The organism is Bradyrhizobium sp. USDA 3315 (assembly GCF_054056795.1).
This window is the reverse complement of sequence record NZ_JBSRYP010000001.1, coordinates 4,424,414-4,480,944: the sequence shown is the minus strand read 5'-3', so window position 1 is coordinate 4,480,944 and position 56,531 is coordinate 4,424,414. Positions and strand designations below refer to the sequence as shown.

Sequence of the window (56,531 nt, the reverse complement as noted above, 5' to 3'; positions counted from 1 at the left end):
ATTGTCGTCGGTGACGATGACCTGATCGGCATTCTCTGCCGCGATCGCGCCCATGATCGGACGCTTGCCGGCGTCGCGGTCGCCGCCCGCGCCGAAGATCACGACCAGCTTGCGCCTGGCATAGGGCCGCAGCGCCTGCAGCGCCTTGGCAAGTGCGTCGGGCTTGTGGGCGTAGTCGACGAAGATCGGCGCGCCATTGTGCTCGCCGACGAATTCCAGCCGGCCCTTGGCGCCTTCGAGATGTTCGAGGCAGCCGAACACGTCATCGGCGGCGCTGCCGGTGCCGATCGCAAGCCCGGCCGCGACCAGCGCGTTCTCGATCTGGAATTCGCCAACCAGCGGCAGCCGGATCGCGTGCTTGCGCCCGCGGTGCTCGATCAGGAGCCGCTGGGCAAAGCCTTCGATGGCGGCATCGAGGAGCTTGATGCCATCGCCTGCATCGGCGTTGCGCCCGACCGCGATGATGCGCAGGCCGCGCGAGCGCGCCGCATCGATCACCTCGCCCGAACAGTCATGATCGGCCGAGATCACCGCGGCGCCGTCTGGTGCGACCAGATCGCGGAACAACCGGAGCTTTGCATTGAGGTAATGCGCGACATCGGGATGATAATCCATGTGGTCGCGCGACAGATTGGTGAAGCCGCCGGCGGCGATGCGCACGCCGTCGAGACGATACTGGTCGAGGCCGTGCGAGGACGCCTCGAACGCCAGATGGGTGACGCCGTCGCTCGCGATCTCGTCGAGCTGGCGATGCAGCGCGATCGGATCCGGCGTGGTCAGCGAGCCGTAGACGGTGCGTTTGTCCGAGACGAGGCCGATGGTGCCGATGCTGGCGGAGGAATGACCGAGCCGCTGCCAGATCTGGCGTGTAAATGCTGCGACCGAGGTCTTGCCGCTGGTGCCGGTCACCGCCGCGATCGTCGCCGGCTGGCGCGAAAAGAATTTGGCCGCGGCGAGCGCCAGCGCACGGCGCGGATTCGGCGTGATGACGAAGGGGGCGCGCGCGTGACCTTGCGGCAGATGGTCGCTGGCGACCGCGACCGCGCCGGCGGCAATCGCCGCATCGACGAAGCGCGCGCCGTCGGTCCTGCTGCCGGCCAGCGCGAAGAACAGGTCGCCCGGCTTCACCGCGCGGCTGTCGACCGCGAGCCCTCCGACAATGAGCGAGGAGGCACTCGGATCGATCGTGGCATCATCGCTGAAGAGGTCGCGAAGTCTCATGATCTTCCAGTCTGGCCGGCGCCGTTCTGGCGCCGCGTGAGTATACGCCTTACTGGGTTGTTCTGGATGCCGCAAGAATAAGGCGGTCGGACGGCGGCAGGTCGAATCGCGGTTCAACGCCCAAAAGCGGCGCAATTCGGGCGATCACATTGCCGCCGGTCGGCACCGCATTCCAGCCCGAGGTGATGAAACCGTAGGTCTCCTTCAGGGGCTGCGGCTCGTCGAGCATGATCAGGAGCTGGTATTTCGGATTGTCGGCGGGCAGGATCGCGGTGAAGGCGTTGAGCACGCGCTTCTTGGCGTAGCGGCCGTTGATCACCTTCTCCGCGGTGCCGGTCTTGCCGCCGATATAGTAGCCCTTGACGTCGGCCTTCTTCGCGGTGCCGATCTCGGCATTGAGCCGCATCAGATAGCGCATCTTGTCCGAGGTCTCGGGCTTGATGACGCGCTTGGCGAGCGCCATCGCCTCCTGCTCGGTGCGCTTCAGGAAGGTCGGCGGGATCAGGTAGCCGCCGTTGACCAGCGCGTCGATACCCATCACCGCCTGCAGCGGCGCCACCGCGATGCCGTGACCGAACGAGATGGTGACGGTGTTCAGTTCGCCCCACTTCTTCGGCACGATCGGCGAGGCGCTCTCCGGCAATTCGGTGCGCAGCCGCTCGAGCTGGCCCATCTTGCGCAGGAACGCCTTGTGCGCGTCGACGCCCATCGCCAGCGCAATGCGCCCGGCGCCGATGTTGGAGGAATAGTAGAACACCTCCTTCATGTTGATCATGCGGCCCATGTTGTGATCGTCATGGATCGCGAACTTGCCGTAGTGCAGCGGGCCACGCGCATCCCACATCGAGTTGAGGTCGAACCGGCCGCTATCCAGCGCCATCGCCAGCGTGAACGCCTTGAAGGTCGAGCCCATCTCGTAGACGCCGGTGGTCAGGCGGTTGATGCGATCGGGATCGTGCGCCTCCTTCGGATTGTTCGGATCGAAATCCGGCAGCGACACCATCGCCACGATCTCGCCGGTGCGGACGTTAGAGACGAGGCCGGAGGCGGCCTTGGCCTTGAACTTCTCTTTCGCCTTGAGCAGCTCGTCGCGCAGCGCGTGCTCGACGCGCAGGTCGACCGACAGTTCCACCGGCTTCTGCAGCCGGTCGGTGGCGAAGCCCGCGCGATGCAGATCGGCCAGCCCGTTGCTGTCCAGCCACTTCTCCATGCCGGCGATGCCCTGGTTGTCGATGTTGACCAGGCCGATCAGGTGGGCGACCTCGTTGCCGGTCGGATAGACGCGCTTGTTCTCCCGCAGGAAGCCGACGCCGGGAAGGCCGAGGCGATGGATGTCGCTCTGCTGCTTCGGCGTGATCTCGCGCTTCAGCCAGACGAAGCCCTTGCGCGACGACAGGCGATCGCGCACCTCGCTGGTGTCGAGATCGGGCAAGGCTCCGGTCAAGAGCTCGATCGCCTCGTCCTTGTCGATCAGGCGGCGCGGCTCGGCGAACAGGCTCGGCGCCTTGACGTCGGTGGCGAGGATTTCGCCGTTGCGGTCGGTGATGTCGGGCCGCGCGGTCGCGATGGCGTCTTGCGAGGCGGTGCGGCGCGCGCCGTGGCTGTCGGCGCCGACGGCGAATAGCACGAGACGTCCGGCCAGCACGCAATAGACCGCGGCGAAAGCGAGGATGGCAAGACCAACGCGCGCGCGCGCCTTGGCGGCGCGGTCGACATTGCTGCCATACAGCAGCGTGCGGATCAGCCGCTGGTTCCAGGGCTCGGCGGGTTTCACGGCCGGTGTGTTGGCGGGTGCCGGATCGGTCATGGCTGGTCCCGTCATTGCTGGTCTCCCCCGCCCTGCCCGGAGTCTTCGGGCGCAGGCTGGTCGGCGGCCGGCTGGTCGGTCGCCGCCTTGTCGATCGATCCGGTGGTGCTGTCGGGCGCCGCGGCGGCCTCGATGGTGTCGATCATCGCGCCGATCGGATCGCGCGAACCGGGCCGCGTGAAGCTCGGCGGCCGCTCCGGCAGGTTCTTCAGGGAATCGTACTGGTTGGCGTTGACCGGCTTCAGCGGCAGATGGCGCTCGGCGAGGCCCTGCAGCCGGAGCGGCGCATCGAGCTTGGCCCATTCGGCGCGCAACGCGGCGATCGCATTGCGCTGCTCGCGGATCTCGGCGTTGAGCTGCAGCACGCGTTCGACGCGCGCGGTCGATTCCATCTTGATGCGGTAGACATAGGACGCCGCGAAGATCAGCATGCCGATGACGAGGAGATGGAGAAGGCGCATCGTCACCCTCCCCGCTTCAGGTCGGACAGCCGCGGCCATGACGGCAGGTCGTCGTCGGCGTGCATCGGCGCCGCGGTGCGCTCGGCGGCACGCAGCTTGGCCGATCGCGCGCGCGGATTGGCGGCAAGCTCGGCCTCATCGGGCGTCACCGGCCGCTTGGTCAGGATCTGAAAGCTCGGCGCCGCTTGCGCCATTTCGGGCAAATGCCGCGAGCCGGCGGAGACCTTGCCGCGCAGGCTGAGGAAATTCTTGACGATGCGGTCTTCCAGCGAATGGAACGAAACCACGACGAGCCGGCCGCCCGGCTTCAGCACGCGCTCGGCCGCTGCGAGCGCCCGATAGAGCTCATCGAGCTCCTCATTGACGAAGATGCGCAGCGCCTGAAAGGTCCGCGTCGCCGGATGGATCTCGTTCGGCTTGGCGCGCACGACCTTCGCGACGATATCGGCAAGCGCGTCGGTCGTCGTGATCGGCGCGTCCTTGCGCGCGGCGACGATGGCGCGGGCGACGCCGCGCGAATGCCGCTCCTCGCCGAAGATATAGATGATGTCGGCGAGTTGTTTCTCGGAAGCGGTCGCGACCACGTCGGCCGCGGTCGGGCCGCTCTGGGCCATCCGCATGTCGAGCGGACCGCCGAGCCGGAATGAGAAGCCGCGTTCGGCCTGGTCGAGCTGCATCGAGGAGACGCCGACATCCATCACGACGCCGTCGACCTTATCCACCCCGTGCGACGCGCAGACCTCGGCGAGGTTGGAGAAGCGGTCCTCGACCAGCGTCAGCCGACCGCCCGCGCCGTCGACCAGATCGAAGCCGCCGGTTATCGCGGTGCGGTCGCGGTCGATGCCGATCACGCGGGTATCGGCGACATCGAGGATCGCCCGGCTGTAGCCGCCGGCACCAAAGGTGGCGTCGACATAGACGCCGCCGGCGCGCGGCGCGAGATACGCGACCGCCTCGCGGCCCAGCACCGAAATGTGACGCGGCGCACGCTCGCTCATGCGCCACTCCCGGGCGGAGCCGCGTAACTGGCATGCAAGCTGGGTGCGCGCCGACTCATTGCGCCTCGAATCCTCGCGCCCAGAGCCTTCTTCGTTCCGATTGGATCGGAACGGGGCTCTGGATTCCTGTCTTGACGCGTTTTCTTCACGCGAACCGGTATCCACTTCGCTCGAAAACGCGTGAAAAAGCCGCTGCGTGACGCCAGCGCCAACTCCCGTTCTCGGCCGCAAATCCTGATATCCGACCGGAATTGGGAGGGTTTCCATGGGATTTCGCGCAAACAGCGGGGCTCAGCGTCCTTTGGCCGTCCCCCGAAACCGGTTCGGCACTTCACCTCTCAGTAACGGCACTTAACGTTAAGAAAACGTTGATGATCGGTTAGCGGAATCGCGCGGCTTTGATCCGCATTCGAGTGATACCCTCGCGACCCACTCCGGGCACAATGGCGCAGCGCATCATGCGGATCGTGGAACCGGCAGGGGTCGATTGCGCGGCCCGCACGGTAAAGGAATAGTAAACGCCTATTTGTTTATCCATGTGTCAAAATGCTTTCTCCTGGTTCGGGTTTGAGTGATTCGTATGGCTTCAAGTTCGTCTTCGTCCGGCAACGCTGATTCGAAGCGTCAGCGCGCCCTCCCTGTTCCAAAGGGGGTGGCGGACGCGAAGACGTTCACGCCGGATTCCTCGATCGCCTCCGACGTGATCCCGTCGGCGAACTTCGGCGATCGCGCCAATGGCCGGCAACCCGACATGATCGTGCTGCACTACACCGGCATGCCCGACGTCGAGGGTGCGATCACCCAGCTCTGCACGGCCGGCACCGAGGTCTCGGCGCACTACATCGTGCTCGAGGACGGCCGCATCGTGCAGTGCGTGCCGGAGAGCAAGCGCGCCTGGCACGCCGGCGTGTCCGCGTGGGCCGGCGATGACGACATCAACTCCTGCTCGATCGGCGTCGAGATCGTCAATCGCGGTCACGATTGGGGCTATCCGGATTTTCCGCTGCGCCAGATCGCGGCTGTCATAGCGCTGTGCCGCGGCATCATGCTTCGCCGCAAGGTGGTTCCGCATCGCGTGCTCGGCCATTCCGACGTGGCGCCGGCGCGCAAGAAGGATCCCGGCGAGAAATTCCCGTGGCACTCGCTGGCCAATTCCGGCGTCGGGCACTGGGTGCAGCCGGCGCCGATCGTGCGCGGCGACGCGCTGCAGCTCGGTGCGATCAGCGACAGCGTCTCCAACATGCAGGCCGCGTTCCGGCGCTACGGCTACAACATCCCGAACAACGGCAAGTTCGACGGCCCGACCATGGAGGTCGTCACCGCCTTCCAGCGCCACTTCCGCCCGGAGCGCATCGACGGGATCGCCGACCGTTCCACCATGGCCACACTGCACGCGCTGCTCGAGAGCCTGCCGCCGGATGCGGCGACGGTGGTCGCGTCGAGCTAGGCTCGCCTCCGTCCGTCGTCGCGAGGAGCGGTGCATTTACCGGCCAAGTGTGCGTGCACGTTGGAACTTTTCGGCATGAGCGGTCTTTGTAGGTGGGGCGGTCCGAGTGGAGATTCGTCCATGTTCAAAGCACTGATCGCAGGAGCCGCCGCCGTCGGCCTCATTGTCGCTCCGGCAGCCGCTGGCGCTATGTCGACCCAAAGCAAGACCATGTCGTCGACCCATCACAAGACCCAGAAGGTCCATCACGCGCAGAAGAAGATGGCACCCGGCACCACGACCGGCATGTCGAAGGGGACGACGACCGGGCAATCGAGCACCGGCGCCAAGGCAAAGACAGGGTACTGAGCACGCTCAACGCCTCACGGCGCGCTGACCATCGTGGATAAATGGCGCGCCGTCACTGGCCACGCAAGAGATGGGGTGCGTCACCCCATCTCGGCGATGCGCCGCGCATAGAGCCGGCGCAGCGGTTCGAGTTGCGTGGCTGCCGTTGCGGCGAGATAGGCCTGCCGCGCTTCATCCTTGCGGCCGAGGCGGCGCAGCAGGTCGGCGCGCACCGCGGGCAGCTGGTCATATCCCTTCAAAGTGCCGCGCGCGTCCAGCGCGTCGATCAGGTCGAGCGCGCGCGCCGGACCATCGACCATCGACACCGCGGCGGCGTGATTGAGCTCGATCACCGGCGACGGGCTGATGCGCAGCAGCACCTCGTAAAGACCGGCGATCTGCGGCCAGTCGGTGTCCTTGTAACTCGGCGCCCGCGCGTGCAGCGCGGCGATCGCCGCCTGCACGGCGTAGGACTGCGGCCGGCCCGGCATCCGCAGCGCCTCCTCGACCAGTTCGAGGCCTTCGGCGATCTGCTGGAAATCCCACAGCGAACGGTCCTGCTCCTCGAGCAGCACGATATCGCCGCCGGCGGTCTGGCGGCCGGCGCGGCGCGCATCATGCAGCAGCATCAGCGCCAACAGCCCCTTGATCTCGCCGCGCGCCGGTATCAGCGCATCGATCAGCCGCGCCAGCCGGATCGCCTCGCGGGCAAGATCGGGCCGCATCAGATCCTCGCCGGCGGTCGCCGCATAACCTTCGGTGAAGACGAGGTAGATCACCGCGAGCACGCCGGTGAGGCGCGGCTCCAGCGCCTCACGCTCCGGCACCTCATAGGGAATGCCGGCGAGTTTTATCTTTTGCTTGGCGCGCAAGAGGCGCTGCGCCATGGCGTCCTCGCTCACCAGGAAGGCGCGCGCGACCTCGACCGTCGTCAGCCCGCACACCGTGCGCAAGGTCAGCGCGACCTGGACCTCCGCCGCAAACGACGGATGGCAGCAGGTGAAGATCAGCCGCAGCATGTCGTCGTCGAGCGTTGCATCGGCCGGCTCGGGCGAGGACTCTGCATCGAGCAGGATCTGATGCGTCAGTTCCTGCTGCTTGCCGCGAAACGTCGCCGCGCGGCGAACGCGGTCGATCGCCTTGTTGCGGCCGACATTGACCAGCCAGGCACGCGGATTGGAGGGGAATTCGCCGATCGGCCAGCGCTGCAGCGCCACGGCAAAAGCATCCTGAAGCGCATCTTCGGCCAGGTCGAAATCGCCGACGAGACGGATCAGCGTTGCGAGCGCCCGGCCCGCCTCGTCGCGAAACACTTTTTCGATCTGGCTGGGGGTCATGGTCTCACCGTCATTCCGGGGCGATGCGAAGCATCGAACCCGGAATCTCGAGGTTCCGGGTTCGCGCTTCGCGCGCCCCGGAACGACGAAACCATCACTTGTCGTAGATCATCACCGGCCTGACTTCGATCGAGCCGGTCTTGGCGCCGGGAATCCGCGCCGCGAGGCCGAGCGCCGTGTCGAGATCCTTGGCATCGACCAGATAATAGCCGCCGAGTTGTTCGCGGGTTTCCGCAAACGGCCCGTCGGTTGTCAGCGTCTTGCCGTCGCGCACCCGAACGGTGGTCGCGGTCGACACCGGCTGCAGCCCGTCACCCGCCTTGAAGTGTCCGCTCTGGATGATGGACTGGGTGTAGACGCCATATTCCGCCGACAGGGCCTTGCGGTCGTCGGCATTCATGCGGCCATATTCCGCGTCGCTCCGGTAGATCAGCAACAGATATTGCATCTTGAGAACTCCTCTTGATCGGCTGGATCGCCGACACCCAGTCGAACGGGCGACACGCAGGACGACATCGTCAGGATAAATTATTTTGGCCGCCCGCCGTGAATGTCTCACCGGCCCGGCGGGCCGCAGAGCCAGCTTATATCGGATAATCCGATAGTAATCGCCAATATTATTCGTTTGTTAAATTCATGGCAGCGCGTAGCCTTCGCATGCCCGGAGGACTTCGCCATGACACCACTGCCGCAGACAGCCACACGCCTTTCCCGGCTCCTGCTGTCGATGCTGTACCGAATCCTGCGCAGCCGGATCGTGGCGAAACCGCGCCACCACGCCAGTCAGGTCGCCTCGAACATCGCCGCGGGCGGCAATCCGCTCGGCGTGTGAGCAGGCAATGCAACGGGGCATCACGCGCCTGAAGGCGTTGCGTCAGCTGATCGCCGACGAAGGGCTGACCATCGCGATCCTTGCGGCGGTCGCCGCAGCGACGGTGATCGCATTTGGTTTCGGTGCGGAAGCCGACATCGTGGCCTCGATGCTGGTCATCGGCCTTGTGACCGCGCTGGCGGAGACCCGCCTGCGATCGGGAAAGTAGCTCCAGCGGCCGTGATCGGCTCCGGAGGGGATGACCGAGAACCTGGCATTTGCTTGTAGCCTTATCCGCGTCACTGCGAGCGAAGCGAAGCTATCCATCTGTCGCATGTGCGGAGCGATGGATTGCTTCGTCGCTTCAGCGCAAAATTGCTTCGCAATTTTGTCGCGAGCTCCTCGCAATGACGGCATGGCTTCCCAGCCTTTACGACGATGTCGCGGCCTGCTGCGCGGCGCGGCGCCGCAACTCCTTGAGCTCCTCGAAACGCTTGGTCACGTCGCGCATCACCGCGACGGTGCCGGCGACCTTGTGCGCCGCATCGTGCAGCATCTCGATGGTGAATTCGACGGAGATGCGCGTCCCGTGCCTGGTCAGCGCCGGCACCGACAGCAGATCGCCCTGACCGTAGCGGCTCGTCCCGGTCGCCATCGTGTGCCGGAAGCCGGCCCAGTGACGCGCGCGCAGATTCTCCGGAATGATCAAATCGAGCGATTGTCCGATCGCCTCCTCGGCGCTGAAGCCGAACATCCTGACCGCGCCGGGATTCCACAAGGTGATACGGCCTTCGACATCGGTCGCGACGATCGCGTCGGAGGCTCCCTTGAGCAACGCGTCTCCCACTTCTGCCGCAATATCCATCGTTTGAACTCCTGCTGATCCCGATCCTGCTGTGAACGCGGACGTTCGCGCTGACAAGCGAAGAAAGCCGATGGAATCGATCGGAGATGCCGATAGAAATCGCGGTCAGCGCCGCCGCCGCGCGGCAGGCCTGGCCCGCGGCAGGTCCGCGCTCGCATTAACCTGCGACGCGGCAAGCCGATGCATGGTCTCGACTGCGCGCGCCAGATGATCGTCCTGGCTGTCAGCCGGATAGGCGACATAGGCGGGCATCGCAAAGCCAGGTGCGCCGGCGACGGCGTGCAGCCGCCGCGCCTTCAGGAGCGGCTCCACGATACGACGCGCGAAGAAGCCAGAGCCGCCATTCTCCAAAAGATGCTGCAATCCGAGCCAGCCGATATTCACCGTCAGCGCGGGGCCGGCGAAATTCGGAAACAGCGTGGCGTGACGCGCGTAGAATTCGGGGCCCCAATCGACATAGACATAGCCCGGTCCCGGCTCCGGTGCGCTTTTCGGATCGGTCGACACCAGGATGAGCTGCTCCTCGAACAGCTGCTCGACCTTGAGGCCGGGGCGGCTCTGCGGCGTGTACATCACGCCGATGTCGATGCGTCCCTCGACCAGCCCCTGCATCAGCTCGGGCTCGAGCGCGCTCTCGGCGCGGATCGAGATGTCGGGATGCGCCCGCGTCATCAGCGGCAGCCAGCGCAGCAGATACTCTTCCCAAAGTCCGATGCGGCCGCCGACCACCAGCGTCGCGGAAAATCCCTTGGGGATTCCGACATCATGGCGCGCCTGCTCGACGGTGCGGACCAGCACCGAGGCGTGGCGCTGAAACTGGCGGCCGGCCGGCGTCAACGTGGTGCCGGCCTTGTTGCGCACGAACAGCACGCAGCCGAGCTGCTGCTCGAGCGTGTGGATGCGGGTGCTAACGGTCGACTGGCTGACATGCAGCCGCTCCGCCGCGGTGATGAAGTTGCCGGCGCTCACCACCGTCAGGAACGTCCGGGCCAGTTCGGTATCCATGGCGCCTCGACCTTTGGATCGATCAAATCGATATCAAAGGCCTCTCCTCTGCGAATGTCAAAATCGAGAGCCAGCCGCGCGCCAGGCCAAGGTTAACCATCGCAATCGCTTGACGCGGGCGGCCAAAGCCCGCATGCGTAACCCGTCAGTCGGCCGGACGGCCGCTCCCGCAAGCGCCGAAAGGCCGCGGGGGAGGAAAGTCCGGGCTCCATCGACATGCGGTGCCGGATAACATCCGGCGGGGGCGACCCCAGGGAAAGTGCCACAGAGAACGAACCGCTCCCTCTTCGGAGGAAGTAAGGGTGAAAAGGTGCGGTAAGAGCGCACCGCGTTTCCGGCAACGGAGACGGCATGGCAAACCACACCGGGAGCAAAACCGAATAGGGACGGCAACGCGGTTAGTTCGCGCACGCGCGATAACACCGCAGGGCGATGTCAGGCCCGCTGTCCGGGTAGGTTGCCCGAGGCAAGGTGCGAACCTTGTCCCAGAGGAATGGCCGTCGCGCATCATTCGCAAGAATGGTGCCCTACAGAACCCGGCTTACAGGCCGGCTGATATCTTGGAGTATGAGGGGCTCGGCGCGACACGCCGGGCCCCTCGCCATTTTCAGATCAGCATCGTTCCAGCTACGCGCGCCGGCGGGAAGTAGAGCCAACCCATCGTCTTGCGTCAGAACGACCCGAATGCGGTGCCGATCGCAATCACCGCTGCGAGAGCAATGACAGAACTCACAATGCCGACCATGACAATGTCGAGATAGCTATCGCGATGCTTGAGCCCACAGATCGCAAGCAGGCTAACGACAGCGCCGTTGTGAGGTAGAATGTCCAGCGTTCCCGAACCGATCACCGCGACGCGATGCAACAGGCCGGGGTCAATACCCGCCTCCGCGGCAAGATCCATATAGGTCCGTCCCAGCGCATCGAGCGCGATCGTCAAGCCGCCGGAAGCCGACCCCGTCAGCGCGGCAAGGATGTTCGTCGCGACCGCGAGCGACACCAATGGACCGCCTTCAATTCGCAACACCCAGTCCCGCACCACGCCGAAAGCGGGAAGCGAGGCGATAACGGCGCCGAATCCGACAAGGCTTGCGACGCTCAGCGCCGGCAGGACCGACGCGTTGGCACCGGCATCCATGGTTCGTCGCAATGCGGGCAGCCGCGTCCAGTTGCAGAGGATGACCGTCACGATCGCTCCCGCCAACGCCACGACCACCGACCAGACGCCGGCCACGGCAGCCAGCGATGTATTTCCCCACCGCTGTTCGGCCAGGAACGAGAAATCAAGCCGAGGCAGCACAACCAGCGACATCACCAGATTGACGGCGACGACGACGATCAGGGGAAGCAAGGCGTTGAAAATCGGGACGGCGGCATCGCTGTGATATCCGTGGCGGAGCTCCGCCGGGTCGAATTCCCGCGCCGTCGTAGCCCGCTCGCGCAACAGCTCATCGTCGGCTGCATCCGCCGGCACCGGCGGCTCGTCGCCATATCCCTCTTTTGCGCGATGCGCTGCCTTCTCCGCGCGAAGAAGCCACCACAGCCCGACGCCCAGCATGATGATCGAGGCGACAACGCCGAGGCCCGGTGCGGCAAAGGGGGTCGTGCCGAAGAAAGGCATCGGTATCGCATTCTGTATCGACGGCGTGCCCGGCAGCGCCGACATGGTGAAGGTCGAAGTCCCGAGAATGACCGCCGCCGGTACCAGACGACGTGGAATCCCCGCCGTGCGAAACAGCGACTGCGCCATCGGAACGATGACAAAGAAGGCGACGAACAGGCTGACGCCGCCGTAGGTAACCAGTGCGCCTGCGAGCACGACCGCGAGGATGATCCGGCGTTCGCCCAGGCACCGGGAGATGAAGCCCGCGACCGCAGCGACCGCGCCGCTGTCATCCATGAGCTTTCCGAACACGGCGCCAAGCAGAAAAATAGGGAAGAACTGCGCGAGAAACTCCGACGCACTACCCATGAAGGTCTGCGTCCAGTTGGCAAGCAGCGGCTCGCCACCGAAAGCTGCGGCCACCAGCGCACAGAGCGGTGCGAGCAGCAGCACGCTCCAACCGCGGAAAGCAAGACAGACCAGCAGTCCAAGCCCGACGAGAATGCCGAGAAGACCCATCGTCTCAGCACTCCGCCAGCAGAATATCGAGATCTGCGGTCGAACGCTCACCGAGATCGGCGCCATGCGCCTCGAGGAATTCGCCGGCGGCTCGCCGCCCTTCCTCGTGCAGCTTGGCCACGAACGCCCATTCGGCATTAAGCTTGGATGACGAACCGAACGTCGCGAGCATGTCGCTCTTGATCCGGTGCGTCTTCATCTGCGCCCAGCGGGCGCCTTCCCCAGTACCGGGGTCGGCGACCTGGCGAAGCAACGCGATCATCCGCAGCTCCTTTGCCAGCGGCGAGTTGAACGAGATCTCGTTAAGCCGGTTGAGAATGTCAGCGGCCGTGCGCGGCTGCTCCGGACGCTCGGTCGGGTTGATCTGGACGACGACGGTGTCGCGCGCGTCGGTCTCGCGAACGAGCGGCGTAATCGTGGGATTACCCGCGTAGCCGCCGTCCCAATAGGGCTCGCCATCGATCTCGATCGCGCGAAACATCGTTGGCAGGCAAGCCGACGCAAGCAGGACATCCGCGGTAATCTCCGCGTTGCGAAAAATCCGTCCGCGGCCCGTACGCACGCGCGTGGCGGTGATGAAGAGCTTGATCGGCGCGCGTGCAAGACGCTCGAAATCGATACTGTCGTTCAATATGTCGCGTAGCGGATTGAAGCCAAGCGGATTGAGGTCATAGGGTGAAAGCATCCGCGACATCAAATCGGTGAAGAGATAGGCCGGGGAGCTGTCAAGCGACCAGCGTCCCATCAGGCGGTCGAGCGGCGAGCGTTGCAACGGACTGAATGCGGCGGCGCGCGAGACGCTTCGCCAATATTTTTCAAGCGCTTCGCGCGCGCCGGCAGCGCCGCCCGCGGTCCAACCATCCGCCAGCACGGCTGCATTCATCGCTCCGGCCGATGTCCCGGATATGCCCGCAATCTGAAACCATGGTTCTTCGAGAAGCCGATCCAGGACACCCCACGTGAACGCACCGTGCGATCCCCCGCCTTGAAGCGCCAGGTCTACGAGCACGGGGCTGCGGTTCATGAATCCATGCTCACCAGCACGCGAGATACTGATTATGTCGCAGTTTAGCCGAACATGCGAGACAAAGTTGCGGTCGCTGCGCAATTCCGACGGCGAACTTCGAACGATATTATCTCAACTCGAAGCGAAGCGAACCGATCGCTTCAGTGCCGCCACAGGCCCACGTTTCTTAAAAGGCGACATGCATGGGGTCGCGGGCGTAGAGTGTGCCCCTCGCGGAGGATCGCAGATGGACCTTCAGAAGATCATGGCGAAGGCAAGAGACATCGCCAGGAGTACCGGCACGATCACGACCGAGCAACTGAACGGGATGTGCCCCAACAATATGGAGCCCGAAGATATCGCGGCTCTGTTTGCGGCTCTGCGGACTGAGGGGATTCGTCTCAAGGACGACGAAGCAGAACAGTAGGAGCCCAAAGTAGGAGCCACTGTGCTTTGACGCCACAGCAAGACAATCGATCACTGCGATCGAAGCGCTGGCCGAGTTTGGATAGTGGCAGATTGGCCATCCGGCGGCATTGCAGCTATGATCCGCTACAGCTGGACGTGTCCTTCTGCCCCGAGATTCAAGAAGATCAGAGGAGGAATAGGAATGTCGGTCGCCTGCAAGTTCGAACGCAGCATCCTCAGCCATGAAGAATATGAAGCAATCCGCCTGACGCATCATCCCGCCATCTACGGCGTCGAGGTGAGCGAGCTCGAGGCCATGCGACCCCGCTTGCGCAAGATGCGCGACAAGGAGCGAACGGTCGGCCGACAGAAGCAGCGAGAGAGCCGCGGAAAGGCCGAGGCTCGCGGCACGAGCTTTCCAGGAACCGCCAAGCATGCTTCAGAGCGAAAACAGGTCTTCGCGGCAGCGCTGAAACGGGTCAACACGGAGCTGAGGCGTCAGCACAATTTGGCAGCCCGGACCGCACATGTCGAAGCTGCGCGAAAGGCCCTCGCGCTGTACCGGGCCGCGAACTTCACGACGCGTCCCCCGGCTGGAGCCCCCGCGGGCGAAGGCATGGCGTCGAAGCCAAGCGAACGCCGACGAAAGATCATTGCAGGCGCAAAGATCGGACGCGTATCGCAGGCGACGAAGGTCGCTCAAGCCGTCCGCGACGCGCGCGGTGCATGATCCCGGGCAAACAAGCGGCTGATTGATTCCGGCGCGGCATCGGCATCCCGCGGCATACGTCAGCCGTCGCGGTTGCGCGCGGCCTGCCGTATGCCGAAGTGGACAGCGCGGGCGTGTCAGCGGCATTGGTCAATGCCGCTGACCTGGTCGGGATCGCTCCAATCCTCGCCCGCGCTTTCCGGCTTGATGTACATCAATGTTGCGACCGCCATCACAGGTGACGCTGCCCATATTTTTTTGAATCGGGAGCGTCGCCATGCATTGCCCCAAAGCTGTGTCAGCTCTTACGCTTGGATTGCTCATCTCCACGTCGGCGCTAGCCCAGCAAGGCACCGGTGCACCGGGCTCGCCCAGCGCCACGACAGCAATCGACGGAAGGCAGCTTCCGCCACCCGATCCCAAGTTCGGCGGCATTATCAAGGACGGCGCCCTGCAGTCGAAGCCGTGGTGGCCGTCGCGTATCGTCCCGCCCAAGGACGCACCGAACGTGCTCCTGATCATCACGGACGACGCCGGCTTCGGCGTGCCGAGCACCTTTGGCGGCGTCATCCCGACGCCGGCGATGGACCGCATCGCCAATGACGGCCTGCGCTACAACCGCGTCTTCTCCACCGCGCTTTGCTCACCGACCCGCGCCGCGCTGATCACCGGGCGCAATCACCATTCGGCTGGCTTCGGCGTGGTCTCCGAGCAGTCGACCGGCTTCCCGGGCTACAACAGCATTATCGGCAAGGATAAAGCCACAATCGGTCGGATCCTGCTCGACAACGGCTACGGCACTTCGTGGTTCGGCAAGGAGCACAACACGCCAGCCTTTGCCGCGAGCCAGGTCGGGCCGTTCGACCAATGGCCGGTCGGTATGGGCTTCGAGTATTTCTATGGCTTCGTCGGCGGCGACGCCAACCAGTGGGAGCCCAACCTCTTCCGCAACACGACGCAGATTTATCCGTTCCAGGGCAAGCCGCCCGGCACCTGGAACCTGGTCACCGCGATGGCCGACGACGCCATCGATTGGATGACGCGGATGCACCAGACCGACCCGTCGAAGCCGCTCTTCATCAAATACGCGCCCGGCGCCACCCACGCGCCGCATCACCCCACCAAGGAGTGGGTCGACAAAATCAGCGCGATGCATCTGTTCGACGATGGCTACGAGAAGCTGCGCGAGCGCATCCTCGAGAACCAGAAGCGTCTCGGCGTCGTTCCCGGGAACACCAGGCTCGCACCATGGCCCAAGGAAATGCTGAAGCCGTGGGACCAGTTGAGCCCCGTGGAGAAAAAGCTCTTCATCCGCCAGGTCGAGGTCTTTGCCGCCTACGCCGCCTACAGCGACCACGAGATTGGCCGCGTGATCCAGCAATTCCAGGAGCTCGGCCGGCTCGACAACACGCTTGTCATCTACATCAACGGCGACAACGGCACCAGCGCCGAAGGTGGACCGCTCGGCACGCCAAACGAGGTTGCGTTCTTCAACGGCCTGAACGAGTTGCCGGCAGACGTGCAGATGAAGTTCTACGACGTCTGGGGCACCGAACAGACCTACAACCACATGTCGGCCGGCTGGTCATGGGCATTTGATACCCCGTTCGACTGGTTCAAGCAGAACGCTTCCAGGCTCGGCGGCATCAACCAGAACATGGTGGTGTCGTGGCCGGCACGCATCAAGGACAAGGGAGCCTTGCGCGAGCAGTTCGTGCATGTGATCGACGTCGTCCCCACGATCCTCGAAGCGGCGGGCATCCGCGCGCCCGAAGTCGTCGACGGCATCAAGCAGGCGCCGATCGAAGGCACGAGCTTCGCCTACACCTTCGACGCGGCGAACGCGAAGACCGCGTCGCGTCACAAGACCCAGTACTTCGAGATGTTCGGCCAATGGGCTCTCTATGACGACGGCTGGATGCTCTCCACCAAAGTCAACCGCGCGCCGTGGCAGACGTTCGGCCCGGCGAACCCGGACCCGCTCAACAATCAGGTCTTCCAGCTCTACAACCTGAACAACGACTTCAGCCAGACCGACGACATCGCGGCGCAGAACCCTCAGAAGGTCAAGGCGATGCGGCAGAAGTTCGTTTCCGAAGCCAGGAAGTATCAAGTTTTCCCGCTCGATGCTTCAGTCGCGGCCCGCATCGTGGCGCCGCGCCCGAACATCACCGCCGGCCGCAAGGAATTCGTGTACACGCGGCCGATGACGGGATTGCCGCAGGGGGATTCGCCGGCGCTGCTCAATACCTCGTACACGATCACCGCGGACATTGATGTGCCGCAGGGCGGTGCCGAAGGCATGATCTTGACTTCGGGTGGCCGCTTCGCCGGCTATGGCTTCTACCTGCTGCAGGGCAAACCGGTCTTCCTCTGGAACATGGTCGATCTCGAACGCATCAGGTGGGAGGGCCCTGATGCGCTGTCGCCGGGCCAACACACGGTTGAGTTCGATTTCAAATACGACGGCATTGGTGCCGGCACGCTCGCGTACAACGATTTCAGCGGCCTCGCTCAGCCCGGCACCGGCACGCTGAAGGTCGACGGCAAGGCGGTTGCCAGCCAGAAGATGGAGAAGACGCTGCCGATGATCCTCCAGTGGGACGAGAGCTTCGACATCGGCTCCGACACGCTCACGGGCGTGAACGATGCAGACTACAAGCCTCCATTCCCGTTGACGGCCAAGCTCAACAAACTCACCATCAAGGTCGACCGGCCGCAACTCACGCCCGCGGACATCAAGAAACTGCAGGCGGCGATGCAGGAAAAGGCCAGCGCCGACTGATCGCAGGGCATGCGTGCGGGCCGCGCCACATGGCGAAGAGCCCGCACCTTCTGTCCACGGCGCCGCGGCGTTTTCGAGAGCAATGCGCCGCGAAGCTCGGGATGCCGGGTGCGATCTTTGGCATCGCCCCGACTAGGCGGCAATTTCCATGAGCATCGCCATCAGCACCTCCGGCGCGGTGACGTTCGGCGAGTGGCTGGCGTCGATCTCGAAATAGCGCCAGCCGGCTTCGTTCCTGATGCGCCGGGCGAACTGGCCGAACGTGTCGGCCTGCGTGGCGCGGGTGGCGTAGATGTAGCTGCGCGGCAGGCTGGTCTCGCCGTGCTTCAACCGCAATTTCTGCTCGAAGCATTTGATCGGCATGTCGACGCGCCGCGCGCTCAGCCATGCGACGTCAGCGGGCGACGTGTCCGGCGGCACCGGCATCGGCGGAATACGCCAGCCGTCGCCGTCGCTCGCGAACTCACGCATGGTCTCGATCGCCGATTCGTTGAGATCGAACAGCGACTGGCCGTCGCGCGGCACGAAGGCGTCGATATAGATCATCTGCGCGATGCGCTCGCGCACCCGGTCGGCGACGCCGGTCGCGACCATGCCGCCATAGGAGTGCCCGATCAGCACGATGTCGTGCAGGTCCTCGTAACTGATGACGCTGAGCACATCCTGGATATGCGCCTCGAGGTCGAGTCCTTGATGCGCAAGGTGCGCGCGCTCGCCAAGCCCGGTGTAGCTCGGCGTGACCAGCCGATGCCCGGCGGCCTGCATCAGGGGATGCATCTTCTTCCATGCCCAGCCTGCCGACCAGGCGCCGTGACAGACCAGAAAGGTTTTTTGTGAGTTCGCAGGCATGCTCGCAGTCATTGGGGATGCTTCCATTCCGATTATCGTTGATGAGCGGCGATTTTGAAGTGTACCCACGATGCACGTTGTGTAAACGTGCAGTCGCTCCCCTCCCTTTGTCATTCCGGGATGGTCCGCAGGACCAGACCCGGAATCTCGAGATTCCGGGTTCGATGCTGCGCATCGCCCCGGAATGACGATTGAAAGGCCTCGATGACCCCGGCAAGCTATGCGATCCTGTTCTTCGGCGCGCTTGCCGGCGGTTTCGTCTCCGGCCTTGCCGGCTTCGGCACCGCGCTGATGGCGCTCGGCATCTGGCTCTATGTGCTGCCGCCGACGCTCGCGGTGCCGCTGGTGCTGGTCTGCTCGGTCATCGCGCAGCTCTCGACCTTGCCGTCGATCTGGAAGAGCATCGATTTCCGTCTGGTCTGGCCGTTCGTCATCGCAGGCCTCGCCGGCGTGCCGATCGGCATCCTGCTGATCGCGCGGGCCGACCCCGAGGTCTTCAAGCTGACGATCGGCGTCTTCCTGCTGGTGTTTCCGACCGCGTTGTTCCTGCAGCGCAAGCCGATGTCGATCGCCTTCGGCGGCAAATGGGCCGACGGCGCAATCGGCTTTGCCGGCGGAATCCTCGGCGGCCTCGCCGGACTGTCCGGCCCGCTGCCGATCCTGTGGGCCAGCGTGCGCGGCTGGGGCAAGCAGCAGCGCCGCGGCGTGTTCCAGATCTTCAACTTCACGATCCTGGCGGCCGCGCTTTGTGTGCAGATCGCAAGCGGCCTGGTGAAGCCCGAGCTCATCTGGCTGGTGGCGTGCGCGTTTCCGGGGACGCTGCTCGGCGCCTGGCTCGGCGCGCGGCTCTATCACGCGCTCAGCGACCGCAATTTCTCCGACGTCGTGCTGCTGCTGCTGTTCCTGTCCGGCGTCGCGCTGGTGTGGAACGGACTGGCGCCGAAATAGCGGGCGCTGCGTGAGCGTCGGTTCTGATCCAATCAGAACCGACGCTCCAGCCATGCGCCATCTCACTCCGCCGCGGCCTGACCGAACTCGGTCGCCTGACGCTCGAACAGGCCGCGATAGATGCCGCCTTGACGCGCGGCCAGCACCTCATGGGTGCCCTGCTCGACGATCTCGCCGCGGTCGAACACCAGGATGCGATCCATGCTGCGCACGGTCGACAGCCGGTGCGCGATCACGATCGAGGTGCGGCCCTTCATCAGCCGTTCCATCGCCTGCTGGATCAGCGCCTCGGATTCCGAATCAAGGCTCGAGGTCGCCTCGTCCAGGATCAGGATCGGCGCATCGGCCAGGAAGGCGCGTGCCAGCGCCACGCGCTGCCGCTCGCCGCCCGACAGCTTGACGCCGCGCTCGCCCACCAGCGTGCCGTAACCCTTCGGCAGCCGCATGATGAAGTCGTGCGCATTGGCAAGCCGCGCCGCCTGCTCGATCGCCTCCATGCCGGCGCCCGGCCGGCCATAGGCGATGTTCTCCGCCAGCGTGCGGTGGAACAGGATCGGCTCCTGCTGCACGATCGCGATCTGGCTGCGCAGCGATTGCTGCGTCGCCTTGGCGATGTCCTGACCGTCGATCAGGATCCGGCCAGCGGAGACGTCATAGAGCCGCTGCACCAGCTTGACGAAGGTCGTCTTGCCGGAGCCGGAGCGGCCGACCAGGCCGACCCGCTCGCCGGCGTCGATGTCGACCGACAACCCGTCATAGAGCGGCCGGCGATGGCCGCCATAGTGAAACGTGACGTCGTCGAACACGATGCGGCCGCCCTGGATGTCGATCGTCCCAGCATCATCCGCATCGACAATGCCGAGCGGCTCGCCATGGATCTGCACCAGTTCCTCCATGTCGTTCACCGAACGCTGCAGGTTGTTGATGTGCATGCCGACATCGCGCAGATAGGCGTGGATGATGTAGTAGCTGGTCAGCACATAGGTGACGTCGCCCGGCGTGGCGCGGCCTTGCGCCCACAGCAGGATCGCACCGCCGATCACCGAGGCGCGGAAGCACAGCAGCACCACGAGCTGCGCCGTCGAGGTGTGGTTGTAGCGGAACCAGGTCCGCCGCACCCGCCGGCGCCAGCGGCTGATGACGCCGTCGAGCCGCATGTCCTCGCGCGTCTCCGCGCCGAACGACTTCACCACCGCGTTGCAGGTCAAGGCGTCGGCCAGCGTGCCGCCGACCTTGGTGTCCCACGCATTGGAAACGCGCGCGGCAGGCGCCACGTAGCGCACCTGGAACATCATGGTCATCGCGACATAGATCACCGAGCCGACCGCGATCACCGCGCCGAGCTGCGGCCAATGCACGCCGAGCAGGATCATCGAGCCGACCAGCACCACGACCGACGGCAGCAGCGCCATCAGGATGGTGTCGTTCAGCAAATCGAGCGCCCACATGCCGCGCGTGATCTTGCGCACGGTGGAGCCGGCGAACGAATTGGCGTGCCAGTCGGTCGAGAAGCGCTGCACCCGCATGAAGGCCTGCTGCCCGACATCGGACATCGTCTTCAGCGTGAACGGCACGATGGTCTGGATGCCGACCAACCGCAGCACCAGCGACAGCGCGCCGAGGCCGACGATGGCGCCGAACGCCAGCATCGCCGCATGGCGCGCGGCCGCATCGGTCGCGCCCGCGGTCAGCGCGTCGACCAGATGGCCGGAAAACACCGGCATGAACAGGTCGGCCGCGGTTGCGCCGAGGAATCCCGCCGTCACCGCGGAGGCACGCAGCGGCTGTTCCAGCCAATGGCGGAAGACAAAGGGGAGCACGATCCGGATTGCGGCCGGCCGCTTGGTCGTCAGAGAGGTCATGGCACATTCCGGCCACGCTTTTGCAGCGCGCGCCGGCTCCATCTGAGGCGACGTGCGGGCGGAATCCGACCGCGAGCGCCGCTGGAAATTGTCGATAAATTGTTGGGACGTTTTGCTGATCGGGGATCAGGCTCGATCAGCGCAGGGAGCTAACGCGTAAAGGCGTCCAGCACCGTCGAACGCGGGCGCGCGATCTGCGAAATAAACGGCTTCATGCGCATCTCCCCGGTTCGAGTAAGGAAGCGCTGCTTATAAATGCATCACGCGCGATTGGCAAGGTAACATCGGCGTGAGTGCGTCAATGTGTCGGCGACACCAGCTATTCACGCGACCGGGCGCAGCCCGCGCGCCGATGCGATGCACTCAGCCCGGCGACAACGGCACACGTTCGTAGCCCGGATGAGCGAAGCGATATCCGGGCGCCCCGGTTGCGATCATCGAATCTGGTCAGCGCGCTCCCCGCATGTCGCTTCGCTCATGCGGGCTACAAGTAACGATCCACCAACTCTCCTCACTCAGGACGTTCGCCAAAACTTCCGCCTTCTCCCGCGTCACCCACCCAATCGGCTGGCAGTCCGTAGCCCGGATGAGCGAAGCGATATCCGGGGCCGCGTCACGTTCAGTAATGAACTGCTGAGATCGGTCCCGCATATCGCTTCGCTCATGCGGGCTACGAATGACGATCCACCAACTCTCCTCACTCAGGACGTTCGCCAAAACTTCCGCCTTCTCCCGCATCGCCCGCCCAGTCGAATGGCAACGCACCCTCCCTCACATAGCGATGAAACGAGGAATGTGGCCAGTCACACACACGCTGGACCAAGGCATGCTTGACTGGGTTGAAATGGATGTAATCAACGTGCCGCGCGCAGTCATCTTCATCGCGGATTGTGTGCTCCCAAAACCGCCGCTGCCAAAGCGCCAGATCACCATTCGATCGACGCTTCAGGTCTATCGAGGCAGCAAGCAACCGGCTGCTGAAGTGTCCTTTGATCCGACGCCAACGACCTGCAAAATCGGAATCGCCTTGCGGCAGTGTAAGGATCGCGTGGAGGTGATCGGGGAGCACCACCACTGCGTCGACGGAGAACGGACGTTCGCGACGGGCGGTACCGAACGCATCCCGCAACGCCGTGATATGATCCACGAGTAGGCTGGATCGCCGGTCATCGAGTGTGACCGTAAAGAAGAAGGTACCGCCCGGGATGAAGTTGCGTCGGTATCTGACCATGCCCCAGCTCCCGCAGCATTCCCGCATATCGCTTCGCTCGTGCGGGCTACGATGCCAGAATATTGCAGATTAGCAGACGCTTGCGTCAATACAGATCAGCGCCTGGGATCTCGAAGCTTCGTAGCCCGGATGAGCGAAGCGATATTCGGCGCCGCGTCACGCTCAGTGATGAACTGCTGAGATCGGTCCCGCATGTCGCTTCGCTCATGCGGGCTACGATGTTAGAATATTGCAGATCAGCAGATGCTTGCGTCAATACAGATCAGCGGTTGGGATCTCGAAGCTTCGTAGCCCGGATGAGCGAAGCGATATCCGGGGCCGCGTCACGCTCAGTGATGAACTGCTGAGATCGGTCCCGCATGTCGCTTCGCTCATGCGGGCTACGATGTTAGAATACTGCAGACTAGCAGACGCTTGCGTCAATACAGATCAGCGCCTGAGATCTGGAAGCTTCGTAGCCCGGATGAGCGAAGCGATATTCGGCGCCGCGTCACGCTTAGTGATGAACTGCTGAGATCGGTCCCGCATGTCGCTTCGCTCATGCGGGCTACGAAAACCGATGACACCTAATGCGCGTCGCCGCCGCTCGCGGTCATCGACGGTGGCTTGTTGACGAACAGCACCAGAAGGCTGAGCGCGACATAGAACAGCGACAGCATGAAGAAGGCATCGCCATAGCCCATCACCGCTGCCTGGCGGTGCACGATCTGCGAGAGCTGCTTCATCGCCATGATGGCGGAATCGCCCATGCCCTGCATGCGCTGGGTGAACATGTTGAGGGTCTCGACCGCGGTGGTGTTGCCCCAGGTCACGCGGTCATGCAGCCGCGAGATGTGCAGATCGGTGCGGTCGTTGAGCACCTCGTTGATGACGGCGAGACCCACCGCGCCGCCGAGGTTGCGCATCAGGTTGAACAGGCCGGAGGCGTTCTTGACGCGATCCTGCGGCAATGTCGCGAGCGCGATGTTGTTGGTCGGCACCATCGCGCACATCATGCCGATGCCGCGCAGGATCTGCGGCAGCAGCAGCTCGTAGAAATCATAGTCGCGGGTGATCCAGGTCATCTGCCAGGAGCCGAGCGCGAAGGTCACGAGGCCGAAGGCGATGATGTAGCGCAGATCGACCTTCTGCATCAGCCGCCCGACCACCGGCGCCATCAAGAACATGGTGACGCCGGAGACGAACATGGTCTCTCCGATCATCAGCGCGCTGTAGCCGCGGACCTCCGCGAGATAGCGCGGATAGACGTAAGTCAGGCCATAGAGCCCGATGCCGATGCAGAACTGCAGCACGCAGCCGACCGCGAAGTTGCGGTTACTGAAGGCGTAGAGATCGACGATCGGCTCCTCCGCGGTCAAGACGCGCCAGAAGAACGCGACCGCCGAGACGAAGCCGATCGCGGCGCAGACCGCGACCGAGGTGTCCTGCAGCCACTCATATTGCGGACCCTCCTCCAGCACATATTCGAGCGAGCCGAGGAAACCGGCCATGAAGATCAGGCCCCACCAGTCGAAGCGCTCGAGCAGCGCGAAGTTCGGCTGGTCGAAATCGACCAGCGCCAGCACGCCTGCCGTGATGATGACGCCGGGCACGATGTTGATGAAGAACAGCCAGTGCCACGACATCAGGTCGGTGATGTAACCGCCGACGGTCGGTCCAACGGTCGGCGCCAGCGTCGCGACGAGGCCGATGATCGGCGCCACGATGTGGAATTTGGTGCGCGGGAAGATCGTGTAGGCCGAGGCGAACACCGTCGGGATCATGCCGGCGCCGAGAAAACCCTGCAGCGCGCGCCACAGGATCATCTGCTCGATCGAGGAGGCGAAGCCGCACAGCAGGCTCGAGGCGGTGAAGCCGAACGCGGAGATCGCGAACAACAGCCGCGTGCCAAGCGCACGCGACAGGAATCCGGACAACGGAATCGCGATCACTTCGGCGATCAGATAGGCGGTCTGCACCCACGACACTTCGGTCGAGGATGCCGACAGGCCGGCCTGGATCTCGGACAGCGAGGCCGAGACGATCTGGATGTCCAGGATCGACATGAACATGCCGAACACCATGATGATGAAGGCAACCAGCCGCTTCGGCTGGATGCGCTCGGACTCCGAGGCGCCGGTCATCATCGAGGGTGAAGCAGTGGTCGTATCAGCCATGGGCTCATCGGCTCCGAGCCTCGGACTCTGTCCGAAGCTTCAAGACATCACTGCGGATGGATCATCATCGGCGCGTCGAGATCGGTTTCGGCGTCGGCATCGGCCGCGCCCTCGCGGGTGTCGACGGTGGTGTAGACCGACATGCCGGCGCGCAAGAGGCCCTGCCTGGCGACGCTGGCAGGCACGCGGATGCGGACCGGCAGGCGCTGCACGATCTTGGTGAAGTTACCGGTGGCGTTGTCGGGCGGCAGCAAGGTGAACACCGAGCCTGCCGCCGGCGAAATGCTGTCGACGAGGCCGGTGAACTTGCGGAAGCCGTAGGCGTCGACCTTGATCGTCACGCGCTGCCCGGTGCGGATGCGCTTGAGCTGGGTCTCTTTATAGTTGGCGTCGATGTAGACGCCGTCGAGCGGCACCACATTGCCGAGCCGCTGACCGACATTGATGTAGTCGCCGGTGTTGACCAGGCGGTTGGAGAAGGTGCCGTCGACCGGCGCGCGGACGTTGGTGAATTCGAGATCGCGCTCGGCCTTGGCGAGCTGGGTCTGCAATTCGGCGAGCTGGGCGCGGGCCTCGGCCTGCTGCGCCTTGGTCACCTCGACATTGTCCTTGGCGGCATCATAGGCCGCCTGCGCGGATCGCACGCTGGCCGCGCCCTGATCGCGGCCGGCCTCCGAGACTTCAAAGGTGGCACGCGAGGCAAAACCCTTGGTGCTGAGCGCCTGCTGACGATCGAAATCGAGATCGGCGCGCTTCAGGCCGGCCTGCGCGGACACGAGCTGGGCCTGCGCCTGCTCGACCGAACTCGCCGCCGCCGCAACCTGGCGGCCGATGCGCTCGATCGTCGCCTGCTGGGTCGCGATCCTGGTGCGCGCGGCGTCGGCCGCGATACGGTAGTCGCCATCATCGATCCGGAAGATTACGTCGCCTGCGCGCACCAGCGCGTTGTCGCCGGGCAGGATCGCCGCGATATGGCCCGCGACGCGCGCGCCGAGCATGGAGTTGTTGGCGCGGACATAGGCATCGTCGGTCGAGACGTAGAAGCGCCCGACCATCAGGTAATAGGCGGCATAGCTCGCGGCAGCGAGCGCGAGCAGGCCGACCACGCCCATCATCACGAATTTGCGCTTGCCGGATTTCGGCGCCGGCGCCGCAGTGGACGAAGCCGCCGGCTGTTCGGGCGCAGACGCGGGCGGCGCCTCCGCGGGACGCTTAGCTTCGTCAGCACGGCCCTGCTCGCCGAGATCGGCGGATGCATCGCGCGCGATCGCGTCCTCGGCCATCTCAGGCTCGGAACGAACAATGCGTGCAGCCTGATCCCGTGCTGCGGCCATGGCCGAGGCTCCCCACAAAAATCTTGACGCGCGCGATGGCGGAATAAGGGCCGTGCGGCGCATCGTCACTCCCAAGATACCATTGACCGAACGGTTCGGTCAATATACATTCCCGCCCGCTAGATTATAAAGCTTCGATTCTTCCCTTTCCTACTTTGGGTTGAGTTCTTTCCCGAGAAGCTAAATCAATGGTTGCAGCGCCCCGAACCTCCCTCCAGTCCGTCGGCGAGGAGGAATCGTCGAAACGCCGCCAGATCCTGGACGGCGCCCGCAAGGTATTCCTGGAGCTCGGCTTTGACGGCGCGAGCATGGGCGAGATCGCGCGCGCTGCCGGCGTCTCCAAGGGCACGCTCTACGTCTATTTCCCCGACAAGGCCGGGCTGTTCGCGGCGATCGTCGAGGAGGAAAAGCTCGAGCAGGGCAAGGTCGCCTTCAATTTCGATCCGGCGCGCGACGTCGACACCACCCTCCCCGAATTCGGCCGCGCCTATGTCGCGGTGTTGTGCCGGCCCGGCGGCGGCTCGGCGATCCGCACCGTGATGGCGATCGCCGAGCGGATGCCCGAGCTCGGCAGCCGGTTCTACACCCACGTCATCGCCCACACCGTCGACCGCTTCGCCGCCTATCTCGAGGCGCGCGCCGCGCTCGGCGAGCTCGTGATCGACGACTACCAGCTCGCGGCCTGGCAATTCATGCAGATGTGCCAGGCGACGCTGTTCCAGGCGTTCATCTTCCAGGCCAAGCCGTCGCCCTCGCCGGAGCGGATCGCAACCGTCGTAGACAGCGCGACGCGCGTGTTCTTCGCGGCGTACCGGCCGAAGGCCGGGTGAGATCGACGTCTTATCGCGGACCAGCGCGCTCTTCGTCCCGTCATGCTGAGGTGCTCGCGTAGCGAGCCTCGAAGCATGCGCGGCCCGGCTGGTGGCCGTCGTGCTTGAGACGGCCGCGGAGTTTATCATCGGGCCGCGCTTTGTGCGGACTCGTTGGCAGCCTCATCAACATGACGGACGTACGTTCTTTAGATCGTCACGGGGGGTATTGTTCTCCAGCCGTCGATGTGCACGATCAATAACTCCAGCACGACGAGGCGATCGACCATGAACGACCTCACCATCCGACAGATGCAGCCGGACGAGATCGCGCTCGCGGTGGACTGGGCCGCGGCGGAGGGATGGAATCCTGGTCTCGCAGATGCGCCCTGCTTTGCCGCCGAGGACCCGCAGGGCTTCTTCATCGGCCAGCTCGATGGCGAGCCGGCCGCGGTGATCTCCTGCGTCAATTACGGCGCGCAATTTGCCTTCCTCGGCTTCTACATCGTGCGTCCGGATCTGCGCGGCCGCGGCCATGGCCTGAAGATCTGGAATGCGGCCATCGCGCATGCGCGCCCGCGCGTGATCGGGCTCGATGGCGTGGTGGCGCAGCAGGCGAACTACCAGAAGTCCGGCTTCGCGCTCGCTTACGCCAATGTGCGCTGCGGCGGCACTGTCGCCGCACCATCCGCGCCGAGCGACGGCACCGTCGCGCTGACCGATCTGCCGATGGCGCTGATCGAGGCCGATGACGCCACTGTGTTTCCCGCACCGCGGCCGGCATTCCTGCGCGCCTGGATCAACACGTCAGGACATGTCGGGCGCGCGCTGATGCGCGACGGCAGGCTGGCCGGCTGGGGCGTGATCCGCCCGTGCCGGACCGGCCGCAAGATCGGTCCGCTGGTTGCCGATGACCGTGCCGGCGCCGAGGCCGTTGTCGCGGCATTGCTCGCGAGTGCGGGCAGCGGCGAGGTCTTCCTCGATGTCCCCGCGGTCAACCGCGACGCCGTCGCGCTGGCGCAAGGCCTCGGGCTGTCGCCGGTGTTCGAGACCGCGCGGATGTATACCGGCGCGATCCCGCCACTCCGGATCGATCGCGTGTTCGGCGTCACGACGTTCGAGCTCGGTTAGAGCGAGAGATTTCGGAATATTAGAAATATATCCGTGAGTTGCCCGACGTGTCAAGTGGCTAGGTCGAACGCCTGCCACCGCCGGCTCCTTTGCATGGGGTTGTTTTCGATATTTTCGCAACGCGCCTCCCCCGCAAGTGCCCGCAAGCGGGAGAGGGAGCGCGGCTGCAATTCAAACCCGAGCTAGTTCGCCGCCGCGTTGACCTCCGGCGTAGCGACGTTGTCCTGCTCGACCTCCTCGGGCAGGCCGGCGAAGCGCCGCAGCGCCTTCGCCATCTTCACGCGGGCCGGCAACGCCGGTGATGATGACGTCGACCATCACGAACGACGAGTGGAAGTGGCCCTGCGCCTTGAGCTGCTCGACCTTGACGCCGGCCTTGGCGAGCGCGTCGCCATAGGCGATGCCCTCGTCGCGCAACGGATCGAACTCGCTGGTCGCGATGAACGTCGGCGGCAGGCCTTCGAGCTTGCCGCGCAGCGGCGCGACGCGCGGGTCGGTGCGGTCGGCCGGCGAGCAGTACAGGTCCCAGAACCAGTACATCAGCCCGCGGGTCAGGAAATAGCCGGTCGCGTTGTCGACATAGGACGGCCGGTCGAATGTGGAATCGGTGACCGGACAGATCAGGAGCTGGCCCGCGATCTCGGGCCCGCCGCGATCGCGCGCGAGCTGGCAGGTGACGGCCGCAAGGTTGCCGCCGGCGCTCCAGCCCGCGACCAGCAGCGGCCCTGCCCTGCCGCCGAGCTCGGCGCTATGGGCCGCGATCCAGCGCGTCGCCGCAAAACCGTCCTCGGCCGCGGCCGGGAAGCGATGCTCGGGCGCATGGCGATAGCCGACGCTGACGACGATCATGCCGGTGCGCCGGCACAGGTCGCGGCAGAACGGATCATCCGACATCTCGTCGCCGAGCACCCAGCCGCCGCCGTGGAAATACACCACGATCGGATGCGGCCCAGACGTCGTCGGCCGGTAGAGCTTGTACGGCAACGGACCGTCCGCGCCCTGCAGCATGCCGCCGCCTACCTCGCCGACCGGGCGGCCAAAGGGACGCCCCTTGTTGAATTCGGTGAGGAAGTCGCGCGCGCCCTGCGCCCCCATCGTCTCGAGCGGCGGCAGGTTCATCTCGCCAAGTAGATTCAGCACCAGCCGCACGTCCGGCTGCAGGCGCACGATCTCGCCGTCATTGCACTGCTCGGCAACGCCGGGGCCCGTGAGCCTGAAGCCGAGCATGCCGCGGCCGACCACCTCGTTGCAGATGCTGCGATACGGACCGACGCCGCCTGTATAAGGCATCACGCCCTGCGGCTTGCCGGGCACGTTGGCGCCCGTGTACCAGGTGTTGGCGAGCCGGTGCAGCGTCAGCGTCGCGCAATCGGCCATGTGCCGTTCCCAGCCGGCCTGCGCGGTCTCGGTCGCTTCCATCGTGGTGAAGCCGGCGTCGCGCAGCGCGGCGATCCGTTCCACCACCCAATCGACATGCTGCTCGATCGAGACAGCCATGTTCGACAGCACCGACGGGCTGCCGGGGCCGGTGATCATGAACAGATTGGGGAAGCCCGCGACGGTGACGCCGAGATAGGTCTGCGGTCCGTGCGCCCAGACATCCGACAGCGACTTGCCGCCGCGGCCGGAGATCGGATGCACCGCCATGATCGCCCCGGTCATCGCGTCGAAGCCGGTGGCGAACACGATGACGTCGACGTCGAACTTGCGTCCGTTGGTGAAGATGCCGCTGGTGGTGATCCCCTTGATCGGCTCCTGCCGCAGATTCACCAGCGTCACGTTGGGACGGTTGTAGGTCGCGTAGTAATTGGTATCGAGGCAGGGACGCTTGGCGCCGAACGGATGATCGTGCGGGGCCAGCGCCGCCGCCGTCTCCGGATCCTTGACCACGGCGCCGATCTTCTCGCGGATCAGGTCGGCGACCAACCTGTTGCCGTCGACATCGACCGCCTGGTCGGCCCAGAGCTGGGTCAGGATGTGGACGAGGTCGCCCGCCGCCCACGCCTTCTCGAACCGCTCGCGGCGCTCGGCGTCGCTCAATTGCCAGCTCACCACGGTCTGCTGCGGATAGGGCACGCCGGCCATCGACCAGCGCGCCTGGTCGCGATAGGCAGCACGGTCGCTCTCGAAATAGGTTTTGCGATCCTCGGGCGCTGGGCCGTTGCCCGCGGGCAGCGCGAAGTTCGGGGTGCGCTGGAACACGGTGAGCTGCGCGGCCTGCTCGGCGATCAAAGGAATCGACTGAATGCCCGACGATCCGGTGCCGATCACGGCAACGCGCTTGCCCTTGAGATCGACGCCCTGATGCGGCCAGCGGCCGGTGAAATAGATCTCGCCCTTGAAGTCCTTGACGCCGTCGATCTCCGGCGGCTTTGGCGACGACAGGCAGCCGGTCGCCATGATGTAGTAGCGGCACGAAACGTTGGCGCCGTTGTTGGTCGAGATCTGCCAGCGCGAGGTCGCATCATTCCAGGTCGCCTGCGTAACCTTGGTGCCGAACCTGATGTCGCGACGCAGATCGTAACGGTCGGCGACGAAACCGAGATAGCGCAGGATTTCCGGCTGGGTCGCGTATTTCTCCGACCAGGTCCAGGCCTGATCGAGCTCGGGATCGAAAGTGTAACTGTAGTCGATGGTCTGGATGTCGCAGCGCGCGCCGGGATAACGATTCCAGTACCAGGTGCCGCCGACGTCGGCGCCCTCTTCGAGCGCGATCGCCGAGAAGCCCGCCTTGCGCAACCGATGCAGCAGGTAAAGTCCGGCGAAGCCGGCGCCGACCACCGCAACGTCGACCTGCTGCGTGGTTCCGCTCTGCGTGGAGTCTGAAGCGCGTGCTGCAACTGCTGCGTCTGGCATGCCATTCCTCCGGTATGTTTTGATTTGACGGAAGGCTAGCCCTGCGCCTTCAGTTTGTCATCACGACAAACGCAATCAGAGGTCGCCGCAATTGTGACGCCCGCGGCCTGGAGCGCGCCGCGCAGCGCGTAGACGCAACTGGTGACGTAAGTTGTGGCGACGCAACGGGTACGAACGGCGCCGCACACTTTGATGTCGTCCCGGCGAAAGCCGGGACCCATACTCCGCGGCGGATGTTGTGGACGGGACTCGTCATTTCACCGATCCGCAACGATAACCGTCGGTGGTTATGGGTCCCGGCTTTCGCCGGGACGACGGCGAACATTTGGAGCCGCTTGTGAAGCTCGAGCTCACTTGCTCCTCAGAGTCTGACCCTGAGGATGACGGGTTAGCAGTTGCCTCAAATCGACCGCATCAGGCCGCCGTCGACGCGGATGCTCTGGCCGGTGATGTAGCCCGCGCCGTCGGAGACGAGGAAGCTGATGGTTGCGGCGATCTCCTCCGCCTTGCCGTAGCGCTTCATCGGCACGCTGTCGCGGCGCTCGTCGGTTGCCGGGAGGCTGTCGATCCAGCCCGGCAGCACGTTGTTCATGCGCACATTGCTGGCGGCGTAACTGTCGGTGAACAGTTTGGTGAACGCGGCGAGCCCGGCGCGGAACACCGCCGAGGTCGGAAACATCGCGCTCGGCTCGAACGCCCAGGCGGTGGAGATGTTGACGATCGCGCCCGACTTCTGCGCCTGCATGCGAGGCGCGACGAGACGCGTCGGGCGGATCACGTTCATCAGGTAGACGTCGAGACCGGTGTGCCACTGCTCGTCGGTCAGTTCGAGCACACCCGCGCGCGGGCCGTGGCCGGCGCTGTTGACCAGCGCATCGATGCGGCCCCAACGCTCCACCACGCCGTCGACGGCGCGTTTCAGATCATCGTTGGAACGGTTCGAGCCGGTGAAGCCGAGGCCGCCGAGCTCCTTTGCCAGCGCCTCGCCCTTGCCCGACGACGACAGGATCGCAACGCGGAAACCATCGGCCGCGAGGCGCCGCGCCGCCGCCGCTCCCATGCCGCTGCCGCCTGCGGTAACGAGCGCGACCTTCTCCAAAGCCATGACCTGATATCCCTTCTTATTGCTTCGTTCGAGGCGACCCTATCACCGCCGATCGCAGCGCGCGACATCGCTCCTGCTTTGCGTCACCGGACGAAATGCGGCATGGTGACCGACATCGTTCTCCGGTACGCAGTATTCACATGACATCCCTCCTTCGACACCTTGTCATCGCCGCCGCGCTGCTGTTCGCCGGTCCCGCACTCGCGCAGACCCGGTCCATCACCGTCGCCTCGACGACATCGACCGAACAGTCCGGCCTGTTCGGCTATCTGCTGCCGCGGTTCTCGGAGACCTCGGGCATTGCCGTGAAGGTGGTCGCGGTCGGCACCGGACAGGCGCTCGACATCGGACGGCGCGGCGATGCCGATGTGGTGTTCGTGCATGATCGCGTGGCCGAAGAGAAATTCCTGGCCGAGGGCTTTGCGACCAGGCGATATGACGTGATGTACAACGATTTCGTCATCGTCGGCCCGAAGGCCGATCCGGCGCATATCGCCGGCGAAAAGGATGTCGCGGATGCCCTGCGCAAGATCGCTGCGACCAGTTCGGCCTTCATCTCGCGCGGCGACCACTCCGGCACGCACGAGGCCGAGCTGCGGCTCTGGAAAGCGGCCGGCGTCGATCTCGGCTCAGCGAAGGGCCAGTGGTATCGCGAGATCGGCCAGGGCATGGGTCCGGCGCTCAACATGGCATCCGCGTCGAATGCCTATGTGCTGTCCGACCGCGGCACCTGGCTGTCGTTCAAGAACCGCGGCGAGCTCGCCGTGCTGACCGAAGGCGACCGGCGGCTGTTCAACCAGTACGGCGTGATGCTGGTCAATCCGGCCAAGCACCCGACGGTGAAGGCCGCGGACGGCGAGGCCTTCATCGACTGGCTGGTCTCGCAGGCCGGGCAGTCGGCCATTGCCGGCTACAAGGTCGGCGGCGAGCAGCTATTTTTCCCCAACGCCGCGCACTAGCAGAAACGCGATCGTGCTGACGCTGACGCTCAGCGCAAGCAGGATGACGCCGAGCCCGAGGCCGAGCGCCAGCTCGCCCTTGCTGGTCTCGAGCGCAATCGCGGTCGTCATCGTTCGCGTATAGCCGCTGATATTGCCGCCCACGATGATGATGGCGCCGACCTCCGCGATGGCGCGGCCGAAGGCGGCGAGGAACGCGGTGAGCAGCGAGGCGCGGCCGAGCGAGAACACCAGCGCAAGGCTGCGCAGGCGGGACAGGCCGTCGGTGCGGATCAAATCGGCATATTCCGCCCACAGCAGCGCGACCGGACGATGCACCAGCGCAACCACGATCGGCGTCGCCAGGATGACCTGCGCCACCACCATCGCCGTCGGCGTGAACAGCAGCCCGGCGAAGCCCAGCGGTCCGGATCGCGACAGCAGCAGATAAAGCCCGAGGCCGACCACGACCGGCGGCAGGCCGAGACAGGCATTGGCGAGCACGATCACCACCTGCCGTCCGCGAAACCTCGATATCGCAAGCCAGCCGCCGATCGGCGCGCCGATCAGAAGCGCGAGCAGGCTCGCCAGCAGGCTGACGCGCAACGACAATGCGACGATCCCAAGCAGGACCGGATCGCGACCGGCTATCAGCGATGCCGCCGCCGTGATCGACTGTGCGAAATCATTCATGCCGGCACGTTTTGCCCGCACAACGTGCGCATCGTCAAATCGCAGGAACGATCAGTCGCTCAGGCCGGCGCGCCGTTCTTGAGCAGCTTGGCCACGGCCGCGACCAGTTCGTCGGGCGAGAACGGCTTGTTCAGCAGCACGCTGTCCGGCACGCCCCGGGTCGGCCACTCGTCGCCGCCGCCGCCGGTGATGTAGAGCACCGGGAATGACGGGTCGATCTCGCGGGCGCCGCGCGCCACGCGCCAGCCGTCGAGCCGGCCGAGCAGGCGGATGTCGGTGACCAGTGCTGAGTATTTGGTGCGGAACGCCTTCAGCAGCGTCAACGCTTCCTCGCCCGAGCCCGCGATCGCCGGCTCATAGCCGCCGTCCCTCAGGGCGTCCTCTACCATCATCTGAAGATCACGATCGTCTTCGATGACGAGAATGATCGGCGCGTCTTGCAAAGCTATCCCCCAGAAATCAGCCGGGTGCGCCCGGCTCCGAAGCATATGCAGCATAAAAGTGGCTACCGTTTGCACGGTGTCACCCAGTAAAAATACGGGTATCAGACGCGTCCCTATTCGTCGGCGAATTCGTCTTCTTCGTTGACCCCCGCCTTACCCCGCGGGGCCGGCTTTCTGCCGCCGAGCGATCCTGTGACATAAGGTTCGCGCGTTGCATAGGGGTTACGGCCGCCGGCACGCGCCGCGACCTCCTCGCCCGAGACGGCGGCGGGCTGGCAGATCAGACGCCGGCTGGCCCGGCGCATCAGATCCACATGGATGTGGTCGTAGTGATAGACGTTGGACCCCGGCGCCAGCACCGTGGTGAATTGCTGGCAGGCGGCGGCCTGGACATCGCGCAGAAAGCCCTGCTCCTCCGGCAGGCCCCTCCAGCCATCCTTCACGGTGATGCGGCGACCGTCAGCCAGCGTGAAGGCTGCGATGTCGAGCGCATTGCCGAAGGCGTGCTCGGAAATATGCGCGTGCGAATTGCCGTTCATGCCGCGGCAGGAATAGGCCGAAATCTGCTTGATCTCGACGACGCGCGCGCCGAACCAGCGCTGCGCCGCCGGCTGTACGGAATCGGCGAGCCAGCGCTCGAGCACCGAGACGATCGGGCACGCCAGCGTTGCCGCCGGCTTCACTGCGACCGGGCCGACCGTCACCACCGGATTGCCGCTCGAGGGACCGAGCCGCGGCGGCGGTGGCGCGCCGGGCGGCTGCTGGGAATACGGTGCCGGTGAATAGGGCGCGGCCGCGCTGTCGCGCTGCGGATTGGATGGCAGGCCGGGATAATAAGGTCGCTCGCCCCTGGCGTCGGGCGAGCCTTCCGGCGGCAAATCGATCTCGTCCTGCTGCGGCGGAACGCCGGGCGCCGACAGCGAGACCGGCCCATTCTGACGGCTGCCATAGCCCGGCTCGTTGCCATAGCTCGGCTGGCCGACGGTCTGATTGGAATACGGCGCCTGCGCGGGCGGCGGAGGCAGCTGGCGGTTGATCGGCCAGCGCGGCTGGTTGCCGACTGATGCCGGCGGGCGCAGGCTGTCGTCGGCAAATCCGTAAGCCGAACTGGCTTCACCGAGCGCGGCGACCTTGAGCGGGAACTCGGCGCCGCAGACGCCGGGACCGGAGATCGGATCGATGCGGACGAGGTCGGCGCTCTCCTTGACCGCGCCCGACTTCAGGCATGCGGCCTCGGCCTCGGCCCGCCACGGTTCGCGCTCGGCGGTCTGAAACAGACCGCGACCGCAACCAGCAAGCGACACAAGGACAAGGGAGCCGACGAGATACAAACGAACTCCACGCGTCATGGCGCGGAGGTTCTGCGAATTTGATTAAAGACTCTTCAACGCATTTCGATGCGTTGTTTTCAGCTGTCCTTAACCATGCAGCGGAACCCGGCAGGGCAACACGCGCCCTGCCGAGATGATGTCATCACCACGTGTAGCGAACGACACCCTTGCCGCCATAGGACGACGTGACGTCGGAGAACTCGCCTTCGAAGGTAAGCGCCGCCGACCAGCCGCTGGTCCAGTTCATCGCCGCGCTCGCGGTGGTGAGCACCGCATCGCTCGCCGGCGCCGCACCGTTGACCACGAAGGACGCGCCCGGCAGCGTCTGGAATGTCGCGGCAACGCTGCGATCGGTGTTGTAGTCGTGCGCCCAGGCAAGGCGGCCGCGCAGGCTGAGAATGCCATCCTGCAACGCGATCGAGCGATCGCTGCGGAGGCCGAGTTCGCTGCGCGTGGCGGTGACGGTCTTGGCGCCATAGGCCACCGCGAACGCGCTCGATCCCGAGAGCACCTGCTCGGCATAAGCAGGCAGATCGTAGGTCGTGAACTGTCCGGCGGCATAGGGCGTCAGCGCCAGCGACCACGGCGTGATGAAGCGATAGCCGCCTTCGATCCGGCCCGACAGCGCATTGGCGTTGAACTGCGCGCGCAGCCGGTCGATGCCGGCGATCGTCACCGTGCGATCAGTGGTGACGTCCTGCCAGCCATAGGCCAGCGCGCCCAGCAGATAGGCCGGCCCGAATCCATGACGGATGAAGGCGCCGGCCTGGAACAGATCGGAGCGTCCACCGCCGAGTGCATTGGCCACGGTGAAATTGGTGCCGCCGCCGGCGAGCGCAAAGCCGGCAATCGTGTCGGGCGAGATCCGGTAATCGGCGCCGACAGCGACACCGAAAATGCGGCTCGTCGTCGAATTCGATCCGATGGCGGTGCCGCCATCGGTGCTCTGCCCGCCGCCGAAGCCCGCCGCCCAGACGCTCCAGCGCTGCTCGAACGTCTGTTGCAGCGGCGGTGCCTTGCGATAGATCGCGGCATAGGCGTCGCGCGCGCCATTCGCTCGCGACATGCCAGTCGACGCGTAGTTCATGGTGTCATCAGCGAATTGCGACGCGCCGCCCCTTGCGCGCATGCCACCGCGCCCTTCGGTGAAGGGATCCGTCATGACGCCGAGGAACATGTTCATGGCATCGAAAGTGGTCTGCTGCGAGCCGGTGCCGAGTTCGCCCGACGCCTTCGTCAGCCCGGCCGGCGTCAGCGCGCCGAACGCGGCGGAAATGCTGCCCGTGCTGTTGAAGGCGTTGCTGATCGCATGGCCGACCGCGGCCTGATTGCCGCTGAGCCTGGCGGTTGCGGCAAAATTCAGCGCCAGATTGAGATAGACGCTGTTGGCGTCATAGCTCAGGCTGGAGATGAAGTTCGATGGCAAATTGCTGTTGACCGGCCCGGCAAAGCTGCCGCTGACACCGCCGGCCGCGTTGAGGATGGTGTACTGCTTCTGGAACGTGGTGCCGGTGAAGGACGCGTTGACCGTGGCGCCGCCGAGCGTTGCCGCACCTGTCACGTTGGTGCGATCGGACGCCGCGGCCGACACTTCGACCAGATAGGTCGATGCGGCGGTGAAGGTCAGGCTGCCCTGCACCGTGAGCGTGCCGATCGAATTGCCCGGCGACAGCGTGCCGCCATTGACCAGGACATTGCCGACGCTGCCATTGCCGCCGAGCGTGCCGCCGGCATTGACGGTCACGGCATTGCCAAGCGAGCCATTGACCAGCAGCGTCGCACCGGCGCCGATGGTGGCGCCGGCCTGGTAGCTCTGCGCGTCGGTCACGGTCCAGACGCCGCCCTGCACGTTGAGCACCTCGAAATTGATCACGTTCGAGAGCGTGCCCGAGCCTGGCCCGAACAGGTTGAGCGTGTCGGTGCCGACGCCGCCATCGATCCGGCCGCTGATGGTCGAGCCGCCATAGAGATTGAGCGTGTCGTCGCCGCCTTCCATGCTGATCGCGCGGCCGGCATTGCCGATGATGGTGCCGTAGTTCGACAGCACGTCGGCGCCCTCGCCGGTCTGGATCGCTGCGCCGTCGCCGCGGATGAAGCGGGTCGAGCCGGTACCGGTATAGGTCACGCCGTTCAGCGTACCGATCGAGCCGGTATCGGGCGTGCCGTTCTGCAGCAGCGTAACGCCATTGGGATCGGGAATCGTGCCGTTGCCGATGATGGTGCCGTAGTTGACGATCCTGTCGTTGTCGACGGCGGCATTGCCGGTCTTGTTCTCGGAGCGGATCGCATAGCTGTTGTTGCCGACGATGGTGGCGCCGGCATAGTTGATCAGGTCGAGCGCCGCCGATCCGCTGCGCGAATTGTCCGGATTTGAATCGTTGTTGACGACGATGCCCGCCGCGGCGCCGCTGATGGTGCCGTAGTTGCGGATGGTGCCGCCGCCGATCGCAAGGCCTTCGCTGTTGTTGAAGCGGCCGCCGTCATCGGCGCCGGTCGCGCCGGTGCCCTGGACGATGCCGTAATTGGTCAGCGTCAGGACATTGTCGATATCGATGCCGTCGCCATCGCTGCGCGTGGACACGCCGTCGATCGCCCCGGTGATGGTGCCGTAATTGGTGACGATGGCGTTACCGCCGCCGACGCCCGCACCGTTGCGGCCGATGATGGTTGCGCCGGCAAAATTGTTGACCGTGATGGTGCCGGCGTCGCCCGCGGTACCGTTCTTGGCACCCGAGATCAGGCCGCCGGCATAGTTGTTGACGGTGCCGTTGTGGCCGCCCTGAAGATCGATCGCATCGGCGCTGGGCCGGCCGGTTGCGGGATCGATCGTGCCATTGGCGATGATCTGGCCGTAATTGTCGATGGTGAAGTTTTCGCCGGGACGGATCGCATCCGCATTGGCCGCGGTGATCAGGCCGGTCGCGCGGTTGGTGATGTGAACGCTCGCGGCGGTCGAGGTGAGATTGTCGAAGTCGATCGCCTGCCCGGTCGCCGATTTGATGGTGCCGGCATTGTCGACCGAGAACCTGGCCGCGGTCGTGCTGTTGCTGCCCGATGCGCCGTTGATCTGGATGGCGTCGTCCGCCGACTGGATCGTCGCGCCCGCATTGTTGACGACCGACAGCGAGATCACGTTGTTGAGATTGGTGGTGGCGCGGATCGCGCGAGACCCGGCCGTATTGGTCGCGTCGATCATGCCGGAATTGGTGATCGTGGTGGTTCCGCCGCCGATCCGCATTACGTCGCTGCCTGATGACCTGATGGTGCCGCCGCTCTGGTTGGTGATCGAGAACACGGTGGTGTTCGACGTCGCGTTGACGAAGTCGAAGACGCGGCCGTTGCCCGTCGACTGGATGGTGCCGGCATTGTCGACGGTGACCGACCCGCTGCTCAGGCCGCCATTGATCCGGAATGCATCGTTGGACGCGGTGAAGAGCGCGCCGGCATTGTTGATCAGCGTGAGATTGCCGCTGATGGCGCTGCTCGAGGTGTCGATGCCGCGTGAGGTCGCCGAGATGGTGCCGTTGTTGGTGATGACGACGCCGGGCGACGACAGGCCGGTGATCCAGGTGATCGCGGTGCCCGTCACCGACAGGCTGCTGCCGGCGCCGACCGAGCCGGCGTCATTGTTGGAGACGGTCTGCGCCGTCGTGCTGTTCGGAGGAGTGCTGAAGCTTGCGGCCAGTGCCGGACAGGAGAACCCCAACGAAGTCGCAGAAATAGCCAGCGCAAGCCGGCTTGCGCGGCTCAGAAACTCAGATTTCACGTAACGCCCCCAAGTACTTATTACCGGGGTAGAGCCCCGGTCATTGCGGGCGGCAATCTGGGTATGGTTTGTGACAGGCGCACAACAAATGACGATGCTGCCTTGCGGCGCAACGACACAGGGGCGAGAGCAACCGACGGACATCCAAGCGGGTACTGCTATCGGCGCCTGGAACCGGCGCCGCCGCTGAATATATTTGCGGCGCGTCAACGCCTTGATTTGGCGGCCATTTGAGCCGCGCATCGCAATGCGGCATCGCCGCGAATTGCGAGCCTGACAACAAGACTGCCTTTTTCGGCCTGGAACCCCTTGCTAGCTTTGACGTTAATGCGGGCAGCGTTGTGTGAACCGAGGGAGTTTCCCCAATGGATTTCGCGAGTCCTCTGCTGAGCAAGCTGAGCATTGTGGCCGCGTACATCGCGTTAGCCTTCGTCGGCGCCATTATTCTCGGCGTGTTCTAGGACATTCGACAGGCATGAGTTCAGCGCCCGGCGGCCGCCCCCGCCGGCGCTTTGCTGTTTTGCATTCACTCCGCCACAACTACGACTCGACGATCGCAACGAAGGGCCCGAATGCGATGCGGGAGCAGGGCTGCGCCGTGCAACGGCGGGCGAGTTTTGCGAGTCGCCCTTCAGGTAATGGCTTGTATCTGCCCGGCGGTCGCTTCATGTGCGTCGCCGGACCCGCTATAAGAGCCGCATTGTCGAAAATGAATTGAACCTGCAGGCGACCGGCAACCAATGAAGCATTTTCTCACCGCGGCCAGGCTGCTGGCCCTCGATCTCGCCTCGACGCTTGTGTTTCTGGTTCTGTTCCTGCTGACGCACAACACCGCGCTTGCGGTCGGCCTCGGCATCGCATTCGGCGTCGTGCAGATCGGCGTCCAGATGGTGCGCGGCAAACGGATCGACACCATGGAATGGCTCAGCCTGTTCCTGGTTGTCGCCGCCGGCTCCGCCACGCTGCTGACCCACGACCCGCGCTTCGTGCTGTTCAAGCCGAGCGTGATCTACGCCATCGTCGGCGTCGTGATGCTGAAGCCCGGCTGGCTCAACCGCTAACTGCCCGAGATCGCACAGAAGGTCGTGCCCGATGTCGCCGTCAAGGTCGGCTATGCCTGGGCCGCCCTGATGTTCATCTCCGCCGCGGTGAACGCCGTCGTCGCGCTGACCTGCGAGATCACGACATGGGCCGTCGTGATGCCGATCTTCGGCATCGTGAGCAAGATCGTGGTATTCCTCGGCGGCTTTGCCGCGCTCCGCCTCACCGCGAGGCGCCGTATCCGCGCCATGCCGGAGACGCAGCGCGAGGCTGTGCTCGCGCTCGAAGGAGCACCGGCGCCCGCGGCGCCGTAACCCCCGATCGGGGTGTTGTTGACGAAACAAACGGCCCGCGCGACGAAACCATTTTGCCATGACGACGAAGAATTGCTGAAACCAAGCCTGCCTAGTGATCGGTTCGATAACGCGCTGCTTCGGCGCGATCACAAGGGGGACATGATGGCTTTCACCGCTTCCGCGCTTCGTCACGGCAAACTGCTGGCGGCAACCGCGTTCACGCTCGGTCTGCTGACCTCGGCGTCCTATGCCTACACCGACGAGCAGCAGCAGATGTGCACCAGCGACGCCATGCGGCTGTGCAGCTCGGAAATTCCCGACGTCGATCGCGTCACCGCCTGCATGATCCGTCAGCGCGCGCTGCTCAGCGACGGCTGCAAGGCGGTGTTCCATTACGTGCCGCCGGCGGCTGCGCAACCCGCGAGTTATGCGCCCGCGGCCAAGCCGGCGAAACCGCTCAATATCACTCCTCACAAGCGCGGCTAAGCAAAACCCCAACAGCGACCAAGCACCGCGCTTCCGGCAACGGAGCGCGGTGCTTGATCGTTTCGGTCCGCCATGACAACAAGGCACGACCGTTCATCCGGCATTCAGCCTGACGCGGCTCAATTGCCGTCCCCACTGCCTCCCCCGGGAATCGATGGCGATGCGCCGCAGCTTTCTCTTTGCGCTTCTGCTTGGCGCCGGCGTCACGATCGGTTGGCAACCAACGGCCAATGCCGCGCCGGACTTGACGCGGCTCGCACAGGCGCAGCCTGCACAGGCGCCCGCCCCGGCGCCGAGTGCGACGCCGGCTACGCCCGCTCCTGCAACACCCGCGCCTGCAACGCCGGCGCCGGCCGCGAGCGCGCAGCCCGCGGCGCCCGAGCCGATCGGCAACGTGGCAACACTGACAGGAACCGCGACCGTCACGCGCAACAACACCGCGACGCCGCTGCAGATTCGCGACGACATCTTTGCCAATGACGAGGTCGCGACATCAGCGACCTCCTCGCTCGGCATCACCTTCAACGACGGCACCACCTTCAACCTGCGCGCCAATGCCAGGATCACGATCGACAATTATGTCTATGAGGACGGCGGCCAGCAGAACAGTGCGCTGTTCAACGTCACCAAGGGAACGGCGGCCTTCGTTGCCGCCGCGGTCGCCAAGACCGGCGACATGAAGATCTCGACCCCGACCGCGACGCTCGGCATCCGCGGCACCACCGGCCTCGTCGAGGTGCCCGAAGGCGCCACCGCGACCAGCAGGAATGTCGGCATCAAGCTCTATCCCGACGCCGACGGACATGTCGGCCGCATCGAGGTCAACGACCGCAGTGGCGCTTCGCTCGGCGTGCTGACGCGCGGCGCGAGTGGCTTTGCGATTCGTCCGGGCACCGGCGGCGCCCGCTTCGCCGCGGTGCCGCTGACAATCTCGCCGCAACAGATCACGCGCGACCAGGGCTTTGTGCGCCAGGTCCATAGCGCGCAGACGCTGGGCCGCCAGGTCGTGACCGAGCAGCGCGACTTCCGCCGCGCCAATCCCGATTTCCGCAGGGCCAATCCGGCCGCGCCCTATCCGAACCGCGGCCAGCCCGTGCAGCCGAACCCGCAGCGGCAGAACGGCCTGCCGGGCCAGAACCGCAACACGCCGCAGCAGCCGGGTCAGCAAAACCGTCCGGGCCAGATGCAGCAGCCCGGTCAGCCGAACCGTCCCGGCCAGCAACCGGGCACGCCTGGCCGGCAAGGTTCGCAGCAGCGGCCCGGCACGCAGCAGCAAGGCGGCGCACAGCATGCGCTGCCCGGCCAACCCGGCGGCGCGACGCTGCCGCACGCGCCCGGCGTCCAGACGCCAGCCGGACAACAGCCGGCGGGACAACAGCCAACGCGCCAAGCCCCCACGCAAGAGCCCGCGCGCCAAGGCGGCGCGACGCAACCCGGCGGACAACAATCGCCGGCACGTCAAGGCGGTCTGCAGCCCGGCCGCACCCAGGCGCCGGGCGGCGTGCGCCAGCCAGGACCACCAGCGGCCCAGCCGGGTCAACCGGGCGCGCCGCGACAAGGCACCGCGCAGCCCGTGCCGCAGGCGCCCGGCCAGATCCGACCCGGTATCCAGCAAGCCGCACCGGGCGTACGTCCGGGCATGCAACGGCCCGCGGTGCAGGCGCGTTCGGGCTTCCAGCAACGGCGCGCGCCGCCTCCGCCGCGCGGCGCGAAGCCTCCACCCAGGGACAAGCGCCAGTAACTGAGATCACAGCAATGTCGATCAACGAGCGAATGGCGCCGGCGAGTTACGCCGGCGCCATGCACAGATCGACCAATGCCGAGCGGCAGGTCAGCCGCGCCTGGTGATCACGGCCTCCAGATATTCGCTCGGGATCACCAGCGTGCCGTCCCTGGCGATATTGAACTGGTCCATCAGGCTGAACATGTCGGCGGCGAGCAATTGCTGCTTGACCGGATCGATCGCCCCGAACGCCTTCAGCACGGGCCCGTAATAGGTGCGGAAGATCTCGAGGAAATGCTCGCGCGACCTGTAACGGAAATTGAAGTGCCTGCGCCTGGCATCGAGCGTCGCCTGCGGGCCGAACAAGGCGCCGAGATGCGCCTCGGTGCCCCACAGCGCGGGAGACTTCACGCCCGGCGCCGGCGGCACATACTTCCCGATGGTCTTGAACAGCTGGCCGATGAAGCCTTCCGGCGTCCAGCTTGCGAGGCCGATCTTGCCGCCGATGCGGCAGACGCGGCGCAGTTCATTCGCCGCCTGCTGCTGGTCCGCGGTGAACATGACCCCGAAGGTCGACAGCACGACATCGAAGCTGGCATCGGCAAACGGCAACTTCTCCGCGTCCGCCTCCTGGAACGTGACGGGCAGATGCTCCGCCGCCGCCCGCTCGCGGCCGCGCTCGAGCAACGCCGCGACGTAGTCGGTCGAGACCACGTCGGCAAAGCGCCGTGCCGCGGCCAGCGTCGCATTGCCGTTGCCGGCGGCGACGTCGAGCACCATTTGATTGCTGCGCAGGTCGACTGCCTCGCAGAGCATCTCGCCGACGATCTGGAGCGTGGTGCCGACGATCGCGTAGTCGCCCGAACTCCAGGTGGCTTGCTGGCGCGCCTTGACGGCGGCGAGATCGATGGCCGGCATTTCGGTCTGAACGTTCATGTGCATCTCCTTTGAAAATGTGGTGCGGCTCGCGGCGAGGCCGCCGGCTTCGCCGAAAGTCCGCGGGTTGCGCCAAAAAACGGCGTCGAGCAGTGCAATGACTTCAAATGTGCTGCGCGCTATGTGCGGCGGTCGAGCAGGACCGGGATGGTCGATGCGGCAACTATGCTCCAGTCCGAGCGATGCCTGCAGCCGTGGCTGCTACGCTGCGTCGAGGCGGCCTGCTGCGCCGGAGCTGCACGATGCTCCGGAACGACAGGTTCCTCCGCTCGGGTGAACACGGGCGAGGACAAACCCGCGATCACCAGCCCGAGCAGCGCGCTTCGCCCGATCGGCCGTGAGCAGCGGTTCCCGGCACCCTTCGACTGGCCGCCGGCCTCGCGCGGCATCAGGCGACTGGCCTGCCGCTCGCGATGGGCGAGCATGCCTGCGACCGATTGATTGACGATCCGGCGGATCCGCAAAAGCAGGAAGGAAAAATGCCTTCGTACCGGACTTGAAATGGATTCCATGAATGAAATCGACATAATTGTTTCCTTGATCGAAGTGTGATGGCGCTCCGGATCAGGTTTGGTCGGGATACGCCATGCGACGCCGCGCAGGCGTCATTCGGCTGCAATGGGCGGTTGGACCGGATCACCACGCACCACCACGGTTGCCGCGACCTTGTAGAATTCCTCGCCCGGCATGCCGACGCAGCGCGCATGCTCCCGGATCGAGTCACCGTCACGCGCCTCGTATATGCAGAATGTGCCGATGCGACCATCCGCCTCGTGCACCACGTAGCTGCGGATCCAGCGGACACGGTCCGGCATCTGCTCGTCGCCGACCCTTGCGGACGTTGCGCCGGCGAGTTCCAGCTCGCTCATGTTCGCCCAGGCGCTCGGACGGCGAATGACATAGAGTTCCATCGAAATCTCCTCGGTTGCAATTATTGAACGGCAGGCGCTCATGGCGAGCCATGATCAGCTATAGGCGCTGTCGATGCCGACTGTCCTTACCGCGGACTGATCATTGCCTGATCTTTGTCTGATCCTTGCCTGAACCTTTTCCGCCGAGCCCGCACTCATACACATGGCATTCTCATTTGGACTGTTCGAGCTTGATGAAGCTGGACGCGTGTTGCTGTGCGCGCGCCAAGAGGTCCCATTGCAGCCGCGTGTGTTCGATCTGCTGATTTATCTGGTTCGACACCGCGACCGGGTCATCCCCAAGGAAGAACTCCTCGAAGCCGTCTGGCCGGATGTGACGGTCACAGACAACTCGCTGCAGCGGGCGGTGAGTGCGTTGCGCGCCGCGCTGCGCAACGGCGGCATGGACGGCGCGATCCGAAATCTGCCGGGCAAAGGCTATCGCTTCTTCCTCGAGTCCGAGATCCGGCAGCCGGAACGGATCGACCCTAAGCAAGTCGATGGCACCGTCGGTGCAATCGGTCTCGCCCGACGCGCAGCGGCCGGACAATTGTGGTTGCAGGCAGCGACCCTGTTCGCGAGCGCGGATGAAAGCGGCCAGCTCAACGCTGAAGATCTGCACGATTGGGCGCTCGCCCTGCAGTGCCTCGGCAGGGCCACGGCAGCGATTCCGATTCTGGTTCGCGCGGTCGGCGCACGCAGCCAGGCCGGTGACGCCGCAGGCGCCACGGTCGACGCGATAGCACTCTCGGCCTTGCATTTCGAAAGCGGCCAGGCCGCGATCGGAAAGGGCTGGCTCGCGCGGGCGGAAGATTGGGCTTCAACGCTCGACGATCCTCCGACGACGGCCCTGGTGTTATGGATGAAGTCGAAACTGGCTGCTTTCGATGGCGAACCGGAACAGGCACTCGCGTTGGCCGATGCTGCCTACACCGCCGTCCGATACAAGGATGCGATCAATATCGAAGCGCTGAGCCTGGCCTATCGCGGCTTCTATCGGCTGTGCCTCGGCGACACACACGGAGGACTGTCCGATCAGGACCATGCCGCCGCAGTTGCCCTGTCCAGCAACAATCTGGACCCGATCATGGGCGGCAACCTCTATTGCAACATCCTCTGGGCGGCCCGGATGTTCGGAGATTGGGCACGCGCCGACCAGTGGACGCGGAGCTACCAGAACTTCTGCTCGGGCAGCGGCATGGAATTGACGGGCTCGTGCCAGCTGCACCGCTCCGAGGTGCTCGGCATCCGAGGCTCGCTCGACGAAGCGCTGGCGCGCATTCAGGACGCGCTCGCGCGCCTCACCAGCGATGCGCCCTGGTCGCTTGGCGATGCCAACCGGGTGCTGGGCGATATTCAGGCGGCGATCGGCAATGACGACGCAGCGCTCGAAGCCTATGACAGGGCTTACACGCTGGGCTGGTGTCCGGAGCCGGGCCGCGCCATGCTGCTGCTCGCAAGAGGGGAAGCGGAGGCCGCCTATGCAAGCCTCGAGCGGAGCCTGATCGGCAAGACCTGGTGGACGCTGCAGCGACGCGGAATCCTGCTCGCGCATCTGGCGCTGGTTGCCGCGCACACGCATCGGACCGTTCGAGCGAAGGCATTGATCTGCGAACTGTCGGGAAGTCCGGATCGCTGGCCGATGCCCTCGATCCGCGCACTCACCAACGAAGCACAGGCGATCCTCGCGCTTTCCCGGCAGGACCATGAAACAGCCATGCGGCATCTCCATCTCGCCCGCCAGCTGTGGTCCAGCATCGAAGGGCGGGTCCAGATCGTGCGGCTGCGGCTTCAGATCTCCAGCCTCCAGCTGGAGCATGGAGATGTTCGCGGCGCCATGGCCGAAGTTCATGCGGCACAGCTTCTGGCCCGTGACCTGGGCTCGCCCAAGCGTCTTGCCGAGTGTCTTGCCTTGCAGCGTGACATTGACGCCTGGCAGCCAACGGCGCGACGTCAGATGTGCGGGTGATCACGCCGCGCGGCGCAGCCAGTCGCGCACGCGTTCGATCAGATTCTTGCGCGGCGTGGGCTGAGGTGCCGCGCCGGCCGGCACGACCTCGTGCACGAATGGCGGCGCTTGTTCAGGGATGACCGTCTCGGCGCCCCGCTCGGTCTCGGCAGTTGCATCGGGTGCGGCCACCGGAACGTCTTGCGGCGCCATGGCCGGCGGATCGGGCTCGCTTTGCACCAGCGGCGGCTGATCGATGGCCGGCGTCTCCGCCGGCGTAGCCGCATCGGCAACATCAGGCGCGTCGGCGACCTCCTGCTCGTCGATGACCTGTGGCACAGCGACTTCGCGAATCCGACGGCGCTCTGCGGCCACGGCTCTCGCCCGCGCGCGCCGCTCGCGCTCGGCGATCGCCGCGGCCTGCAACGCGATCGGTCCGACATTTTCCAGGAACGCGCGCTCATAGCCGCGTGACAGACGCTCGAGTGCCTCATCGAGCGGCAGCCAGTCCACCTCGCGGATGTCGCTCATCAGCGCCCGCACCGGCTTGCCGCCGGCATCCATGCGCCAGTAATGCACCACCTTGGATCGGCCGCCTGAATCATAGACCAGCGTGCCGAGGAATTCGTGCACGTCGACGTCGTGGCCGGTTTCCTCGAGCACCTCGCGTTCGGCAGCGGCGCGCGGCGTCTCGCCGTCGTCGAGCTTGCCTTTCGGCAACACCCATTCATTGCGCTTGCGCAGCCGCACTACGGCGAAGCGCTGCGGTGCGTCCCGCCGCAGCACAATGCCTCCCGCCGCCAGAACAGGCGTCCGCGCCATCTCGTGTCCATCAGGTTTGCGATTTAGGATCGTCGCACGACGATCCCGACCATTCTATGCATGATCGCGAAAAGTGGAAGCCAGTTTTCATGCTCAAACGATGAGCGCGATGGAAACAAGGCTATAAAGGCTTCCGCAGCAGCGGCTCGCCGCATTTGATCCGCGTTCCCTCCGCGACGTTGTCAGGGAATTCGAAATTGCCGGGCGCCAGCACGATGATCGTCGAGCCGTGTTCGAACCAGCCGAGTTCATCGCCCTTCTTCACATGCGCGTTACAGGAAAAATCCACCGGACCCCGCGACTGCGCGTTCAGCGTAATGTCGAGGAAATGCAGGCGGAGGCTCGCGACAAGGATCGCCGCGACCGGAACCAGCGTCAGTGCCTCGCCGGTTGGAAGCTTGGCGCGCAGCACCGCGCGCTCGTTCTTGCAGAACAGCCGCTCGATCCGCTTCAGCGCGATCGGATTGACGTTCCAGACGTCGCCATGAATGAACGCCACCTTGTCGATGGCAAGATCATAGGGCGCGTGGAAGCGGTGATACATGCTCGAGGTCAGCCGCAGTGTGACGAAGCGGCCGTTCCGGTGCTGCTCCACCAGCGCCGGATCGCCGACCAGATCGAGCAGCGAATAGGGCGCGCCCTTGACCTGGAACAATTGCCCGTCCTCGATCCGCCCATGCGCGCCAATGATCGCGTCCGACGGGCTCGCGATGATGGCGGGATCGGCCGCTGCCGGACGCAGGCCGGGCTTGAGCTCGCGGGTGAAGCAATCGTGCAGGCTCCTGAACTCGGTCTTCTTGGCCTCCGACAGATCGAGGTCGGAGAACAGCTTCCAGCAGGCGATCGAGGCGTCGCGCACCAGGGGGTTCTCGACCTTGGAGAACCAGCCCATGAAACGGGTCAGCGCCGCCCGCGGAATCCGGTTGGTGAGCAGGAAATTTAGGTCTTCCTGCTGGGTGAATGCCGAGATCAGGCCCTTGACTGTCATGAATCTGTTAGGTGCTGAGGCTAGCGCTTCTGTCATGGAAACATCCCTTCCGATTCTCTCGCTGTCCGCCGCCGCGCTTGCCGGCGCCGCCGCAGCTTTCCCCAAAATTCAGGCCCGCATCGCGCTCTCGCGTGCCAAGCACCGCTCGCTGACCGGACATTCCAAGATGTCCAAGATGGTCGCGCGGATGGTCCCGCACTACGAATTCGACATCGACGACTTCTTCCGCTCCGACGGCGCGCCGAAGGACGTCGCGATGCAGCGCCAGGACGGCTTCTTCCGCCTCGCCGGCCTCTACGGGGATCGCTACCCCAAGGGCCGCGCGCTGACCGCCGAGGTCACGGAGCGCATCTCCGACCTGCAGTTCACCGAAACCTACCGCGTGCCGTTCCAGTACAGCCGCCTGGTGCGCGAACATCTCGGCACCTCGGCCTTCGTCGAGGCCTCCAGCGGCGTCACCGTCACCGACGTCGACGGCAATGTGTTCTACGACCTGACCGGCTCCTACGGCGTCAACATCTTCGGCAACGACTTCTACAAGGAGTGCATCGCCGAGGGTGAGAAGCGCGCCCACGCGCTCGGCCCCGTGCTCGGCCCCTACCACCCGATCATTGCCGACAACGTCAAACGGCTGTGCGAGCTGTCCGGCCTCGACGAGGTCTCGTTCCACATGTCCGGCACCGAGGCGGTGATGCAGGCGGTGCGGCTCGCGCGCTACCACACCAAGCGGAAGCGCCTCGTGCGCTTCGCCGGCGCCTATCACGGCTGGTGGGGCGACGTGCAGCCCGGCGTCGGCAACCCGGTGTCGCCGCACGAGACCTTCACGCTCGCCGACATGTCGGAGAAGACGCTGCACGTGCTGCGGACGCGCAACGACATCGCCTGTGTGCTGGTCAACCCGCTGCAGGCGCTGCATCCCAATTCCAACGCGCCCGGCGATTCCGCGCTGGTCGACTCCTCGCGCTCCTCCAAATACGACCGCGCCGCCTACACCGAATGGCTGAAGAAGCTGCGCGAGATGTGCACCGAACGCGGCATCGTCCTGATCTTCGACGAGGTGTTCGTCGGCTTCCGCCTCGCCGCCGGCGGCGCCCAGGAATATTTCGGCGTCAAGGCCGACATGGCGACCTACGGCAAGAGCCTGGCCGGCGGGCTTCCGGTCGGCGTGGTGTGCGGCCGCAAGGATTTGATGCGGCGCTTCCGCGACGACCGCCCGGCCGACATCTGCTTCGCCCGCGGCACCTTCAACTCGCATCCCTATGTGATGACGGCGATGGACGAGTTCCTGAGCCGGCTCGCCAGCCCGAACTTCCGCTCGATCTACAACGGGCTGGACGAGACCTGGAACGGCCGTGCCAAGGCGCTCAACGACCGCCTCGCCGCGCAAGGCCTTCCAGTTCGGGTCGGCAACATCTCGTCGATCTGGACCGTCTATTACACCGAGCCGTCCCGCTACAACTGGATGCTGCAATACTATCTGCGGGCCGAGGGACTGGCGCTGAGCTGGGTCGGCACCGGCCGCCTGATCTTCACCCTGAACTACACCGACGCCGACTTCGCCGAGGTCAGCGACCGCTTCGTTGCGGCAGCCGAGAAGATGAAGCGCGACGGCTGGTGGTGGCACAAGGCCGGCCTTACCAACAAGAACATCAAGCGGCAGATCCTGAAGGAGATGGTCGCCGTGAGGTTCGGCCGCTGAGCACACCGTCATTCCGGGGCGATGCACAGCATCGAACCCGGAATCTCGAGATTCCGGGTTCGCTCGCTGGCGCGATCGCCCCGGAATGACGGCGTTTGGGTCGTCACCGTGAAGTTCAGGCGCTGAGGCAACGCGCGGCCCTCCTACTCCCTCGCCCCGCTCTTGCGGGGAGAGGGCTGGGGTGAGGGGCTGCATCCATAAAATCGGAAATGGACGGACTCGTGGTGAGCCCCCCTCACCCGGATCGCTGGCGCGATCCGACCTCTCCCCGCAAGCGGGGCGAGGTGACGTGTACGCGCGGTCGAAGGCGCTCAAGTGATGATCCGCCGTAATCCTAAGACGTAGATGCCCGGGACAAGCCCGGGCATGACGCAGCTTGAAGACGCTGAGGGCAACCGATCAGGCGTGCTTGACGTGCTTCTCGAGACCCGGATCGATCAGTTCGCCCTTCATCAGGAACAGCGGCGCCTTGTGATAGAGCTTCAGATCGTTGAACGGGTCGGTGACGATCTTGGTCATCCAGACGAGGCCGGTCTCGACGTCGCGGATGAAGAACAAATGGATCGTGCGGAACAAGAGGCCACCGATGCCAACCACGAGCCAGATCTTGGCCACCTGGCGGGTGAAGTCGCCCATCGTGACCCAGGGCTTGAACAGGCCGAACAGCGTCGGATCGAAGTACAGCACCATCGGCGACAGCGCCCAGATCGCCATCAGCACGACCTTGCGCTGCAGATTGTAGCCGACCTTGATGTCTTCCTTGTGCTCATGGGTCGCCTGGTTGACGTGGTCGTAGCCCTTCGGCTCGAAGAAGAAGTGACCGGCCTGGCGCGAGGTCATCGAGACCAGCCAGCCGACCAGCGCCGACACGACCGGATCGAAGAACAGCATCACATAGGCGAACAGGAAGCTCAGCGCGCTGACGAAGTGCAGGCTCTGGTTGATCCGGCTGTGATGGTAGAAGCGATGGTCATCCCAACGCTGGGTACGCAGCTCTTGCAGGAAATTCTTGATCATTGGTTCCCCCAACATCTTTCGGAACAGGATTTACAGGGATTCGATGTATCGCGTGTGACATCATCATAATGACATATGACAATGCGGAGCGACGCCTTGACGCAACCGGAGCAGGGTCTCGCCTCATCCCGAGAAGATCTGCGGAGATCAGGCGAAGGAGATCGTAGCCACCCGGCCTGGGGTGCGCTGTGCGCTACCTCACCCGGGAGGAGCGGCGGGCTGGGCCGCCTGGCCGGGCCGCCTCAGGCGGCTTTGGCGACATCCGCCTTGCGGAAGCGGACCAGCGAGAAGTGGCCGAGCGGCGGAATCAGGCGCCGCTCCGCGAGCTCCATGCCGCGCGCGCCCGCGAGCCATTTGGTGTAGCGCGACCAGGCGAATTCGGCGGTCCGGAACCCGAGCGGGCGCACCACCGGCTGCAGCTTCTGCTCGATGAAGCGGCGCACGCCGGCATCGGCGCTGACGCGGGTCAGGATGATCAGTTCACCGCCCGGACGCACCACGCGGGCGAACTCGTCGAGCGCGGCTTCCGGGTTCGGCACCGCCGACAGCACATACTGCGCCATCACCACGTCGAACGAATTGTCGGGGAATTCCAGCTTCTCGGCGTCCATCACCGCGAGGTCCTCGACATTCTTCAGGCCCCGCTCCGCGACCCGCTTCTTAGCCTTCTCCAGCATCGCTTCCGAGATGTCGGTGCCGAAGATGCGGACGTTCTGGCTGTAGAGCGGCAGCGAGATGCCGGTGCCGACGCCGACCTCGAGCACCCGGCCGCCGATCTTGTTGGTGGCCTGGATCGCGGCCTGCCGGCCCTTGCTGAACACACCGCCAAACACGAGGTCGTAGATCGGCGCCCAGCGGTCATAGGCCTGCTCGACCGTCTCGCGGTCGAAGTCCATGGAACGGTCGGCACCCAGCTTGATGATTTCAGCCATAGATCGTCTCTCGCCTCTCGTTCGATTGAGCTGTTAATTCGGAACCGCGCTGCGGCCGGCAACGCGGCGGGCGGGCCGCAGCGCGCGGCTCGGCTGCAGCGTGGCCAGATTGCCGATGAACTGACGCGCACTGTTTTCCCAGGAACGCTCCAACGCAAAATTGCGGCAGTCCGCGCGCGACATCGTCAGCGCGCGCAGGCAGGCGCTGCGCAAGTCGTTGTCGATCGCGCCGATCGGATGGTTGGCGATGACGTCCTTCGGGCCGGTGACCGGGAATGCCGCGACCGGCGTGCCGCAGGCCAGCGCCTCGAGCTGTACGACGCCGAAGGTGTCGGTCAGGCTCGGGAACACGAAGACGTCGGCGGCGGCGAGGTGCGAGGTCAAATCCTGCCCCTTCTTCTCGCCGAGGAAAATCGCGTCGGGATATTTCTGTTCCAATGCCGCCCTTTGCGGGCCGTCGCCGACCACGACCTTGGAGCCCGGCAGGTCCAGCGACAGGAAGGCGTCGAGGTTCTTCTCCACCGCGACGCGGCCCATGGTCATGAAGATCGGCCGCGGCAGATCGAGCACCGCCGGCTGGTCCGGATTGAAGATCCTGGTGTCGACGCCGCGGGTCCAGAAGCCGAGCCTGCGGAAGCCGCGCTCGGCGAGCTCGCTGCGCAGCGAGTCGGTCGCGACCATCGTCATCGACCCGGCGGCGTGGAAGTGGCGCAGCACCGCGTAGCCGACGCTGTCGGGAATTCCGGTGCGAACCGAAACATATTCCGGGAAGCGCGTTGTATAGGATGTGGTGAAGGCGAGCTTGTTGCGCTGGCAATAGCCGCGCACCGCCCAGCCGATCGGCCCTTCGGTCGCGATGTGGATCGCCTCGGGCGCGGCCTCCTCGATCCGGCGCGCGATCTCGCGGCGGTTCGGCAGCGCCACGCGCAGGCCAGGATAGGTCGGCACGCCAACCGAGCGGAAACCGTCGGGAGTGAGGAATTCGATCTCGGCGCCGAGCCCGGCTGCGCTGCGCGCAAGCGACGTCAGCGTCCGGACCACGCCGTTGACTTGCGGATGCCAGGCATCGGTCGCAACGAGTATGCGCATTGCAGGAGATCCAAATCGTTAATCTTGATTCTGCTCGCACGACGTTCTGACATGGATGTTTCAAACGTATGACGTCATCGAAATGTTAGGTTGTTTTTCACGGCAAACGGCCGGTTTTTCGTGTAACGTGACAGCCAGATGTCAGAGCAGAGTGAAAATCCCGGCACCAAGCGCCGCAGGCTCAGGCGACGAAACTCGTCGCTGCTGATCCTTGCGGCCGGCATGCTTGTGTTCGGCCTCGCCGCCGGCGCGCTGTATTACGCGCTGCGTCCGGTGACGCTCGCGATCGCGGTCGGCCCGACCGGCAGCGAGGACGTCAAGCTGATCCAGGGTTTCGCCCAGGTCTTTACGCACGACGGCAGCTCGGTGCGGCTGAAGCCGGTCACGACGCAGGGCTCCGCCGAGAGCATCGCGCTGTTCACGGCGAACAAGGTCGACCTCGCGGTGGTGCGCGGCGACCTCGATCTGCCCGCGAGCGCCGAGTCGGTTGCGATCCTGCGCAAGAATGTCGTCGTGCTGTGGGCGCCCTCGGGCGCCAAAGGCAAGCGGCGGTCCGCGAAGATCAAGAGCATCGACGATCTCGCCGGCCACAAGGTCGGCGTGGTCGGCAGCACCCAGGCCAATGTCACGCTGCTGCGCGTGATCCTGACCGAATCCGGCGTCAACCCCGACAAGGTCGCGGTCAGCCAGTTCGCCGTCAACAAGATCGCCGACCTCGCGCGCGATCCCTCGCTCGATGCCTACATGACCGTCGGCCCGCTCGACAGCAAGGTGACGGCGGAAGCGATTACAGCGACGGCGGCCGCGCGCGGCGAGCCGGTCTTCCTCCCGGTCGATGTCTCGGAGGCAATCGCGCAGAAGCATCCGCGCTATGAGTCCGAGGAGATCGCCGGCAGCATCTTCTCCTCGTCGCCGGCGCGGCCCGAGGACAAGGTTGAGACCGTCAGCGTCAATCACCTCATCATCGCGCAGCATGCGCTGAGCGAGGCGACCGTCGGCGCGCTCGACCGGCAGCTGTTCACGCTGCGCCTCCAGGTCGCGCGCGATCTGCCGGCGGCGGCAAAGATCGAGAAGCCCGACACCGACAAGGACGCCGCGCTGCCGGCGCATCAGGGCGCGGCCGCCTATATCGACGGCACCGAGCGCACCTTCCTCGAAAAATACTCCGACTACATCTGGGGCGGCATCCTGCTGCTCTCCGGCCTCGGCTCGGCCGGCGCCTGGCTGCGCCACTACGTGAAGCGCGACGAGCGCGAGCACTACATCACCCATCGCGACAATCTGCTGACCCTGATCTCGCAGGTGCGCGGCGCCGAGACGCCGGAACAGCTCGCCGCCATGCAGGGCGAAGCGGATGCCCTGTTGCGCGAGGCGCTCGACTGCTACGACGACGGCGCGATCGAGGAAGGCGATCTCTCGGTGATCGGGCTGACGCTCGAGCAATTCCATCACGCCGTCTCCGACCGCCGCGCCGTGATCAACGGCGACAAGCCGGGCCTGCCGCGGATGCGCGCCGGCTAGGCCGCGTGCACGCCGAATTGCACCGAGAGCAATGTGCACCGAGAGCAATGTTTGGATTGCGCATGCAGGCGCGCGTGGCCATGTTGAGTACTGACCACAACGCTTCGCACGACACCATGATCACGTCCATCGTCGCTGACCTGCCCGGGCCTTTCGTGCTCGCGGTTGCCTTCGCCGGCGTCTTCCTGATCGCCTTCATGAAGGGCGCGTTCGGCGGCGGTTTTGCCATCGTCGGCATCCCGCTGCTGTCGCTGGCGATGGACCCGATCGCGGCGGGCGCGCTGCTGGCACCATTGTTCGTCGTCATGGACGTCACCGCGCTGCGGTTCTGGCGCCCGAGCACGTGGTCGCGCATCGACCTCGCGATGCTGCTGCCGGCGCTCGTCATCGGCATCGGCCTCGGCTATTTCGTGCTGCGCGATCTCGACCGGCATGCCGTCGAGATCGTGATGGGCGTGGTGACGCTGGTGTTCGCCGCGCTGTGGTTTCTCGGCGGCGGCGAGATCAAGCCGCGTCCGCGCTCGACGTTCAAGGCGACGTTCGCCGGCCTGTCCTCCGGCGTCACCACGATGGTGGCCCATTCGGGCGGGCCGCCGCTTGCGATCTATCTGCTGCCGCTCGGCATGCCGAAGGCGCTCTACGCCGGCACCACCAGCCTGTTCTTTACGGTCGGCAACCTCTTGAAGGCCGGCCCGTGGCTCGTGCTGGCCACGCCGTCGCGCAGCCTGTGGATGCTGATGGCGCTTTGCGTGCCGGCGGTGCCGGTTGGCGTCTGGGCCGGATGGCGGCTGCACGAACGTCTCGACCAGCGCGCGCTGTACCGCGCCTGCTACGCCATTCTGGTCATCACCGCGGCCAAGCTGCTGTGGGACGGATCGGCCGGATATCTCAGCTCCTGAACGGCGAAGGTGCTGGCTCCTCGTCAGGAGGAGTGTCTGCTGCGGACGACGTTCGCGGCAACGGCAAGAGGCGCAATGTCCTGGCGCGGCGCGGACGCGTCGTCCGGCGCAAGGCGCTCGCGCGCCACGAAGGAGAAGCGGCTGCGCAGTTTCAGGATCGGCTTCTCGATCCAGTGCCAGGAGAACGCGGCGAACAGCGTGATCAGCAGCAGCGCAATCGCGAACTGAACGATCACGGGCGCGTGCGGCAGCCATACCCGCACAACCTGCTGCACCGGAAAGCCGTAGAGATAGATGCCGTAGGAATAGTCGCCGCGCGAAATCAGCGGCAGCCGCGGCAGCTTCGAAACGCCGAGATAGGCGGTGATATAGACCAGCGCCGGGGCGATCAGCAGATTGAGCACCGGCTGGCTCATCCAGTCCGCCGGACCGAGCAGCGCGGCGCCCGCGCAGAGCGCGCAGCACGCGGCGAGAAGCCTTCCGTTGTAGGGAATGCGGTCACGATAGAGATAGATCGCGATGCCGAGCATGAACGCGACCGGCAGCTTCGCGCCGCGTCCGAGGAACGGCGCCGTGCTGAAGATCCTGTCATGCAGCGTACCGGCGACCCCAGCGGGCAGTTGCGAGGGTTGCGCGCCATGCCCGGTGAGTACGAGCGCAAGGCCGATGCCGACCAGCACGAGCGCACCGAGCACGATGAGCGGCGGCTTGCGCAACAGGCCGAACAGGATGAACACCGTCATCAGCGCGTAGCAGCCATATTCGAACGGCACCGTCCACAGCGAGCTGTTGACCTCCGGCGCGGGATTGCCGCTGAACACGCCGGGCAGGACGTAGTTCACGAGGCCGATGATGTTGGTGAAGTATTTGTAGGTGCCGAAATTGGTGAAATAGTCCGACAGCGGCAGCGCGGTGAAGATCGGTCCGAGGATCAGCGCCGACAGCACGATCTCGACCGCAAGCGCCGGAATGATCCGCATGCCGCGATTGGTGAGAAACTCCCTCAGCGAGAGCCGCAGCCCGCTGGCCGCGATCAGAAACCCGCTCAGCGCAAAGAACATCACGAGAATGGCGTAGTGCGGAAACCAGGCGATCCACGCCTGCTCGCCGTCGCCACTGCCGCCCGCGACATAGGGCGCGTGGGCGGCGACGACGGAAATCGCCAGTGCGATACGGAGAAAATCGAACCCGGGGCCGAAGCCCTTCTGCCGATCCAGCATGCTGCCGATCGTGTGCCCCAGCATCATTTCCACTCCATTCCGAAACCAATGCGCTGGGACAGCAAGCGCCGTGCCAGGAAGACTGTCTTGCGGCGGGACAACCCCTTCCCGGCAACCCGGCCTTAACCGTGCGACGAAACACGCACGAAACAATTCCCTAACGGCACGAAACCATTTTGGCGATTTCGTGCAAACGTCCTGAAACGCCTCACCTGTACTGCTTTGACCCAACGACGCGCCGG

Annotated in this window: 48 protein-coding genes, 1 other RNA gene and 1 pseudogene (1 of these 50 cut by a window edge); 20 read left to right on the top strand and 30 right to left on the bottom strand. The window is 65.1% G+C overall.

What is annotated here, in order from left to right; all coding sequences use genetic code 11:
* The 4 genes in view from ACVIYL_RS20635 to rsmH are tightly spaced (at most 49 nt apart) and all read right to left on the bottom strand, a layout consistent with a single transcriptional unit that may run on beyond the window.
* Positions 1-1,221, bottom strand: partial view of a UDP-N-acetylmuramoyl-L-alanyl-D-glutamate--2,6-diaminopimelate ligase gene (locus ACVIYL_RS20635; protein WP_456779573.1) — the 5' portion only. It extends 237 nt beyond the left edge of the window; only the first 1,221 of its 1,458 coding nucleotides appear in the window; the start codon lies at positions 1,219-1,221; its stop codon lies beyond the left edge, outside the window.
* Between the two features lie 49 nt (positions 1,222-1,270).
* Complete coding sequence (locus ACVIYL_RS20630; protein ID WP_050385389.1) at positions 1,271-3,028, bottom strand: peptidoglycan D,D-transpeptidase FtsI family protein; 1,758 nt, start codon at positions 3,026-3,028, stop codon at positions 1,271-1,273.
* 11 nt (positions 3,029-3,039) lie between these two features.
* The gene (ftsL, locus tag ACVIYL_RS20625; RefSeq protein WP_253625833.1) at positions 3,040-3,489 is read right to left on the bottom strand and encodes a cell division protein FtsL; all 450 of its coding nucleotides are present in this window, start codon (positions 3,487-3,489) and stop codon (positions 3,040-3,042) included.
* 2 nt (positions 3,490-3,491) lie between these two features.
* Entirely contained in the window at positions 3,492-4,487 is a 996-nt protein-coding gene (rsmH, locus tag ACVIYL_RS20620; protein ID WP_456779572.1) for a 16S rRNA (cytosine(1402)-N(4))-methyltransferase RsmH, read from the bottom strand.
* Positions 4,488-5,067: 580 nt separating this feature from the next.
* On the opposite strand from rsmH, the gene ACVIYL_RS20615 reads away from it, so the two are divergent.
* Positions 5,068-5,934, top strand: coding sequence for an N-acetylmuramoyl-L-alanine amidase (locus ACVIYL_RS20615; RefSeq protein WP_176937093.1), 867 nt, complete (start codon positions 5,068-5,070; stop codon positions 5,932-5,934).
* 120 nt (positions 5,935-6,054) lie between these two features.
* The gene (locus tag ACVIYL_RS20610) at positions 6,055-6,282 is read left to right on the top strand and encodes a hypothetical protein (protein WP_016840052.1); all 228 of its coding nucleotides are present in this window, start codon (positions 6,055-6,057) and stop codon (positions 6,280-6,282) included.
* An 80-nt stretch (positions 6,283-6,362) separates the two neighbouring features.
* Here ACVIYL_RS20610 and ACVIYL_RS20605 read toward each other — a convergent pair whose 3' ends face one another.
* The gene (locus ACVIYL_RS20605) at positions 6,363-7,598 is read right to left on the bottom strand and encodes an RNA polymerase sigma factor (RefSeq protein ID WP_076824119.1); all 1,236 of its coding nucleotides are present in this window, start codon (positions 7,596-7,598) and stop codon (positions 6,363-6,365) included.
* A 94-nt stretch (positions 7,599-7,692) separates the two neighbouring features.
* A complete protein-coding gene (locus tag ACVIYL_RS20600) occupies positions 7,693-8,046 on the bottom strand; it encodes a YciI family protein (RefSeq protein ID WP_057014988.1) in 354 nt (117 codons plus the stop codon).
* Positions 8,047-8,274: 228 nt separating this feature from the next.
* Here ACVIYL_RS20600 and ACVIYL_RS20595 point away from each other — a divergent pair, with 228 nt between their 5' ends.
* Both ACVIYL_RS20595 and ACVIYL_RS20590 read left to right on the top strand, forming a co-directional pair.
* The gene (locus tag ACVIYL_RS20595) at positions 8,275-8,430 is read left to right on the top strand and encodes a hypothetical protein (protein ID WP_176937094.1); all 156 of its coding nucleotides are present in this window, start codon (positions 8,275-8,277) and stop codon (positions 8,428-8,430) included.
* Positions 8,431-8,437: 7 nt separating this feature from the next.
* Positions 8,438-8,638: a hypothetical protein gene (locus ACVIYL_RS20590; protein WP_057014987.1), complete on the top strand. Its 201-nt coding sequence runs from the start codon at positions 8,438-8,440 to the stop codon at positions 8,636-8,638.
* Between the two features lie 201 nt (positions 8,639-8,839).
* On the opposite strand, the gene ACVIYL_RS20585 is transcribed toward ACVIYL_RS20590, so the two are convergent.
* Together ACVIYL_RS20585 and ACVIYL_RS20580 are read right to left on the bottom strand one after the other, a co-directional pair.
* Positions 8,840-9,274, bottom strand: coding sequence for a PAS domain S-box protein (locus tag ACVIYL_RS20585; RefSeq protein ID WP_092087651.1), 435 nt, complete (start codon positions 9,272-9,274; stop codon positions 8,840-8,842).
* A gap of 105 nt (positions 9,275-9,379) precedes the next feature.
* Positions 9,380-10,279 (bottom strand): LysR family transcriptional regulator, encoded by a 900-nt coding sequence (locus tag ACVIYL_RS20580; protein ID WP_168859073.1) that lies wholly within the window; start codon positions 10,277-10,279, stop codon positions 9,380-9,382.
* Between the two features lie 145 nt (positions 10,280-10,424).
* Between ACVIYL_RS20580 and rnpB the strand changes: the two genes are divergently transcribed.
* Positions 10,425-10,839, top strand: an RNA gene (gene rnpB / locus ACVIYL_RS20575) — RNase P RNA component class A.
* Between the two features lie 110 nt (positions 10,840-10,949).
* Here rnpB and ACVIYL_RS20570 read toward each other — a convergent pair.
* Both ACVIYL_RS20570 and ACVIYL_RS20565 read right to left on the bottom strand, forming a co-directional pair.
* Entirely contained in the window at positions 10,950-12,401 is a 1,452-nt protein-coding gene (locus ACVIYL_RS20570; protein WP_310880687.1) for a GntP family permease, read from the bottom strand.
* 4 nt (positions 12,402-12,405) lie between these two features.
* The gene (locus ACVIYL_RS20565) at positions 12,406-13,425 is read right to left on the bottom strand and encodes a patatin-like phospholipase family protein (protein WP_310880688.1); all 1,020 of its coding nucleotides are present in this window, start codon (positions 13,423-13,425) and stop codon (positions 12,406-12,408) included.
* 229 nt (positions 13,426-13,654) lie between these two features.
* Between ACVIYL_RS20565 and ACVIYL_RS20560 the strand changes: the two genes are divergently transcribed.
* The 3 genes from ACVIYL_RS20560 to ACVIYL_RS20550 all read left to right on the top strand — a co-directional run bounded on the left by ACVIYL_RS20560 (position 13,655) and on the right by ACVIYL_RS20550 (position 17,309).
* Entirely contained in the window at positions 13,655-13,834 is a 180-nt protein-coding gene (locus ACVIYL_RS20560) for a hypothetical protein (protein ID WP_310880689.1), read from the top strand.
* Between the two features lie 183 nt (positions 13,835-14,017).
* The gene (locus ACVIYL_RS20555) at positions 14,018-14,545 is read left to right on the top strand and encodes a hypothetical protein (protein ID WP_310880690.1); all 528 of its coding nucleotides are present in this window, start codon (positions 14,018-14,020) and stop codon (positions 14,543-14,545) included.
* A 256-nt stretch (positions 14,546-14,801) separates the two neighbouring features.
* Positions 14,802-17,309: an arylsulfatase gene (locus ACVIYL_RS20550; protein ID WP_456779571.1), complete on the top strand. Its 2,508-nt coding sequence runs from the start codon at positions 14,802-14,804 to the stop codon at positions 17,307-17,309.
* Between the two features lie 132 nt (positions 17,310-17,441).
* On the opposite strand, the gene ACVIYL_RS20545 is transcribed toward ACVIYL_RS20550, so the two are convergent.
* Positions 17,442-18,158: an alpha/beta fold hydrolase gene (locus tag ACVIYL_RS20545; RefSeq protein ID WP_456779570.1), complete on the bottom strand. Its 717-nt coding sequence runs from the start codon at positions 18,156-18,158 to the stop codon at positions 17,442-17,444.
* 204 nt (positions 18,159-18,362) lie between these two features.
* Between ACVIYL_RS20545 and ACVIYL_RS20540 the strand changes: the two genes are divergently transcribed.
* Positions 18,363-19,106: a sulfite exporter TauE/SafE family protein gene (locus ACVIYL_RS20540; RefSeq protein ID WP_018273026.1), complete on the top strand. Its 744-nt coding sequence runs from the start codon at positions 18,363-18,365 to the stop codon at positions 19,104-19,106.
* A gap of 62 nt (positions 19,107-19,168) precedes the next feature.
* Here ACVIYL_RS20540 and ACVIYL_RS20535 read toward each other — a convergent pair whose 3' ends face one another.
* From ACVIYL_RS20535 to ACVIYL_RS20520, 4 genes are all read right to left on the bottom strand, one after another.
* Positions 19,169-20,968 carry an ABC transporter ATP-binding protein gene (locus ACVIYL_RS20535; protein ID WP_456779569.1) on the bottom strand — a complete coding sequence of 600 codons (1,800 nt, stop codon included), beginning with the start codon at positions 20,966-20,968 and terminating at the stop codon, positions 19,169-19,171.
* Positions 20,969-21,665: 697 nt separating this feature from the next.
* The gene (locus ACVIYL_RS20530; protein WP_310880694.1) at positions 21,666-22,199 is read right to left on the bottom strand and encodes an REP-associated tyrosine transposase; all 534 of its coding nucleotides are present in this window, start codon (positions 22,197-22,199) and stop codon (positions 21,666-21,668) included.
* Positions 22,200-22,765: 566 nt separating this feature from the next.
* Complete coding sequence (locus ACVIYL_RS20525) at positions 22,766-24,355, bottom strand: DHA2 family efflux MFS transporter permease subunit (RefSeq protein ID WP_310880695.1); 1,590 nt, start codon at positions 24,353-24,355, stop codon at positions 22,766-22,768.
* A 47-nt stretch (positions 24,356-24,402) separates the two neighbouring features.
* A complete protein-coding gene (locus ACVIYL_RS20520) occupies positions 24,403-25,689 on the bottom strand; it encodes an HlyD family secretion protein (RefSeq protein WP_310880696.1) in 1,287 nt (428 codons plus the stop codon).
* Positions 25,690-25,877: 188 nt separating this feature from the next.
* Between ACVIYL_RS20520 and ACVIYL_RS20515 the strand changes: the two genes are divergently transcribed.
* The gene (locus ACVIYL_RS20515) at positions 25,878-26,519 is read left to right on the top strand and encodes a TetR/AcrR family transcriptional regulator (RefSeq protein WP_057014977.1); all 642 of its coding nucleotides are present in this window, start codon (positions 25,878-25,880) and stop codon (positions 26,517-26,519) included.
* 267 nt (positions 26,520-26,786) lie between these two features.
* Positions 26,787-27,629: a GNAT family N-acetyltransferase gene (locus tag ACVIYL_RS20510; protein ID WP_310880697.1), complete on the top strand. Its 843-nt coding sequence runs from the start codon at positions 26,787-26,789 to the stop codon at positions 27,627-27,629.
* A 182-nt stretch (positions 27,630-27,811) separates the two neighbouring features.
* Here ACVIYL_RS20510 and ACVIYL_RS20505 read toward each other — a convergent pair.
* Both ACVIYL_RS20505 and ACVIYL_RS20500 read right to left on the bottom strand, forming a co-directional pair.
* Positions 27,812-30,485, bottom strand: a pseudogene (locus ACVIYL_RS20505) (flavin-containing monooxygenase).
* Between the two features lie 400 nt (positions 30,486-30,885).
* A complete protein-coding gene (locus tag ACVIYL_RS20500; RefSeq protein WP_253607534.1) occupies positions 30,886-31,590 on the bottom strand; it encodes an SDR family oxidoreductase in 705 nt (234 codons plus the stop codon).
* A gap of 140 nt (positions 31,591-31,730) precedes the next feature.
* Here ACVIYL_RS20500 and ACVIYL_RS20495 point away from each other — a divergent pair, with 140 nt between their 5' ends.
* Positions 31,731-32,549 (top strand): substrate-binding domain-containing protein, encoded by an 819-nt coding sequence (locus ACVIYL_RS20495; RefSeq protein WP_253607533.1) that lies wholly within the window; start codon positions 31,731-31,733, stop codon positions 32,547-32,549.
* Here ACVIYL_RS20495 and ACVIYL_RS20490 read toward each other — a convergent pair.
* The 4 genes from ACVIYL_RS20490 to ACVIYL_RS20475 form a co-directional block, all read right to left on the bottom strand.
* The gene (locus tag ACVIYL_RS20490; protein ID WP_016845814.1) at positions 32,523-33,221 is read right to left on the bottom strand and encodes an ABC transporter permease; all 699 of its coding nucleotides are present in this window, start codon (positions 33,219-33,221) and stop codon (positions 32,523-32,525) included. The genes ACVIYL_RS20495 and ACVIYL_RS20490 overlap by 27 nt on opposite strands.
* Before the next feature lie 59 nt (positions 33,222-33,280).
* The gene (locus tag ACVIYL_RS20485; RefSeq protein WP_050425581.1) at positions 33,281-33,664 is read right to left on the bottom strand and encodes a response regulator; all 384 of its coding nucleotides are present in this window, start codon (positions 33,662-33,664) and stop codon (positions 33,281-33,283) included.
* A 113-nt stretch (positions 33,665-33,777) separates the two neighbouring features.
* Positions 33,778-35,013, bottom strand: a complete 1,236-nt coding sequence (locus ACVIYL_RS20480; protein WP_456779568.1) for an extensin-like domain-containing protein — start codon at positions 35,011-35,013, stop codon at positions 33,778-33,780.
* Between the two features lie 124 nt (positions 35,014-35,137).
* On the bottom strand, positions 35,138-38,761 hold the full coding sequence (locus tag ACVIYL_RS20475; RefSeq protein WP_456779567.1) for an autotransporter domain-containing protein: 3,624 nt from the start codon (positions 38,759-38,761) through the stop codon (positions 35,138-35,140).
* 740 nt (positions 38,762-39,501) lie between these two features.
* Between ACVIYL_RS20475 and ACVIYL_RS20470 the strand changes: the two genes are divergently transcribed.
* The 4 genes from ACVIYL_RS20470 (at position 39,502) to ACVIYL_RS20455 (ending at position 42,325) form a co-directional block, all read left to right on the top strand.
* The gene (locus ACVIYL_RS20470; RefSeq protein ID WP_456779566.1) at positions 39,502-39,822 is read left to right on the top strand and encodes a septation protein IspZ; all 321 of its coding nucleotides are present in this window, start codon (positions 39,502-39,504) and stop codon (positions 39,820-39,822) included.
* Positions 39,823-39,846: 24 nt separating this feature from the next.
* Positions 39,847-40,116: a hypothetical protein gene (locus ACVIYL_RS20465; protein ID WP_456779565.1), complete on the top strand. Its 270-nt coding sequence runs from the start codon at positions 39,847-39,849 to the stop codon at positions 40,114-40,116.
* Between the two features lie 144 nt (positions 40,117-40,260).
* A complete protein-coding gene (locus ACVIYL_RS20460) occupies positions 40,261-40,584 on the top strand; it encodes a hypothetical protein (protein ID WP_310880702.1) in 324 nt (107 codons plus the stop codon).
* 154 nt (positions 40,585-40,738) lie between these two features.
* A complete protein-coding gene (locus ACVIYL_RS20455) occupies positions 40,739-42,325 on the top strand; it encodes a FecR domain-containing protein (protein WP_310880703.1) in 1,587 nt (528 codons plus the stop codon).
* Positions 42,326-42,415: 90 nt separating this feature from the next.
* Here the strand turns inward: ACVIYL_RS20455 and ACVIYL_RS20450 are convergent, their stop codons facing one another.
* The 3 genes from ACVIYL_RS20450 to ACVIYL_RS20440 all read right to left on the bottom strand — a co-directional run bounded on the left by ACVIYL_RS20450 (position 42,416) and on the right by ACVIYL_RS20440 (position 44,154).
* Positions 42,416-43,243 (bottom strand): class I SAM-dependent methyltransferase, encoded by an 828-nt coding sequence (locus tag ACVIYL_RS20450; protein WP_310880704.1) that lies wholly within the window; start codon positions 43,241-43,243, stop codon positions 42,416-42,418.
* A gap of 119 nt (positions 43,244-43,362) precedes the next feature.
* A complete protein-coding gene (locus ACVIYL_RS20445) occupies positions 43,363-43,770 on the bottom strand; it encodes a hypothetical protein (RefSeq protein ID WP_310880705.1) in 408 nt (135 codons plus the stop codon).
* A gap of 78 nt (positions 43,771-43,848) precedes the next feature.
* Entirely contained in the window at positions 43,849-44,154 is a 306-nt protein-coding gene (locus ACVIYL_RS20440) for a nickel-binding protein (RefSeq protein WP_057014965.1), read from the bottom strand.
* A 163-nt stretch (positions 44,155-44,317) separates the two neighbouring features.
* Here ACVIYL_RS20440 and ACVIYL_RS20435 point away from each other — a divergent pair, with 163 nt between their 5' ends.
* Positions 44,318-46,123, top strand: coding sequence for a winged helix-turn-helix domain-containing protein (locus tag ACVIYL_RS20435; protein ID WP_253607526.1), 1,806 nt, complete (start codon positions 44,318-44,320; stop codon positions 46,121-46,123).
* Here ACVIYL_RS20435 and ACVIYL_RS20430 read toward each other — a convergent pair whose 3' ends face one another.
* Positions 46,124-46,924 carry an NUDIX hydrolase gene (locus tag ACVIYL_RS20430; protein ID WP_310880706.1) on the bottom strand — a complete coding sequence of 267 codons (801 nt, stop codon included), beginning with the start codon at positions 46,922-46,924 and terminating at the stop codon, positions 46,124-46,126.
* 121 nt (positions 46,925-47,045) lie between these two features.
* The gene (asd, locus tag ACVIYL_RS20425) at positions 47,046-47,912 is read right to left on the bottom strand and encodes an archaetidylserine decarboxylase (protein WP_310880707.1); all 867 of its coding nucleotides are present in this window, start codon (positions 47,910-47,912) and stop codon (positions 47,046-47,048) included.
* A gap of 34 nt (positions 47,913-47,946) precedes the next feature.
* Here asd and ACVIYL_RS20420 point away from each other — a divergent pair, with 34 nt between their 5' ends.
* Positions 47,947-49,611, top strand: coding sequence for an aminotransferase class III-fold pyridoxal phosphate-dependent enzyme (locus ACVIYL_RS20420; protein WP_456779564.1), 1,665 nt, complete (start codon positions 47,947-47,949; stop codon positions 49,609-49,611).
* A gap of 399 nt (positions 49,612-50,010) precedes the next feature.
* Here the strand turns inward: ACVIYL_RS20420 and ACVIYL_RS20415 are convergent, their stop codons facing one another.
* The 3 genes from ACVIYL_RS20415 to ACVIYL_RS20405 all read right to left on the bottom strand — a co-directional run bounded on the left by ACVIYL_RS20415 (position 50,011) and on the right by ACVIYL_RS20405 (position 52,649).
* Positions 50,011-50,628, bottom strand: a complete 618-nt coding sequence (locus ACVIYL_RS20415; protein ID WP_057014961.1) for a hypothetical protein — start codon at positions 50,626-50,628, stop codon at positions 50,011-50,013.
* A 242-nt stretch (positions 50,629-50,870) separates the two neighbouring features.
* The gene (locus tag ACVIYL_RS20410; protein ID WP_456779563.1) at positions 50,871-51,560 is read right to left on the bottom strand and encodes a methyltransferase domain-containing protein; all 690 of its coding nucleotides are present in this window, start codon (positions 51,558-51,560) and stop codon (positions 50,871-50,873) included.
* A 33-nt stretch (positions 51,561-51,593) separates the two neighbouring features.
* Entirely contained in the window at positions 51,594-52,649 is a 1,056-nt protein-coding gene (locus tag ACVIYL_RS20405; RefSeq protein WP_310880709.1) for a glycosyltransferase family 4 protein, read from the bottom strand.
* 138 nt (positions 52,650-52,787) lie between these two features.
* On the opposite strand from ACVIYL_RS20405, the gene ACVIYL_RS20400 reads away from it, so the two are divergent.
* Both ACVIYL_RS20400 and ACVIYL_RS20395 read left to right on the top strand, forming a co-directional pair.
* Positions 52,788-54,170, top strand: a complete 1,383-nt coding sequence (locus ACVIYL_RS20400) for a TAXI family TRAP transporter solute-binding subunit (RefSeq protein WP_310880710.1) — start codon at positions 52,788-52,790, stop codon at positions 54,168-54,170.
* A 116-nt stretch (positions 54,171-54,286) separates the two neighbouring features.
* Entirely contained in the window at positions 54,287-55,069 is a 783-nt protein-coding gene (locus tag ACVIYL_RS20395; protein ID WP_310880714.1) for a sulfite exporter TauE/SafE family protein, read from the top strand.
* A gap of 23 nt (positions 55,070-55,092) precedes the next feature.
* Here ACVIYL_RS20395 and ACVIYL_RS20390 read toward each other — a convergent pair whose 3' ends face one another.
* Positions 55,093-56,313 (bottom strand): acyltransferase family protein, encoded by a 1,221-nt coding sequence (locus ACVIYL_RS20390; RefSeq protein ID WP_310880711.1) that lies wholly within the window; start codon positions 56,311-56,313, stop codon positions 55,093-55,095.
* Positions 56,314-56,531 lie beyond the last annotated feature (218 nt).

Excerpts from the sequence above, each read along its gene's own strand:
- ACVIYL_RS20630 (WP_050385389.1), bottom strand. The coding sequence starts at position 3,028 with ATGACCGATCCGGCACCCGCCAACACACCGGCCGTGAAACCCGCCGAG.
- ftsL (WP_253625833.1), bottom strand. The coding sequence starts at position 3,489 with ATGCGCCTTCTCCATCTCCTCGTCATCGGCATGCTGATCTTCGCGGCG.
- rsmH (WP_456779572.1), bottom strand. The coding sequence starts at position 4,487 with ATGAGCGAGCGTGCGCCGCGTCACATTTCGGTGCTGGGCCGCGAGGCG.
- ACVIYL_RS20615 (WP_176937093.1), top strand. The coding sequence starts at position 5,068 with ATGGCTTCAAGTTCGTCTTCGTCCGGCAACGCTGATTCGAAGCGTCAG.
- ACVIYL_RS20610 (WP_016840052.1), top strand. The coding sequence starts at position 6,055 with ATGTTCAAAGCACTGATCGCAGGAGCCGCCGCCGTCGGCCTCATTGTC.
- ACVIYL_RS20605 (WP_076824119.1), bottom strand. The coding sequence starts at position 7,598 with ATGACCCCCAGCCAGATCGAAAAAGTGTTTCGCGACGAGGCGGGCCGG.
- ACVIYL_RS20600 (WP_057014988.1), bottom strand. The coding sequence starts at position 8,046 with ATGCAATATCTGTTGCTGATCTACCGGAGCGACGCGGAATATGGCCGC.
- ACVIYL_RS20595 (WP_176937094.1), top strand. The coding sequence starts at position 8,275 with ATGACACCACTGCCGCAGACAGCCACACGCCTTTCCCGGCTCCTGCTG.
- ACVIYL_RS20590 (WP_057014987.1), top strand. The coding sequence starts at position 8,438 with ATGCAACGGGGCATCACGCGCCTGAAGGCGTTGCGTCAGCTGATCGCC.
- ACVIYL_RS20585 (WP_092087651.1), bottom strand. The coding sequence starts at position 9,274 with ATGGATATTGCGGCAGAAGTGGGAGACGCGTTGCTCAAGGGAGCCTCC.
- ACVIYL_RS20580 (WP_168859073.1), bottom strand. The coding sequence starts at position 10,279 with ATGGATACCGAACTGGCCCGGACGTTCCTGACGGTGGTGAGCGCCGGC.
- ACVIYL_RS20570 (WP_310880687.1), bottom strand. The coding sequence starts at position 12,401 with ATGGGTCTTCTCGGCATTCTCGTCGGGCTTGGACTGCTGGTCTGTCTT.
- ACVIYL_RS20565 (WP_310880688.1), bottom strand. The coding sequence starts at position 13,425 with ATGAACCGCAGCCCCGTGCTCGTAGACCTGGCGCTTCAAGGCGGGGGA.
- ACVIYL_RS20560 (WP_310880689.1), top strand. The coding sequence starts at position 13,655 with ATGGACCTTCAGAAGATCATGGCGAAGGCAAGAGACATCGCCAGGAGT.
- ACVIYL_RS20555 (WP_310880690.1), top strand. The coding sequence starts at position 14,018 with ATGTCGGTCGCCTGCAAGTTCGAACGCAGCATCCTCAGCCATGAAGAA.
- ACVIYL_RS20550 (WP_456779571.1), top strand. The coding sequence starts at position 14,802 with ATGCATTGCCCCAAAGCTGTGTCAGCTCTTACGCTTGGATTGCTCATC.
- ACVIYL_RS20545 (WP_456779570.1), bottom strand. The coding sequence starts at position 18,158 with ATGCCTGCGAACTCACAAAAAACCTTTCTGGTCTGTCACGGCGCCTGG.
- ACVIYL_RS20540 (WP_018273026.1), top strand. The coding sequence starts at position 18,363 with ATGACCCCGGCAAGCTATGCGATCCTGTTCTTCGGCGCGCTTGCCGGC.
- ACVIYL_RS20535 (WP_456779569.1), bottom strand. The coding sequence starts at position 20,968 with ATGACCTCTCTGACGACCAAGCGGCCGGCCGCAATCCGGATCGTGCTC.
- ACVIYL_RS20530 (WP_310880694.1), bottom strand. The coding sequence starts at position 22,199 with ATGGTCAGATACCGACGCAACTTCATCCCGGGCGGTACCTTCTTCTTT.
- ACVIYL_RS20525 (WP_310880695.1), bottom strand. The coding sequence starts at position 24,355 with ATGGCTGATACGACCACTGCTTCACCCTCGATGATGACCGGCGCCTCG.
- ACVIYL_RS20520 (WP_310880696.1), bottom strand. The coding sequence starts at position 25,689 with ATGGCCGCAGCACGGGATCAGGCTGCACGCATTGTTCGTTCCGAGCCT.
- ACVIYL_RS20515 (WP_057014977.1), top strand. The coding sequence starts at position 25,878 with ATGGTTGCAGCGCCCCGAACCTCCCTCCAGTCCGTCGGCGAGGAGGAA.
- ACVIYL_RS20510 (WP_310880697.1), top strand. The coding sequence starts at position 26,787 with ATGAACGACCTCACCATCCGACAGATGCAGCCGGACGAGATCGCGCTC.
- ACVIYL_RS20500 (WP_253607534.1), bottom strand. The coding sequence starts at position 31,590 with ATGGCTTTGGAGAAGGTCGCGCTCGTTACCGCAGGCGGCAGCGGCATG.
- ACVIYL_RS20495 (WP_253607533.1), top strand. The coding sequence starts at position 31,731 with ATGACATCCCTCCTTCGACACCTTGTCATCGCCGCCGCGCTGCTGTTC.
- ACVIYL_RS20490 (WP_016845814.1), bottom strand. The coding sequence starts at position 33,221 with ATGAATGATTTCGCACAGTCGATCACGGCGGCGGCATCGCTGATAGCC.
- ACVIYL_RS20480 (WP_456779568.1), bottom strand. The coding sequence starts at position 35,013 with ATGACGCGTGGAGTTCGTTTGTATCTCGTCGGCTCCCTTGTCCTTGTG.
- ACVIYL_RS20470 (WP_456779566.1), top strand. The coding sequence starts at position 39,502 with ATGAAGCATTTTCTCACCGCGGCCAGGCTGCTGGCCCTCGATCTCGCC.
- ACVIYL_RS20460 (WP_310880702.1), top strand. The coding sequence starts at position 40,261 with ATGGCTTTCACCGCTTCCGCGCTTCGTCACGGCAAACTGCTGGCGGCA.
- ACVIYL_RS20455 (WP_310880703.1), top strand. The coding sequence starts at position 40,739 with ATGGCGATGCGCCGCAGCTTTCTCTTTGCGCTTCTGCTTGGCGCCGGC.
- ACVIYL_RS20450 (WP_310880704.1), bottom strand. The coding sequence starts at position 43,243 with ATGAACGTTCAGACCGAAATGCCGGCCATCGATCTCGCCGCCGTCAAG.
- ACVIYL_RS20445 (WP_310880705.1), bottom strand. The coding sequence starts at position 43,770 with ATGTCGATTTCATTCATGGAATCCATTTCAAGTCCGGTACGAAGGCAT.
- ACVIYL_RS20440 (WP_057014965.1), bottom strand. The coding sequence starts at position 44,154 with ATGGAACTCTATGTCATTCGCCGTCCGAGCGCCTGGGCGAACATGAGC.
- ACVIYL_RS20435 (WP_253607526.1), top strand. The coding sequence starts at position 44,318 with ATGGCATTCTCATTTGGACTGTTCGAGCTTGATGAAGCTGGACGCGTG.
- ACVIYL_RS20430 (WP_310880706.1), bottom strand. The coding sequence starts at position 46,924 with ATGGCGCGGACGCCTGTTCTGGCGGCGGGAGGCATTGTGCTGCGGCGG.
- asd (WP_310880707.1), bottom strand. The coding sequence starts at position 47,912 with ATGACAGTCAAGGGCCTGATCTCGGCATTCACCCAGCAGGAAGACCTA.
- ACVIYL_RS20420 (WP_456779564.1), top strand. The coding sequence starts at position 47,947 with ATGGAAACATCCCTTCCGATTCTCTCGCTGTCCGCCGCCGCGCTTGCC.
- ACVIYL_RS20415 (WP_057014961.1), bottom strand. The coding sequence starts at position 50,628 with ATGATCAAGAATTTCCTGCAAGAGCTGCGTACCCAGCGTTGGGATGAC.
- ACVIYL_RS20410 (WP_456779563.1), bottom strand. The coding sequence starts at position 51,560 with ATGGCTGAAATCATCAAGCTGGGTGCCGACCGTTCCATGGACTTCGAC.
- ACVIYL_RS20405 (WP_310880709.1), bottom strand. The coding sequence starts at position 52,649 with ATGCGCATACTCGTTGCGACCGATGCCTGGCATCCGCAAGTCAACGGC.
- ACVIYL_RS20400 (WP_310880710.1), top strand. The coding sequence starts at position 52,788 with ATGTCAGAGCAGAGTGAAAATCCCGGCACCAAGCGCCGCAGGCTCAGG.
- ACVIYL_RS20395 (WP_310880714.1), top strand. The coding sequence starts at position 54,287 with ATGATCACGTCCATCGTCGCTGACCTGCCCGGGCCTTTCGTGCTCGCG.
- ACVIYL_RS20390 (WP_310880711.1), bottom strand. The coding sequence starts at position 56,313 with ATGCTGGGGCACACGATCGGCAGCATGCTGGATCGGCAGAAGGGCTTC.